Here is a 55,543-nt window from a genome sequence, read left to right as displayed (position 1 = left end):
ACGAGCAGCGTGATCGCGTTCTGGAGCAGACCCGCCTGTCTTATATCAAGACACCTGGCGTCGCTTACGGCCGCGAAGCCCTGAGCACCACCGAGCTCAACGGCAAAGCCACCACCACCTGCTATCAGTACAGGGTCAGCAACGGCGAACTGATCAGTACCACCACGATCACCGGCTTCGAGAACGACGAAGAAAATTGTGTCAGCGACAGCCGCGCGCAGTCTCTACTAAGCGGCCAGTCTACCTGGGTGCGTGACCGCGCCGGCGTCCGCACCTGCCACGATTACGACGCCCTGGGCCGCATCATCCGCACCGTCAACGCTGCCGGCAGCCCTTACCAGACGGAGCAAACCGCCCGCTACCACCTGGACGACACCCTGGCGCGCACGGTCCGCGCCAACCCTCAGGACAATCCGGTCATGGTCGAACAGACCGACGCCACCGGGTGCCGCCAGCGACAGTGGCTCGATGGTGACGGCCGCATCGTACGACAGGAACGTGAGGACCTCGATCATGCTCCTGGGACCTTCCGTGCAGTCATGCACACGGTCTACGACGCCCTTGGTCGCCCGGTCAGCCAGACCCGACAGGATTGGCTTGGAACAGGCAACAGAACGGTGCTCAGCCTGACCAGCACGACGACTTACGATAACTGGGGCCACCCCGTGCTCAGCACCAGCCCCGAGGGCATCAGCAACCATCAGCATAACGACCCAATCGCCCTGCGCAGCGAGCAATGGCAATCAGCCGGTACCTTGACCGGGCCAAAGCTCGTGGTAATACGCGATACCGCGGGTGCCCCCATCGAACAGCAACACTTGACGGCAGACGGCAAACTGATCCGCAGCCACAAGCAGGTGCGTGATGGCCTGGGCAGGGTCATCGAGGAGCGCATCGAGGCCACGGGTACCCCCTCCATCATCACCCTCACCGACTACGACCACTACGGGCGCGTCACTCAGAACACCCAGGCCGATGGCACCCGTCTGTCCTGGACATTCGCCGCCCACAGCGATGCCGAGCACATCGAGTCCATCACCGTCACCCCAGCAAAGGAGCACCAGCCATGACCGCCGAATTGATCGAAATGGGTCGCCAGACCTATGATGGCCTTGGGCGTCAGCGCTCCGTCAGCGTGGCCGGGCGCACCACCCGCTATCACTACCAACCGGGCCAATTGCCACCCACCGCCAATACCTTGGCCGACGGCAAACGCGTGACGTACAACTACGAACCCCAACTGGGCAATGCCCTGCTCGCCATCGAGGTCGAGGGCAAAGCCAGCGAACGCCTGAACTACCACAAACGATTCTGCCGACCAATCCAGGCCATTGGCACACGCGATAAACAACAATGGCACTTCGCCCCATCCGGCCAACTGCAACAGGACAGCTGGACGGTGGACGGCCAGACCCACAGCACCAGCTGGCATCATTCGCTGCTTGGGGAGCCATTGGATTTCACCGATGCCGCAGGCGTGAAGCATCAGCGCACGCATGATGAGTTCGGGCGAGTCTGGCGTATCCAGGCCGGCGAAGTGCGTACCACATTCGCCTACGATGCCTTGTCACGCCCCTCGAACATCACGACCCAGGATCTGGTCAGCGGCAAGACCCTGAGCAAACACTTGGAGTACGACGGCCTGGGTCGCGAGACCCGCTGCACCTTCAGCGTCAGCGAAGCGGGACAGATGCATACGTTTGTCCAGACCCAGGTTTACTCCAACCTGGATCAACTGGTTTCACGCACCTGGGAGGAAACCGGCAAGAAGGCACAGGAACACTTCGCCTACGATCTGCGCGGTCGCCTGGTGCATTACACCGCCAATACTGACGCCGCCGCGCAGGATCCCTTCGGCAACGCCGTCGTCGAGCAGCGGTTTGCCTTCAACACCGTCGATGGATTGTGCGAAGTGCTCAGCACTTTCGCCGACGGTAGCGCTGACTCCGCCACCTTCCGCTACGCCGAAAGCGACCCGACGCAAATCATCGCGATCAATCACACCCACCCCAGTTGGCCAGCCGAGATCACACTCACCTACGACGCCTGCGGCCGCGTGATCAGCGATAGCCTCGGTCGCCAATTGACCTGGAACAGCCAGGATCGCCTGGCCAGCGTCAGCTACCGGGGAAGCACCTGTCACTATCACTACAGCCCCAGCGGTCAGCTGTGCGACCGGGTAGTCGACGACACCCTGATCCGCAGTTTTTACAGCGGTTCGCAACTGACCCATGAACGACAACAGGGTGAACGTCTGGAACTTGTCGGTGATGGCACCACCCTGTTCGCCGTGAACCGGATAACAAACGGGGTGCGCCAAAGCACCCTGCTCGGTTGCGATGGCCAGGGAAGTGTCCGCCTCGAGGCCGGCAGCCACTTGCGCAGCCGTCGTTACGGCAGCTATGGCACCGAACCTGGACAGGCTGGACAGACGCGTTTTGGCTATTGCGGCGAGCGGCACGAGCCACTGACCGGGTGGATCATCCCGGCGGGGTATCGACCCTACGATCCATTGCTGATGTGCTTCCTTGCACCTGACAGCGAGAGCCCCTTTGGCCGCGGCGGTATCAACCCCTACGCATATTGCGCAGGTGACCCGATCAACCGCTGCGACCCAGATGGCCACAGCTGGCAGAGCTGGGTGCTGACCGGCGCCGGTCTTGCCATCGGCCTGATCGCCACCGTTGCCAGCCTGGGGACCGCCTTGCCCGCCCTGTTGGCTGCCGGCGGGCTCAGTGCCAGCGCAGCAATGGCAGTCGCCACGGCCGCATTGAACACGCTTTCACTCGCGACAGGTGTGGCGGCCATGGCCATGCAAGCCAGTGACAAGGATGAAAATGCCGCCAGCATTCTAGGCTGGATTTCCATCGGCACAGGTGCCGCGAGCATGGTAACCGGCGCGTTGCTTGGCGCGGGAGCATCACGACTGAGCGGCAACAGCCTGCGTTTACCAGGTCGGGCGCGCAGGATAGCCGACGCAGGCAGGCGCAATGCCACCCGTTCATCGCCGCAAAGTGCCCCTGTGCGCTCGGCGGGCAAAAGCGAAGTGCTGTATGAACAGTGGGTAAAGGGCCGCCCCACTCACGACGTGGTCTGGCACGAGCGCTTCCTGGGCCGCTACAGGGCACTGGAGACCCATGGTGCGAGCAATGGACAGCTGATGAACGCCCGAGGAAAGATGGTCGATCCGGTAAGGTTGGCAGTCAAGGAAATCGCTCCACGACTGCAGGGAGTGGACCCGGCGGAGCCGTTGTTCCTGGTCGCCTGCGAGGGGGGGTCAAGCGGGGCGGCACAAAGACTCGCCGATATCCTGCGGCGCCCGGTTTACGGCTATGACAAGGTAATTGCTGTGTACGACCTGAAACCTTCGCAAACCTTCGCCCATTCGAATGTCTGGACCACCGCCCCCACACAGAGAATCCCGTTCATGCGCCGTCTCATGGGCGAACGAAGCGCCTTTTCCGATCACCCGGAATATGAGCATGCGACGGGACGGTTCTATCATCCCGGCTGAAGCGCTGAAACCATTGTTCACACCGGTAGCGCCTTGAGCCAGAACGACATGATCTTGGCCGATTGCGCCTGTTCGTCGAGATCCCGCCAACGATAGGCCGTACGCAACGACGGCTCATGCAGAAAGCCGCGATTGCGCCAGAAACCCTGCAATGGCTTGTAGTCCACCGGACGCCGCGGGTGTCCGGAAGGACGCTCCACCGCACAGAACGCGCAGCAGTCGAACTCGGCCAGCTTGTGCGCATAGGATTCGCGCTCGATGAAAAAGCGCACGCCGAGCCCCTGTCCACGATAGGCCGGCAGCAGTATCGACTCGCCGAAGTAGTAGACCGAAGCCGGGTCACGCCCCTGGGCAAGGAACGGTTGCTGCAACTCGGGATCGACATCCACCAGCGGCAGGCCGGTGGCGGCGCCCACCACCTGGTTGCCGTCCAGCGCCAGTACCACCAGGCTGCGCCCGGACTCGGCGTAGCTGGCCAGGTAATCGGCCTGGTGATTCAGGGAGCTGTCCAGCAGGTAGGGAAACTCGCGAAACAGCGTCAGCCGCAGACGCGCGAGGTCATCGATGTACGGCGCGATGGCGGCGCCATGGAGCAAGCGGATTTCCATGCGGGGCGGTCATCCTGTCGATGGCTATGACTGAGGTCCACCCTAGCACCCACCCTGCCCTGCGGCCTTTCCCCTGCGCGACAGGTATTTCTCCATCACCGCAATCATTGCGCCCGGAACGGGGAGGTCAGCACCTCCCCTTCGCGATTACCGAGGAATCTTCCCCAGCACCTTCAGAAATGCAGCCAACCATGCGGGATGCGCAGGCCAGGCCGGCGCGGTGACCAGGTTGCCATCCACATGGGCCTGATCCACGGCGATATCGATGAAACGCCCGCCCGCCAGGCGCACCTCCGGAGCACAGGCGGGGTAAGCGCTGCACTCACGTCCTTCCAGCACCCCGGCCGCGGCCAGCAACTGAGCGCCATGGCAGACCGCCGCGATCGGCTTGTCCGCCTTGTCGAACGCCCGGACCAACGTCAGCACTCGCTCGTCCAGACGCAGGTACTCCGGTGCCCGTCCACCCGGGATCAGCAACGCGTCGTAACTTTCAGCCCGCACCTGGACAAAATCGAAGTTCAGGGCAAAGTTGTGGCCAGGCTTCTCGCTGTAAGTCTGCTCGCCCTCGAAATCGTGGATCGCGGTGCGCACGGTCTGCCCCGCAACTTTCTCCGGGCACACCGCATGCACGGTGTGGCCGACCATGCGCAGGGCCTGGAACGGCACCATCACCTCGTAGTCCTCGACGTAATCACCCACCAGCATGAGAATCTTCTTCGCTGTCATTGCATCCATTCCTTCCGTTGCACGGGAACAATCCCAGCACGATAGACCGCTTTACCGACAAGCGATATACGCCGCAAGTAGCTAGTCGCGCCGGTCCAGCCAGTTGGCCACCACCCGGTCGAGCCAGCCCCACAGGCGTTGCTGGATGCGGCGCCACAAAGGCCGGGCATGCCAGCGCGCCAGGTCGACCTCCTGGCTGAGCGCGAAGTCCCGTTCGAAGCTCGCTGTCACGGCGTGGGTCAGCGAGGGGTCGAGCGCTTCGACGTTGGCTTCGAGGTTGAAGCGCAGGTTCCAGTGATCGAAGTTGCACGAACCGATACTCACCCAGTCATCCACCACCGCCATCTTCAGGTGCAGAAAGCACGGTTGATACTCGAAGATCCGCACGCCGGCACGCAGCAGGCGCGGGTAGTAACGATGGCCGGCATAGCGCACGGCCGGGTGGTCGGTGCGCGGCCCCGTGAGCAGCAGGCGCACATCGATACCCTTCTGCGCGGCACGGCGCAGGGACCGGCGCACACTGAAGGTGGGGAGGAAATACGGGGTGGCCAGCCAGATGCGCCGCTGGCCGCTGTTCAGCGCGCGTACCAGGGCGTGCAGGATATCCTTGTGCTGGCGCGCATCGGCATAGGCCACCCGGCCCATGCCCTGGCCCTGCGCCGGCACCTGGGGCAGGCGCGGCAGGCCGAAGCCTTCCGGCGGGCGCCAGGCGGTGCGGCGCTGGTTGGCGTGCCACTGGCGGTCGAACAGCAGTTGCCAGTCGGTGACCACCGGCCCTTCCATGCGCACCATCACTTCGTGCCAGTCGCTGGTGGCCTCGCCCGGCGTCCAGAATTCGTCGGTGACACCGGTGCCACCCACCGCCGCCCAGCGCTCGTCCACCAACAGCAACTTGCGATGATCCCGGTACAGGTTGCGCAGCCCCCGGCGCCAGCGCAGGCGGTTGTACCAGCGCAGGTACACGCCCGCTGCCAGCAAGCGCTCGCGCAGTGCGTTGGGAAATGCCAGGGAACCGTAGTCGTCGAACAGGCAACGTACTCGCACGCCTCGCCGCGCCGCTTGCTCCAGGGCCTCGACCACCGCCTCGGCACAGGCCCCGCCCTCGACCAGGTACAACTCCAGGTCGACCTGGAATTCAGCGCGGGTGATCGCCAGGAGCATGCGCGGAAAGAACTCGGGGCCGTCGACCAGCAGCTCGAACTGATTGCCATCCCGCCAGGGGAAGACCGGCCCCGGCATGTCAGCGGGCGGTGAAGATCAGCACCGCGCTCACCGGCACCGACGGGTTGATCGACTTGAGCCCGGCCAGCTTGCGCAGGTTTTCCAGGCCCGGCAGCAGCCCGAAATCGGCGGCGCGCAGGACCAGCGGCTCCAGCGTCACCACCTGGAAACGGCGCTCATCCAGGCGGGTGGCCAGCAGCAGGGTGTTGTAGTCGTGGGTCTGGCCGTGCAGGGTGACGCTCACCGGCAGGCGCAATTCCAGCTGGGCGCCGTTGGCCAGGTCGTTGATCGGGCGCAGGTCGATCTGCGCCTGCACCTTGCCTTCGGCGAAGCGCTCGACCTCGAACAGGCCGTCGCGCATGCGCTCGTCCCGCAGCGGGATACCGCTGCTGATCGAGTCCATCTCGATGCTCACTTCTGCGCCGCCCTTGCGGTCGACCTTGCCGTGCAGCACCAGGAAGCGGTTCACCTCAGCGATATTGCCGTTCTTGCCGGTGACAAAAGAGAGCCGCGAGGACTCGCCATCCAAGTGCCAGTTGGCTTGGGCGGGCAGGCACAGGGCAAGCAGCAGTGCGGGCAGCAGACGGGACGCGTTGAACATGTGAAATCCTGTGAATCAAGGCCGTCAACCTTACCCGCCCGGTTTCACGGCAGCAAGCGGCAACCCTCGCGCGCGCCCTGCCAGGCCGCCTGGTTGCGCCGGCCCAGGCCCTCGGCGGCCACCTGGCGATGGGCGGCGTCCTCCTCGAGCAGGCTGAGCGCCAGGTACTGCTTCACATAGCCTCGGCAATACGATTGCTCGAAGCCCATGACGAAGCGGCAGGAACAGTACTCTTTCGCAGAGTAGGCCGAGAGGATGCCAGGAAAGTCCATCAGCGCCTGGCGCTCGTACCAGCCCCAGCCCAGCAGCGCGAGCAGCAGCACCAGCAAGGCCTTCTTCATGCCCCCTCCCCGGCCACCGCAGCCAGCACCCGCTTGAGCAGTTCGTTATGGCTGAAGCTGCCATCGCGGTCATCGGCGTAACGCACGATCACCAGCTTCTGTGTCGGCAGCACATACAGTGCCTGGCCCCAATGGCCGAGGGCGGCGAAGGTATCGACCGGTACCTCCGGCCAAGGCGCAGGGTTGCCAGGCAACGGCTGGTTCAACCACCAGTGGCCCCCAGGATTGGCCTCGCCGGGGTGCGGCTCAGCCTGTGTGAACAGGGTTCGGTTGAACGCCACCCAGCCCTCCGGCAATAAACGGTGCTCGCCCCAGCGCCCGTCGCGCTGCATCAACAAACCGATGCGCGCCAAGTCACGGGCGCTCAGGTAAAGGTAGGAAGAGCCGACGTAGGTGCCAGCCCCATCGCGCTCCCACACAGCGCTGGTGATGCCCAGCGGCGTGAACAGGGCTTGCCAGGGGTAGTCGGCATAACGACCCGCTTCGAGCGTGCCGCGCAGGGTGGCGGCCAGCAGGTTGGAGTCACCGCTGGAATAGCGGAAACGCTTGCCTGGCAGGCTGTCGGCGGGCATCGCTGCGGTATAGCCCGCCATGTCGCCACGGCCTCGGGTGTAGAGCATGGCCACGACCGACGACTTCAGCGGCGCGTATTCATAGTCTTCCTGCCAGGCCAGGCCGCTGGCCCAGTGCAGCAGGTCGGCGATGCGCAGCCCGGGGTGTGACTGCAAGGCCGGATAGTAGCGGGCCGCAGGGTCGTCGAGGTGGAAGCGTCCTTCGCCATAGGCCACGCCCATGAGCGTGGCCAGCACGCTCTTGCTCACCGACCAGGTCAGGTGCGGGGTGTCGGCGCTGGTCGGCGCCGCGTAACGCTCATGGAGGATACGGCCATCGCGGATGATCAGCAGCGCGTCAGTGCGAATGCCGCCACGTGCTGTATCGCGTGACGCGAAAGCGTAGGTGTCGACGGCCTGCCAGTCGAGGTTTGCATCGTCGACCGGCCACTGTGCCGCGGGCCAGTCTTCGGCCAATGCAGGACCGGCAGCTATCGCCAGGGCAAACAACAGTGCCTTCATGGGGGAGCGCCTGCAGGGGGCTGCTTTGCAGCCCATCGCGGCTGAAGCCGCTCCTACAGGTTTTGCGCGGCCCCTGTAGGAGCGGCTTCAGCCGCGATGGGCCGCACAGCGGCCCTGGTTCAAAGGATCCCCCAGCGTCTCAGCCTTTCATGACAATCCTGCGGCAGTCCAGGCCTTGGCCAGGCGCTTGTCACGGGCGGCGGCGGCCAACGCCAGCACACCCTGGTCGCGCTGCCACAGCTGCGCCCAGTGCCCGGGGCCTGCGGCCAGGGCCTTGTCGATTTCGCCGCGCAGGCTCTGAAACTGAGCGAACAATCCACCCAGCAACAGATGACAGGCAACGCTGTCGGGGCATTGCCGACTGCCCTCGGCACAGCCGGCTAGCAGGCCCACCAGGCGCAGGCGCAGATCCTGCGGCCACGCACATTCCTGCGCGACGCCATGCAACCAGCCCACCAGGGCAGCGAGCACATAGAGGTCCTCAAGCGACCGGAAGGGTTTGACATAGGCATCCCAGCCATCGCCGGCCAGCAGTTCACACGCCGCGTCCTCGAGCAACAACCGACCGTGACCGACCTCTGGCATCAGCGGTAGCGTCGGCAAGGCTTCAAGTGTGACGCCGTGCTCCCCCGGATAGACCACCGCCAGCTGCAGCCTCGGCGCCTCGCCCTGACCTTCATTGCGCGCCGCCACCAGCAACCATTCAGCTTCAAGGCCGGCAGTGACGAAATCCTTGCTGCCGGTCAGGCGCAGCCCGTCGAGCCGTGTATGCATGTCGGCCGGGCGCACGCTGCGCCGCTCGGTGGCGCACAGCGCGCCCAGGCTGGCCGGCGCGCTGGGCCAGAGCACCCGCAGCGCGGCCTGGTAGCCGAGCAGGAAGGCCAGCCCCGGGGTGGCCATCGCGCGCCCGCCGAGCACCGCCAGTTCGAACGGGGCGACCGCGCCAAGGCGTTCGAGCACGGCCGTGTAGGTTTCGCCCAACGTCGTTGCCAAGGGCAGGCGCAGGGGGTCATTGAGTCGTTGCAACCAGGCCATCGGGCGCTCCTTGTGGGCTGGCGGAGGGGGTGTCACGCAAGCATCACCAAAGATTCACAGGGGTGACACCACGCGTACCTAGGCTGACTTTGCACAACAAAGCCGACCGGCCGCAACCCTTTGGCTGGCTTATGGAGACTCGCAATGACTCGGATCGCTCGCCCTGGCGACAACAGCACTGAACGCCGTCTGCAAGCCGAACGCCTGGTCGGCGCCGCGGCCCTGCAAGAAGCACAGGCCCTGCGCTTCAAGGTGTTCAGCGGCGAATTCAAGGCCAAGCTCAAGGGCGCCGAACACGGCCTGGACATGGACGACTATGACATCCACTGCCGCCACATCGGCGTGCGCGACCTGGCCACCGGCCAGTTGGTCGCCACCACCCGCCTGCTCGACCACCAGGCCGCCAGCAGCCTGGGGCGCTTCTACAGCGAAGAGGAGTTCAGCCTGCACGGCCTGCTGCAATTGCAAGGCCCGATCCTCGAACTGGGCCGCACCTGCGTCGACCCGGCCTACCGCAACGGCGGCACCATCGCCGTGCTCTGGGGGGAACTGGCCGAAGTGCTCAACGAAGGCCGCTACAGTTACCTGATGGGCTGCGCCAGCATCCCCATGCAGGACGGCGGCGTGCAGGCCCACGCGATCATGCAGCGCCTGCGCGAGCGCTACCTGTGCACCGAGCACCTGCGCGCCGAGCCGAAGAACCCGCTGCCGACCCTGGCCCTGCCGAACAACGTCATCGCCGAGATGCCGCCGCTGCTCAAGGCCTACATGCGCCTGGGCGCGAAGATCTGCGGCGAGCCGTGCTGGGATGAGGACTTCCAGGTCGCCGACGTGTTCATCCTGCTCAAGCGCGACGACCTCTGCCCGCGCTACGCCCGCCACTTCAAGGCGGCGGTCTGATGCGGCGGCTGCGGGCCAGTGCCCGCCTGCTGCGGCTGTGCCTGGTGCTGGTGCTGGGCCTGGCCATGGCCAGCGTCATCGCCCTGGGTGAGCGCCTGGGGCTGAACGCCTCCATCGAACGTCGTCAACGCTGGACCCGCCTGTTCATGGGGCGCCTGGTCGCCGCCCTGCCCTTCGAGGTGCGCGTGGTCGGCGCCCTGCCGCAACGGCCGATGCTGTGGGTGTGCAACCACGTGTCGTGGACCGACATCCCCCTGCTCGGCATGCTCACCCCGTTGTCGTTCCTGTCCAAGGCCGAGGTGCGCCACTGGCCGGTGGCCGGCTGGCTGGCCGAGAAAGCCGGGACGCTGTTCATCCGTCGCGGCGGTGGCGACGCCCAGCGCCTGCGCGAGCAGATCGCCGGCCAGCTGGGGCAGGCTCGCCCGCTGCTGATCTTCCCCGAAGGCACCACCACCGATGGCCGCAGCCTGCGCACCTTCCATGGCCGGCTGCTGGCCGGGGCCATCGACCAGGGCGCGCCGGTGCAGCCGGTGGCGATCCAGTACCTTCGCACGGGCGAGCCTGACCCGATCGCGCCGTTCATTGGCGAGGACGACCTGGTGTCGCACCTGATGCGCCTGTTCGGGCATGACCGGGGCGAGGTGGTGATCCACCTGATGCCGCCGATCAGCAGCGCGGGCATGGAGCGCGCGGCGCTGGCGTTCCAGGCGCAGCAGGCGATCCAGCTGGCGTTGTTCGGCGTCGAGGAAATCGAGCCCCGCCGCCAGGCCAAGGCCGCCTGAGCATCGGTCAAACCACTCGCCCCGTAGGAGCCAGCCTTGCTGGCGAAGGCCACACCGCGGTCCCGCGTCGGACCCGGTTCGCCAGCAAGGCTGGCTCCTACAGAGGTCGGCGCGTCCCCTGTAGGAGCGGCTTCAGCCGCGATAGGGCCGGCACCGCCACCCCCACCCCGCGCATTCCCACACCCACCTCAGGGTTTCCCCCATGGCCGAACCGCCCTCGCCTTAGTATCATTTCGCCCTCACGGACCACCCGGGACCCCGCGTCCCCCGCCTAGGAAGGCCCTTTCACGATGTCTGCCGCACCCGCCGATGCCGCGCTCACCACGCGCGAAATCCAGATCGCCATTGCCCCCCTCGACACCCTCCTCAGCGAAGTCCGCTGGAAGCCGATCCACGCCGCAACAAGCTGATGGATAACCTGCTGCGCGAGTACGCCGGCACTCACTACAAATACGACGAACGCGGCAACCTGATCCACCGCCTGCACAACGGTTCGCACGCCCACTTCACCTGGGACCTGTTCGACCGTCTGGCCAGCTACAACGACGACAAGCTCAAGGTCGACTACAGCTACGACGCCTTGGGCCGGCGCCTGCACAAGCATTCGGTGGCGCATTTCTGGGACCACCCGGAAGCCGGCACCGGCTGGAACCAGTTGCAACGGGCCAAGCGTCAACGCGAACTTGGCTGTGGCTTCACCCTGTTCGGTTGGGACGGTGACACCCTGGCCTGGGAAAGCTCACCGCCACGCGATGAAGGCGACACCGGGCGTACCGTGCATTACCTGTACGAGCCGGGCAGCTTCGTGCCGGTGGCCCAGGCTCTGCGCAAGAGCCCGATCCACCTGCACAAGCAACCGGATTGGAGCCAGCGCGAGTACGACTTCGACCAGGATCCGCTGTGGCATACCGAGGTGAAACCACAGGCGTTCGACGCGATTGCCTGGTACCACTGCGATCACCTCGGCACGCCGATGGAGCTCACCGACGAACAGGGCAATGTCGCTTGGGCCGGGCAGTACAAGGCCTGGGGCGAAGTCCGTGAGGAGCGCTCGGCGTGGGCCAAACAGCATGGCCTGGGCAACCCGATTCGCTTCCAGGGTCAGTACCACGACCATGAGACGGGGCTACATTACAACCGGCACCGGTACTACAGTCGGTCGGGCCACAGTTCGAGGTAACGACAAGCACACACAGAGCTGCAAAAGGTCGAGGCCGAGAAGCCTTGCACCCACACGGAAACAAGAAAAACCCAGAATTCCCTGTTGATCGTGATGCTTTTGACATTGACCGAAGGCAGTACTGGAAAGATCGTGCGGCAGAAGCAAACAAATCGAGAACTGGAGGCTGCAGCATATGATTCCACTGGAAGTTACAAAGTACTTAAGCGGCTACAAGGGCGATATCGCCAGAGCGGATCAAAATAGAGCAGCATCGGCACTTCAACGTCTGGGAGTGGCGACAGACTCTGAATTCGGACGCTTCTACCTTAAGTATCAAGGTAGTTTTATAAGCCCCCGACCTGCCGCCGAACTCCTTGACATTGAAGGCCCAGACATCCCTGCAATCCCAGATCAAACTGACTATGTCTGGGACAGGTACGAGATACCGACAAACTACCTCGCACTATCTTCCGACGAAAGTGAGGGAATGTACTTGTACGGAATAAACGACGGCGCCGTTTACGATCTCGACATCTCGCACCTTAATGAGTTCATTAATGGCGAACTACCTGCTCACTGGAAAAGCTTTAACGAGTTTTTAACCTGGTACTTCGAACCATCAGCTTAAACTTCCGACATTAGTTTCCCCGCGCCAGACCGGAACTCACCGGTAGCCACAGCGACTGTGGCTACCGCTTATGCGCGTCAACCATTAATAAAAAACACACAAACCATCATGAACTACTGCGATCTCACCACAATCGCAGCCTGAATCAGCAGAAAAATAAATCTGTCCCAAATTGTGCTCTAACGGTATGAGAACGGCCTCCAAGAAAACCGAAGTAGCAACAGCAGCTACAAGACAAGATGTGCGATTGGCTTGAGAACTCGCAAGACGGCAAGGACTTTGCAGATGGAAAAGCTGATCGAAAAACCACAAAGCTGGTACAGCAGTCAATACAATGATGTTTGGGAACATTCATTCGGCATTGAAATTTCCAACATTGACAACCCAGGCTGGAAAATCAAAATCACAGGCGCAAATAACAAAAGCAACCTAACTATCAACGTCGAAAGAAGCGACGCGGACTGGATAGTAATCAACGCAGACGACACAGCATTTCAAGCATATGGCGGCTCACTGAATCTACAAGAGCTTCTGGAGGCGGCTGTTAAATGGCTTGAGTGACTTTGCTTATCAGGACGGGCGACATCTGTCGCCCTGCGTAATTTTGTCTCGTACTGTCGGAGCTCGCGAATTTCAGTTCCTACCTCAGTGCCTCATACCCAGCTCCGCATCATCCATCAGCGCCTTGGCCAGCGCGCTCAGGTAATACGACGCCCAGAGCAGCTGAGGCTTCTCTTCCATGATCCCGGCAATGGTCAGGTCGCGCACGCAGCCCATCAGTTCCGAAGCCTGTTCCCGGGCGTGCTGGCAGGGGATGCCGGGTTCGATGCAGAACAGCGGGGCGGTCTGGCCTTCGCCTTGGTAGAACTTGGTTTTGCCTGCGGTGGTGTTGGGGGTGGTGTCGTCTGTGGTCATTGTTCAAATCTCCCTGAAGTTGTTGGGGCCTGGGCGGGCCCTTTCGCCAGCAAGGCTGGCTCCTACAGGTGGAGCGCAGCCCCGGTAGGAGCCGGCGTTGCCGGCGAACAGGGCCGGCAAGGGCTTAGTGCAGCGTCTGCGGCTGCGCCGGCATCTGCACCTGGATCAACGCCGATTCGAGCAACACGCGCAGCGATTCGACTTCGTGGATCGACGCCATCATCAGGATGGTGGCCGGTGACCTGGGTTGGGCGTGCACGGCCTGATGGGCCACGGTCAGCGCCCACAGGGCGTATTCGGTGGCCTGGATGAGGGTGTCTTCAAGGGAATGAGAGTGCTGGGGTGGATCAGGGACAATCTTAAGCATCGGTATTTTTCCTGAAGAAAGGGCCGACACCATTTGCTGTCAAACAATAGGGTGGCAGCTGTGCATGGGTTGACAGACCGGCAGGAAAAAACCAAAAAACCCGGCGCACACGAGGTGCCCCACACACAGCCGCCATAAGGCAAAAGCCATGAGGTTTTTTCTGAGCGGCCTGTCAAAGCCGATCACTGATTTCGCAGCGACCGCCCGAGACTAGGGGCCAATCCAGAACACCGCAATGGCTGAAAGGGGGTTGGGAGTATGTTTGGGAAATGGACTACACGAAAGGGGTTAAATCTGATTTTGGGCCCGGGGAGCAACTGCGAACAACCGCGGGATGGCACCGGCTTTGCCGGTGATCGCGGCTGAAGCCGCTCCTACAAGCTGGCCGGAGATTCGGAGCGCTTCGCCGCGGCGAACGCCTGCAATTGCGGATAGAACTCACGAAAGTCCGCCAGCAACGGCGTATACAACCGCTCCACCTCGCCCATCATCCCTGTCATCCCCTCCGGCCGCGACAGGCGCCGGGCGATGCCCTGGAACACCTGCTCCAGCATGGCGAAGTCGCCATAGGCCCCCAGCCAGTCATCCGCCGCCATGAACGGCGCGATCCGCGCCAGCCGGCCCGGCAGCTCCGGTTCGGCCAGCAGTACCTTGTAGAAGTCGCCGGTGAACTGTGCCAGCGGCTGTTCGGCATACTCGCCCCAATGCCGCGCCAGGCAATGGTCGAAGAACACGTCCAGCACGATCCCGGCAAAACGCCGCCGCTCCCGGGGGAAACGCGCCAGCGCCGCCAGCACCAGCGGATGGCTGTCGGTGTAGCTGTCGATTTGCCGGTGCAGCCGGATCGCCGCCTCCAGCACAGGAGGAAAACGCCCCTCCAGCGTGCCCTTGACGAAATCGCCATACAGGCTGCCAAGCAATTGTTGCGGCGCGTCGCCGCCAAGGTGCAGGTGTGCGAGGTAGTTCATGGCGGCAGTCTAGCACTCGCCCGGCTCCCATCGTCATGGTCCGATATAGCGATTCCAGCTCGCCTAAGAACACTTTCATATTTGTATATCGCGAACTACCGATTTATATTTCGCCCCATCGCGATATACCGTTACGTAGCCTGAGACCCCGCCATGCCGATCGATCTCGACGAAATAATAAAAGCCCTGTCCCATCCGGTCCGACGCGAAATCCTCGCCTGGCTGAAGGACCCGGCGGTGCAGTTCCCCGACCAGCAGCACAGCACCGACAACGGTGTCTGCGCCGGGCAGATCGACCAACGCTGCGGCCTGTCGCAGTCGACCGTCTCCGCCCACCTGGCCACCCTGCAGCGCGCTGGTTTGATCAGCAGCCAGAAGGTCGGCCAATGGCACTTTTTCAAACGCAACGAGGCCACCATCCAGGCGTTCCTCAAGCAGATGAGCCAAGAGCTCTGATAGCGGCGGCGCCGCATCCCACTGATTCAAGCGAGGCTTTGCACATGACTACGCTCTTCGACCCGATCACCCTGGGCGACCTCGAACTGCCCAACCGCATCATCATGGCCCCGCTGACCCGCTGCCGCGCCGACGAGGGCCGGGTGCCCAACGCGCTGATGGCCGAGTACTACGTGCAACGCGCCAGCGCCGGGCTGATCCTCAGCGAGGCGACTTCGGTCTCCGCCATGGGCGTCGGCTACCCCGATACGCCCGGCATCTGGAACGACGAGCAGGTGCGCGGCTGGCACAACGTCACCAAGGCCGTCCACGCGGCCGGCGGGCACATCTTCCTGCAACTGTGGCACGTTGGGCGCATTTCCCACCCCTCCTACCTGAACGGCGAGCTGCCGGTAGCGCCCAGCGCGATCCAGCCCAAGGGCCATGTGAGCCTGGTGCGGCCGCTCAGCGACTACCCGACCCCGCGGGCCCTGGAGACCGAGGAGATCGCCGATATCGTCGAGGCCTACCGCAGCGGCGCCGAGAACGCCAAGGCCGCGGGCTTCGACGGTGTCGAGATCCATGGCGCCAACGGCTATCTGCTCGACCAGTTCCTGCAAAGCAGCACCAACCAGCGCAGCGACCGCTACGGCGATTCGCTGGAGAACCGTGCCCGGCTGTTGCTGGAGGTGACCGACGCTGTGATCGAGGTGTGGGGCCCAGGCCGTGTGGGCGTGCATCTGGCACCGCGCGCCGATGCCCATGACATGGGCGACGCGGACCGCGCCGAGACGTTCACCTATGTGGCCCGCGAGCTGGGCAAGCGCGGCATCGCCTTCATCTGCTCGCGGGAGAAAGAGGCCGACGACAGCATCGGTTCGCTGATCAAGCAGGCCTTCGGTGGCCCGTACATCGTCAACGAACGCTTCGACAAGGCCAGCGCCAACGCCGCCCTTGCCGCCGGCAAGGCCGATGCCGTGGCCTTCGGCATCCCGTTCATCGCCAACCCCGACCTGCCGGCGCGCCTGGCCGCCGATGCAGCGCTCAACGCGCCGCATCCGGAAACCTTCTATGGCAAGGGGCCGGTGGGGTATATCGATTATCCGCGGATGTGAGTGAGGCCCTGTTCGCCGGCAAGCCGGCTCCTGCGCAGGAGCCGACTTGCCGGCGAACAACCGGTCAGGGCCGGGCGTTGATCTGCTGCTGCAGGTTCTGGATCTGGCTCTGCAGGGTGTTGATGTTGCGCGTCATCTGCCCGCGGAAGGCATCGAACTCCTGCACCGAGGCACCACCGGATGCCTGCGCCGGGCGGTTGTCGACCTGGCTCTTGAGCACCAGCACATCCTGCTCCAGGCTGGCGATGGCCGCGCTTGGGTTGCCCTGCTTCCTCAGCGCCGCCACTTCGCTGTTCAAGTTCTTGAGCTGATCGTCCAGCTTGCCACCGTCGACCTGGCCCGACTTGAGTGCCGTCAGCTCTGCATTGACCGCCTTCAACTGCGCCTGCAACTGGCCTTGCAGCTCGGTTACCGCCTTCTGTTGTTCACGGGTATCGGCCAGCACCTGCTCCAGGCGCTTGCCCAGGTCACCGGCTTGCCCGGCGACGCCTTGCTGCTGCTTGCCCTGCTCGGCCAGGCTGGTCTGCAACTGGCGGATCTGCAGTTTCAACGCCTCGCTGCCGGTGGTGCTGTTCGATTCGCTGGCATCGACCTTGCCGCTGATCGCCTGCAAGCGCCCCGCCGCTTCCTCGCTGATGCGGGCGAAGCTTTCCTGGGTCGCCACCAGTTGCTGCTCCATCAGCGAGATCTGCTGGAAACTCCACCAGCCCAACCCCGCCAGGGCAATGAACGATGCCCCCAGCAACGCCCACAAGGGGCCATTGCTGCGCGGTTGCGCGGCCTTCTGGCGGCTGCGTGCCACGTGAGCGGGCAGCAGTTCATCGTCATCAGGGGTGCCGGCGCGCAGGGCGGGCACATCGTCGAAATCGTCGTGGGCGTCATTACGCATGGGTGCATTCAACCGCGGTAGTAGCAAAGAGGCATGAGTATAAACCGCCTGGGCGGCGCACTGATGACCATCAACCTGCCGCCAGGTTCACTGATTGCGCGGCTGCGCCTTCCACCAGGTGCAGAATTCATCCAGCGCGGCCCAGACGGTGGTCTTCGGCCGGTAGTCCAGGTACTGGCGGGCGCGACTGATGTCGAGGGTGAAATCCGTGCTCATCACCTGCATCGCGGTGCGCGTCAGGGTCGGCTGCGGACGCCCGGGCCAGAGCAGGCAAGCAGCCTCGTTGAGCGCAGCCAAACTGTAGGCCATGCCGTAGGAACGATAGCGGGTGACCTGGGGCAGCTGCATCTGGCGCATCACGTAGTTCACCACGTCCCACAGCGGCAGCGGCTGGCCGTTGCTGATGTTGTAGGCCTGGCCAAGGGCTTCGTCCCCGGCGAACAGCGCGCTGAGCAGCGCTTCGTTAAGGTTGTGCACGCTGGTGAAGTCAACCTTGTTCAGACCATTGCCGATGATCGCCACCCGCCCCTTGCGCTGCATGTGCATCAGCCGCGGGAAAATGCTCGCGTCCCCGGCCCCGGTGACGAACCGCGGGCGCAGCGCCAGCACTTCGAGGCCGAACTCCTGGGCACCGAACACCTTCTGTTCGGCGAGGTGCTTGGTCAATGCGTAATGGTCGTGGAAACGCCGCGGCACCTGCTCCTCACGGATATCCAGGCGTGAACGGCCATTGAAGTAGATCGACGGTGACGACAGGTGCACCAGCCGGCGCACATGCTCCTTGATACAGCCTTCGACCACGTTCTCGGTAAGCACCACGTTGCCCTGGTGGAAATCCTGGTAGCGCCCCCAGTTGCCCACGGCCCCGGCGCAATGCACCACGGCGTCGACACCCTGGCACAGGCGCCGGGCCAGCTCGGCGTCGCCCAGGTCGCCAGGGATGAACTGAGCCCCGCGCCTGACCAGATGCTCCACGCCTTCCGCCCGCCGACCATTGACCCGTACCTCCAGGCCCTGCTCCAGGGCGAAACGCGCAAAGCGCCCGCCAATGAAGCCGCTCGCGCCGGTGACCAGAATTCGCATGTAAGACTCCGCCTTGCCAGATTTCAGATGCAGTTGACGCCAGCCGCGCCTACAAGGGCACCAGCCAATTGCGCGCCGAATGGCGCAGGTGTTCGGTCAGTTGTGCGAGCAGTTGCCCGCCATTGCGCCAATGATGCCAGTACAGCGGCACATCGATGGGGGTATCGCTGCAAATTTCCACCAGTTCCCCCCGCGCCAGTTGCTCGGCCACCTGACGTTCGGGCACCAGGCCCCAGCCGAGTCCCGCCTCGGTCATGCGCAGGAAGCCTTCGGACGATGGGCACAGGTGGTGCAGGAAACCGTCCTGAATACCCAGCGAAGCCAGGTAGCGATGCTGCAGGAAGTCATCCGGGCCGAACACGATCGCCGGCGTGCGGGGCAGGCGCTCGGCATCGAACCCATTGGCGAAGTAGCGTGCCATGAACGCCGGGCTGGCCAGGGCGCGGTAGCGCATTGCCCCCAACGGCAGGCTGCGCGCACCGGCCACCGGGCGCTCGCTGCCGCACAGGCAGGCCGCCACCTCGCCCGCGCGCATGCGCTTGAGACCGACATCCTGGTCCTCGACCACCAGGTCGAGCAGCACCTGCTGCTCGGCGCAGAAAGCCCCCACCGCGCCCGCCCACCAGGTCGCCAGGCTGTCGGCATTAAGGGCGATGCGCAGGCGCTCGGGCATTCCTTCCTCGTCCAATGCCGGAACCTGGCGCTGGAGGTCGCGCTCAAGCAGGCGCACCTGCTGCACATGGTTGAGCAACTGGCGGCCGACTTCGGTGGGGCTCGGCGGCGTCGCACGCACCAGCACCGGCTGGCCGACCCGCGCCTCGAGCAGCTTGATGCGTTGCGAGATGGCCGATTGCGACAACCCCAGCACCTGGGCGGCACGCTCGAAACCGCCTTGTTCGATCACTGCGGCAAGCGCGGCGAGCAGCTTGTAGTCGAACATCTATTTTCCTAATGACAGATGAGCTTTATTGGTTTTTCTTATACATCCGCACCCGCCACAATGGCCACATCTTTCTAGACAATCAGCGCCGGCGAATCGTCGGCGACAGTGGAGTGTTCGCGCTATGTGGCAAAGCTATGTGAACGGCATGCTGGTGGCTTTCGGGCTGATCATGGCCATCGGCGCGCAGAACGCCTTCGTCCTGGCACAGAGCCTGCGCCGCGAGCATCACCTGCCGGTGGCGGCGCTGTGCATCGTCTGCGACGCCATCCTGGTGGCCCTCGGCGTGTTCGGCCTGGCCACGGTGCTGGCGCACAACCCGACCTTGCTGGCCATCGCCCGCTGGGGCGGCGCGGTGTTCCTGATCTGGTACGGCGCCAAGGCACTGCGCAGCGCATGCTCCAAGCAGAGCCTGCAACATCAGGAAGGGCAAGGCACTCGCTCGCGCCGGGCGGTGCTGCTCAGCGCCCTGGCGGTGACCTTGCTCAACCCCCATGTATACCTGGACACCGTGTTGCTGATCGGCTCGCTCGGCGCCCAGCAGACCGTGCCCGGGGCCTATGTGGCGGGGGCCGCCAGCGCGTCGCTGGTGTGGTTCTCGACCCTGGCGATCGGCGCGGCCTGGCTGGCGCCCTGGCTGGCACGCCCGGCCACCTGGCGGATGCTCGACCTGATGGTGGCGGTGATGATGTTCGCGGTCGCGGCGCAGTTGATCTTCAACTGAGGATCAGGAACATGCGCCTCTTCTGCAGGAGCGGCCTTGAGCCGCGAAAGGGCTGCGCAGCAGCCCCAGGATTTCAGCGTTGATATAACGATCGTCGGGGCCGCCTTGCGGCCCTTTCGCGGCTCAAGGCCGCTCCTACAGAGATTGCACATGCCCTGAAGAGCACATGGCGCCCCGCCTGTCCGACTCCAGCAACCGCTCTGGAACCTCTATTCCCTATAGATGTTGCGTGGTTATGCACCGGGGCCGGTGCTATGATCCAGCCCTTGCGTCGCAAAGAGTACAAACTCGCCGACGCACATCGGGCCGCCCGTGATCGGCCTTGCGCAAACCGCAAACAGACCTGAATCAGGAGATCCACCATGGCTTTTGAATTGCCGCCGCTGCCGTACGCCCACGATGCCCTGCAGCCGCACATCTCCAAGGAAACCCTGGAGTATCACCACGACAAGCACCACAACACCTATGTCGTGAACCTGAACAACCTGGTGCCAGGCACCGAGTTCGAAGGCAAGACCCTGGAAGAGATCGTCAAGAGCTCTTCGGGCGGCATCTTCAACAACGCCGCGCAAATCTGGAACCACTCCTTCTACTGGGAATGCCTGTCGCCAAACGGCGGTGGCCAACCGACCGGTGCCCTGGCTGACGCCATCACTGCTGCTTTCGGTTCCTTCGACAAGTTCAAGGAAGAGTTCACCAAGACGTCGGTCGGCACCTTCGGTTCCGGCTGGGGCTGGCTGGTGAAGAAAGCCGACGGCTCCCTGGCCCTGGCCAGCACCATCGGCGCCGGCTGCCCGCTGACCAGCGGCGACACCCCGCTGCTGACCTGCGACGTCTGGGAGCACGCCTACTACATCGACTACCGTAACCTGCGTCCGAAGTACGTCGAGGCGTTCTGGAACCTGGTCAACTGGAAGTTCGTTGCCGAGCAGTTCGAAGGCAAGGCCTTCACGGCCTGATTGAATCAGCCTTGAACAAAAAGACCCGGCCCCTGTGCCGGGTTTTTTATTGCACCCCTGCAGGCGCCAGCCTTGCTGGCGAACAGGCCCACGGGCAAGGCTGCGCCTTGCATCGCCAGCAAGGCTGGCTCCTACGGAGGGCGCGACAGAAATCGCTGTGCCGTGCCTTGACGCTCTTGCTCAAGACGCAGAGCGCGCTAACATCAAACGTCTGGAAAGTTGATGCAGCGCACTCAAGTCGCATGCCTTTTCAACCGATACAGAGCCAAGGGCAACTCCATCTGCCGGGGCGCGCCTGCAAGTTGGTAATCGGTCGATAGTCTGTCGCCATGACTAATGGCAAAATAATGGCATGCGCATGGATTAAGGAAACCCCATTGAAGCTGGAATTTCGGAACAGCTTATCGGTCAAGTTGCTCAGGGTGGTGCTGCTCTCGGCGTTGGCGGTCGGGGTCGTTCTCAGCTGCGCGCAAATCGTCTATGACGCCTACAAGACCCGCCAGGCCGTGAACAACGATGCACAGCGCATCCTCGACATGTTCCGCGATCCGTCGACGCAAGCGGTGTACAGCCTCGACCGGGAAATGGGCATGCAGGTGATGGAAGGCCTGTTCCAGGACGAGTCGGTACGCATGGCCGCCATCGGCCACCCCAACGAAACCATGCTGGCGGAAAAATCCAGGCCGCTGCAGGACATGTCCATGCGCTGGCTGACCGACCTCATCCTGGGCCAGGAACGCACCTACACCACTCAGTTGGTTGGCCGCGGCCCCTACAGCGAGTACTACGGCGACCTGAGCATCACCCTCGACACCTCCTCCTACGGCGAAGATTTCCTGATCAACGCGGTGATCATTTTCGTCTCCGGCGTGCTCAGGGCGCTGGCCATGGGCCTGGTGCTGTACCTGGTGTACCACTGGCTGCTGACCAAGCCGCTGTCGAAGATCATCGACCACCTGACACAGATAAACCCCGACCGCCCCAGCCAGCACCAGATCCCGCAGCTCAAGGGCCACGAACGCAACGAGCTGGGCCTGTGGGTCAACACCGCCAACCAGCTGCTGGCCTCGATCGAACGCAATACCCACCTGCGCCATGAGGCCGAGAACAGCCTGCAGCGCATGGCGCAGTACGATTTCCTCACCGGCCTGCCCAATCGCCAGCAACTGCAGCAGCAGCTGGACAAGATCCTCGTCGACGGTGGCCGCCTGCAACGCCGGGTGGCGGTGCTCTGCGTGGGGCTGGACGATTTCAAGGGCATCAACGAGCAGTTCAGCTACCAGGTGGGTGACCAATTGCTGCTGGCCCTGGCCGACCGCCTGCGCGCCCACAGCGGCCGCCTCGGCGCCCTGGCCCGCCTGGGCGGTGACCAGTTCGCCCTGGTGCAGGCCAATATCGAGCAGCCCTACGAAGCCGCCGAGCTGGCCCAGAGCATCCTCGACGACCTCGAGGCGCCCTTCGACCTCGACCACCAGCAGATCCGCCTGCGCGCCACCATCGGCATCACCCTGTTCCCCGAGGATGGCGACAGCACCGAGAAGCTGCTGCAGAAGGCCGAACAGACCATGACCCTGGCCAAGGCCCGCTCGCGCAACCGCTACCAGTTCTACATCGCCAGCGTCGACAGCGAGATGCGCCGCCGCCGCGAGCTGGAAAAAGACCTGCGCGAAGCCCTGCCGCGCAACCAGCTGTACCTCGTCTATCAACCGCAGATCAGCTACCGCGACCACCGTGTGGTCGGGGTAGAGGCGCTACTGCGCTGGCAGCATCCGGAACTGGGCATGGTACCGCCTGACCAGTTCATCCCGCTGGCCGAGCAGAACGGCAACATCATCAGCATCGGCGAGTGGGTGCTCGACCAGGCTTGCCGCCAACTGCGCGAGTGGCACGACCTGGGCTTCGGCGAGCTGCGCATGGCGGTCAACCTGTCCACCGTGCAGCTGCACCACAACGAGTTGCCGCGGGTGGTCAACAACCTGTTGCAGGCCTACCGCCTGCCGCCGCGCAGCCTGGAGCTGGAGGTCACCGAGACCGGCCTGATGGAAGACATCAGCACCGCCGCCCAGCACCTGCTCAGCCTGCGCCGCTCGGGCGCCTTGATCGCCATCGACGACTTTGGTACCGGTTACTCTTCGCTGAGTTACCTGAAGTCGCTGCCGCTGGACAAGATCAAGATCGACAAGAGCTTCGTCCAGGACCTGCTCGACGACGATGACGACGCCACCATCGTTCGCGCCATCATCCAGCTGGGCAAGAGCCTGGGCATGCAAGTCATCGCCGAGGGCGTGGAAACGGCGGAGCAAGAGAGCTATATCATCGCCCAGGGCTGCCACGAAGGTCAGGGCTACCACTACAGCAAACCGCTGTCGGCGCGCGAGCTGACCGCCTTCCTCAAGCAGGCCCAGCGTAACCAGGTCTCGGTGCTGTAACCCCCGTCGATATTGGCCCTGCCCCGCAAACGGGCGTTTGCATGAAATGCACGCCCGCCCCTTTACAGCAAATGCAAATCTTTCGCATGATGTGACGGTTTCGCGTGCCTCGGCGCACGGTCCAACCACACGACGCAGGATACCAACAATGATTCGAATGCCTCTGGCCTCCGCCAGTCTGCTGGCCATCGCCATCGCCCTCGCCGGTTGCGGCGAAGGCAAGGATGACAAGGCCGCCGCTCCGCAAGCCCAGGCACCTGCCGCCGCCAGCACCACCGCCGCGGCCCCTGGGGCGGTCGATGAAGCCGCCGGCAAGGCCGTGGTCAAGCATTACGCCGAAATGGTCCACGCCGTGTACAGCGACGCGCTGAGCACCGCCAAGCAGTTGCAGACCGCCGTCGACGCCTTCCTGGCCAACCCCAACGACCAGACCCTGAAGGCCGCCAAGGAGGCCTGGGCCGCTTCCCGCGTCCCTTACCTGCAAAGCGAGGCGTTCCGCTTCGGCAACACCATCATCGACGACTGGGAAGGCCAGGTGAACGCCTGGCCCCTGGACGAAGGCCTGATCGACTACGTCGACAAGAGCTACGAGCACGCCCTGGGCAACCCGGCGGCCAGCGCCAATATCATCGCCAACACCCAGATCCAGGTCGGCGAGGACAAGGTCGACGTCAAGGACATCACCCCCGAGAAGCTGGCCAGCCTGAACGAGCTGGGCGGTTCCGAGGCCAACGTCGCCACCGGCTACCACGCCATCGAATTCCTGCTCTGGGGCCAGGACCTCAACGGCACCGGCCCAGGCGCGGGCAACCGCCCGGCCTCCGACTACCTGGAGGGCAAGGGCGCCACCGGCGGGCACAACGACCGTCGCCGCGCCTACCTGAAATCGGTCACCCAACTGCTGGTCAAGGACCTCGAGGAGATGGTCGGCAACTGGGCGCCGAACGTCGCCGACAACTACCGCGCCACCCTCGAGAACGGCCCGGTCAACGATGGCCTGCGCAAGATGCTGTTCGGCATGGGCAGCCTGTCGCTGGGCGAGCTGGCGGGCGAGCGCATGAAGGTCTCGCTGGAAGCCAACTCGCCGGAAGACGAGCAGGACTGCTTCAGCGACAACACCCACTACTCGCACTTCTACGACGCCAAGGGCATCCGCAACGTCTACCTGGGCGAGTACACCCGTGCCGACGGCAGCAAGCTGACCGGCCCGAGCCTGTCGTCGCTGGTGGCCAAGGTCGACCCGGCCACCGACGCCACCCTCAAGGCCGACCTGGAAGCCACCGAGGCGAAGATCCAGGTGATGGTCGACCACGCGCTCAAGGGCGAGCACTACGACCAGTTGATCGCCGCCGACAACACCGCTGGCAACCAGATCGTGCGCGACGCCATCGCCTCGCTGGTCAAGCAGACCGGCGCGATCGAGCAGGCCGCTGGCAAGCTGGGGATCGACAACCTGAACCCGGACACCGCTGATCACGAGTTCTGATCGGCGCTAGCGGTTCACAAGAGGCGGCCTTCGGGCCGCCTTTTTTAGTTGCCCATTGACCTGACATGCCCTCTGTAGGAGCGGCTTCAGCCGCGATCACCCGCGAAGCGGGTGCCTGGCACCGCGCTGCCCGCATCGCGGCTGAAGCCGCTCCTACAAAGGTTGCGCATTTCACATTCTTTTCATCCGAGTAATTGCAAATTGCTCTTATTCAATAACAGCCGGCCTGATAAGCTTGCACGCCGGTTTTTCGCCCATGCCCAGGATTGTCGATGTCCTTGCTCCGCCTAAGCCCCCTGCTACTGGCCCTCACCCTTGCCGCCTGTGACGACGCCCCGCGTTTCACCCAGGCCGAGCCCGGTGAAGCCCTCTCCGGCGGCACGGCGACGGTAAAACGCAACGACCGCAACGCCTTCTCGCTGCCCTCGGCCAACCTGTCGCCCGAGCGGCGCCTGGACTTCGCCGTGGGCAACAGTTTCTTCCGCAGCCCGTGGGTGATCGCCCCCTCCACCACCACCGCCCGCGACGGCCTCGGCCCGTTGTTCAACACCAACGCCTGCCAGAACTGCCATGTGCGCGACGGCCGTGGCCATCCGCCCGAGCCCGGTGACAGCAATGCGGTGTCAATGCTGGTGCGCCTGTCGATCCCCGACCAGCCGTACCTGGCCCGCGAGATCGAGCGCCTGGGCGTGGCCCCCGAGCCGGCCTATGGCACACAGCTGCAGGACATGGCCATCCCCGGCGTGGCGCCGGAGGGCAAGGTCCGGGTGAGCTACGAGAACCACAGCGTGGCCTTCAAGGACGGCCATCAGGTCGAACTGCGCCGCCCCACCCTGCAGATCACCCAGCTCGGCTACGGCCCGATGCACCCCGATACCCGGTTCTCGGCCCGGGTGGCGCCGCCGATGATCGGCCTGGGCCTGCTCGAAGCCATCCCCGAAGCCGATATCCTGGCCAGCGAAGACCCGGACGACCGCAATCGCGACGGCATCCGTGGCCGCGCCAACCGCGTCTGGGACGACGCCCTGGGCAAGACGGTGGTCGGTCGTTTCGGTTGGAAGGCCGGGCAGCCCAACGTCAACCAGCAGAACGTGCACGCGTTCGCCGGCGACATGGGTCTGACCAGCACGCTCAAACCGAGCGACGATTGCACCCCGGCACAGACCGACTGCCTGGCCGCGCCCAACGGCGATGGCGCCGATGGCGAGAAGGAAGTCAGCGACAACATCCTGCGCCTGGTCACCTTCTACACCCGCAACCTGGGTGTGCCGGCCCGGCGCGGTGTCGACGCGCCCCAGGTGCTGGCCGGCAAGAACCTGTTCTTCCAGGCGGGTTGCCAGGGCTGCCACACCCCGCAATTCACCACCGCCGCAGATGCCCATGAGGCGGAACTGGCCAACCAGGTGATCCGCCCCTACAGCGACCTGTTGCTGCACGACATGGGCCCTGGCCTGGCCGACGAGCGCACCGAATTCGCCGCCAACGGCCAGGACTGGCGCACCCCGCCGCTGTGGGGCATCGGCCTGACCGAGACGGTCAGCGGCCACACCCAGTTCCTGCATGACGGCCGTGCCCGCAACCTGCTCGAAGCCGTGCTCTGGCATGGCGGCGAAGCCCAGGCGGCACGCGACCGGGTACTGACCTTCAACGCCGAGCAGCGCGCCGCGCTGCTGGCCTTCCTGAACTCACTTTAAACGCGCAAGGAGCCGGGCATGTTCCGACCCAAACTGTTGTTCACCAGCCTCGCCGCACTCGCCCTGGGTGCCTGCTCGCCCCAGGACCCGCAGGCCGTGACCTCGGCCGCCATCGCCAAGCAGGTGATCCTGCCGACCTACAGCCGCTGGGTCGAGGTCGACCGCGCCCTGGCCGCCAGTGCCCTGGCTTATTGCGAGGGCAAAAGCTCGCTGGAGACCGCCCGCGCCGACTTCCTCAACGCGCAGAAGGCCTGGGCCGAGCTGCAACCCCTGCTGGTCGGCCCGCTGGCCGAAGGCAACCGCGCCTGGCAGGTGCAGTTCTGGCCGGACAAGAAGAACCTGGTCGGTCGCCAGGTCGAGCAACTGGTCAACGGCGACAAACCGGTCGACGCCGAATCGCTGGGCAAGGCCAGCGTCGTGGTGCGCGGCCTGTCGGCCTACGAGTACATCCTCTTCGACAGCAAGCCGGATGTCGCCAGTGCTGAACAGAAGGCCCGCTACTGCCCGCTGCTGGTCGCCATCGGCGAGCACCAGAAGGTCCTGGCCGAGGAGATCCTCAAGGGCTGGAACAGCACCGACGGCATGCTGTCGCAGATGACCAAGTTCCCCAACCAGCGCTACGCCGACTCTCACGAAGCAATCGCCGACCTGCTGCGCGCCCAAGTCACCGCCCTGGACACCCTGAAGAAGAAACTCGGCGCGCCGATGGGCCGCCAGAGCAAGGGCATCCCGCAGCCGCTGCAGGCCGAAGCCTGGCGCAGCCACTCCTCGCTCAAGAGCCTGGAAGCCTCGCTCAAGGCCGCCCAGACGGTCTGGGTCGGGGTCGACAACCAGGGCCTGCGCGGCCTGCTGGGCAAGGACCAGGCGCCGCTGGCGCAGAAGATCGACGACGCCTACGCAACGGCGCTCAAGTCGCTGGCCGACAACCCGAAGACCTTGGGCGAGCTGCTGGCCGACGACGCCGGCCAGCAGACCCTCAACCAGATCTACGACAACCTCAACGCCGTCCACCGCCTGCACGAAGGCGACCTGGCCAAGGCGCTGAACATCCAGCTGGGCTTCAATGCCAACGACGGTGACTGATCATGCTGCGACGCCAGGCCCTGAAACTCGGTAGCGTAGTGCTCAGCGCCCTCACCCTGGGCGGCTGGAGCCTGTTTCGCAACAAAGGCGGCGAACCCCTGCTGCTCTCGGCGCGCGACGATGGCGACGGCAGGCACTATGCCGTCGGCTTTCGCCTGGACGGCACCGAGGTGTTCAGCACCCAGGTGGCCCAGCGTTGCCACGCGATCATCAACCACCCTGAACAGCCCATCGCCCTGTTCGTCGCCCGTCGCCCCGGTACCGAAAGCTACCTGGTCGACCTGCGCGACGGGCGCCTGCTGCAGACCATCACCTCGCAACCGAACCGTCACTTCTACGGCCATGCGGTGATCCACAAGGGTGGCGAGTGGCTGTACACCACCGAGAACGACACCACCGACCCTGGTCGTGGCGTACTCGGTGTCTATCGCTTCGAAGGCGAACGCCTGGCGCACAGCGGCGAACTCCCGACCCATGGCATCGGCCCCCACGAACTGGCCTGGCTGCCCGACGGCGAAACCCTGGTGGTGGCCAACGGCGGCATCCGCACCGAGGCCGAAAGCCGGGTGGAGATGAACCTCGACGCCATGGAACCGAGCCTGGTGCTGATGCAGCGCGACGGCGCCCTGCTGAGCAAGGAGACGCTTGCCCAGCAGATGAACAGCGTGCGCCACCTGGCGGTGGGCAGCGACGGCACCATCGCCGCCTGCCAGCAGTTCATGGGCGCCTCCGACGAGACCGCCGAGCTGCTGGCGATCAAGCGCCCGGGCGAGCCGTTCAAGGCCTTCCCGGTGCCCGAACGGCAGTTGCAGTCGATGGCCCAGTACACCGCCAGCGTCGCCATCCACAGCGACCTGCGCCTGGTGGCGCTGACCGCGCCGCGGGCCAACCGGCTGTTCATCTGGGACCTCGACAGCGGCGCGGTGAAGCTCGATGCACCGATGCCCGATTGCGCGGGGGTCGGGGCGGTGAAGGATGGCTTCGTCGTCACCTCCGGGCAGGGGCGTTGCCGCTTCTACGATTGCCGCAAGCAGGCATTGATCGGGCAGCCGATGAACCTGCCGTCCGGGTTCTGGGACAACCACCTGCACCTGGCCTGACCCTGTTCGCCGGCAAGCCGGCCCCTACACTGCCCTGTAGGAGCCGGCTTGCCGGCGAACCTCCCGTTTTCGCAAAAACCGACAATACTTTCCCCCATCGCACGTGGGCCGGATCGCCTGTGCCCGTGCGCAACGAAAAACCACCTCGCATCCAGGGAACCGGACCTATGCTGCGCCGCCGCATGCTGATCATGTTGGCCGTCGTCCTGCTGATCGTGCTGATCCTGGGAGGCTTCAAGGCCTTCTCCATCTACAAGCAGGTACAGATGTTCTCGGCACCCAAGCCACCGGTCAGTGTCGCCGCGGCCCAGGCCGAGCTGCGCCAATGGCAGGAGCGCCTGCCGGCGGTCGGTAGCCTGAAGGCCTACCAGGGCGTCGAACTAAGCCTGGAAGTGGCCGGCACAGTGAAGTCCCTGCACTTCGAATCCGGGCAGAAAGTGAAGGCCGGGCAACTGCTGCTGCAATTGGACAGCGAACAGGAGACCGCCCTGCTGGGTACAGCCCAGGCCGACCTTAATCTGGCAAAGGTGGACTTCGGTCGCGGCAGCCAACTGGTCGGCGACTCGGCCATCTCACGGGGCGAGTTCGATCGGCTGACCACCCAGTACCGACGCAACCAGGCAGTGGTCGACCAGCTCAAGGCGTCGCTGGCGAAGAAGAGCATCAGCGCGCCTTTCAGCGGTACTATCGGCATTCGCCAGGTGGACGTCGGCGCTTACCTTGCCAGCGGCACGGTGATCGCCACCCTGCAGGACCTGTCGAGCCTGTACGTCGACTTCAACGTGCCCGAACAGGCCCTGCCCCACTTGAGCCTCGGCCAGCAAGTGCTGGTGCAGGTCGCCGCCTACCCGGGCCAGACCTTCCCCGCCAGCCTGAGCGCGATCAACCCGAAAGTGGAGGAAAGCACCCGTAACCTGCTGGTCCGCGCCACCCTGGCCAACCCCGACGGCAAGCTGCTGCCCGGCATGTTTGCCAGCCTCCAACTGCTGCTGCCCGATCCGCAATCGCAAGTGGTGGTGCCGGAAAACGCCATCACCTACACCCTGTACGGCAATTCGGTGTACCTGGTCAGCCGCAGGAAAGGCGAGGATGGCAAGCCGCTGGACGACAATGAGGGCCAGCCCCAGTTGATCGCCGAACAGCGCACCGTGCAGACCGGGGAGCGCCGCGACGGCTGGGTGGTGATCAGCAAAGGGCTGCAGGCCGGCGACCAGGTGGTCACCGCCGGCCAGCTCAAGCTGGCGCCCGGCGCGGCGATTCGCATCAGCAGCGAGCAAGCGCTCAAGCCGGGCACCCACTGAAGGAGGCAGGCATGGCGTTCACCGACCCGTTCATCCGCCGCCCGGTGCTGGCCTGCGTGGTCAGCCTGCTGATCCTGCTGCTGGGCGCACAGGCCTGGAACAAGCTGCAGATCCGCCAGTACCCGCAGATGGAAAACGCCCTGATCACGGTGACCACCGCCTACCCCGGTGCCAACGCCGAGACCATCCAGGGCTACATCACCCAGCCGCTGCAGCAGAGCCTGGCCAGCGCCGACGGTATCGACTACATGACCTCGGTGAGCCGGCAGAACTTCTCGGTGATCTCGGTCTACGCACGCATCGGCGCCGACACCGACCGGTTGTTCACCCAACTGTTGGCCAAGGCCAACGAGGTGCGCAACAAGCTGCCGCAGGATTCCGAGGACCCGGTGCTGAGCAAGGAGGCGGCCGACGCCTCGGCGCTGATGTACATCAGCTTCTACAGCAACGAGATGAGCAACCCGCAGATCACCGACTACCTGTCGCGGGTGATCCAGCCCAAGCTGGCGACGCTGCCAGGCATGGCCGAGGCGCAGATCCTCGGCAACCAGCTGTTCGCCATGCGCATCTGGATCGACCCGGTGAAACTGGCCGGCTTCGGCCTGTCGGCGGTGGACGTGACCAACGCGGTGCGCCACTACAACTTCCTCGCCGCGGCCGGCGAAGTGAAAGGCGAATACGTGGTCACCAGCGTCAACGCCACCACCGAGCTCAAGTCCGCCGAGGCCTTCGCCGCCTTGCCGGTCAAGATCGCAGGCGACAGCCGGGTGCTATTGGGGGACGTGGCACGCATCGAGATGGGCGCGGAGAACTACGACACGGTCAGCTCGTTCGACGGTACGCCGTCTGTGTACATCGGCATCAAGGCCACTCCCGCCGCCAACCCGCTGCAGGTGATCAAGGAGGTGCGGCGGATCATGCCGCAACTCGAGGAACAGTTGCCGTCGGGCCTCAAGGTGTCCATTGCCTACGACGCCACCCTGTTCATCCAGGCCTCCATCAACGAAGTGATCAAGACCCTCGGCGAGGCGGTGCTGATCGTCATCGTGGTGGTGTTCCTGTTCCTCGGTGCGTTGCGCTCGGTGCTGATCCCGGTGGTGACCATCCCGCTGTCGATGATCGGCGTGCTGTTCTTCATGCAGATGATGGGTTATTCGCTGAACTTGCTGACCCTGTTGGCCATGGTGCTGGCCATCGGCCTGGTGGTGGACGACGCCATCGTCGTGGTGGAGAACATCCACCGTCATATCGAGGAGGGCAAGACACCCCGCGAGGCGGCACTGGAAGGTGCCCGCGAGATCGCCCTGCCGGTGGTATCGATGACCATCACCCTGGCTGCGGTCTACGCCCCCATCGGCTTTCTCACCGGGCTGACCGGTGCGTTGTTCAAGGAGTTCGCGCTGACGTTGGCCGGAGCTGTGATCATCTCGGGCGTCGTGGCCCTGACGCTGTCGCCGATGATGTGCGCCCTGCTGCTGCGCCACGAGCAGAACCCCAGCGGCCTGGCCCACCGTCTGGATTTGCTTTTCGAACAGCTGAAGGTGCGCTACCAGCGCCTGTTGCACGGCACCTTGAACAGCCGGCCGGTGGTGCTGGTGTTCGCAGTGATCATCCTGTGCCTGATCCCGGTGCTGCTCAAGTTCACCCAGAGCGAACTGGCACCCAATGAGGACCAGGGCGTGATCTTCATGATGAGCAACTCGCCGCAAACCGCGAACCTGGACTACCTGAACGCCTACACCGACGAGTTCACTCCGCTGTTCAAGACCTTCCCCGAGTACTACTCGTCGTTCCAGATCAACGGTTTCAATGGCGTGCAGAGCGGCATCGGTGGCTTCCTGCTCAAGCCGTGGAGCGAGCGGCATCGGACCCAGATGGAGTTGCTGCCGCTGGTTCAGGCCAAGCTCGAGGAGGTCGGCGGCCTGCAGATTTTCGGTTTCAACCTGCCGTCCTTGCCCGGTACCGGGGAAGGCTTGCCCTTCCAGTTCGTGATCAACACTGCCGGCGACTATACCGCGCTGCTGGAAGTGGCCCAGCGGGTCAAGGAGCGTGCGCAGGCCTCCGGCAAGTTCGCCTTCCTCGACATCGACCTGGCGTTCGACAAGCCTGAGGTGATGATCGATATCGACCGCGCCAAGGCCGCGCAGATGGGCGTGTCGATGGACACCCTCGGCGGAACCCTGGCCACCTTGCTGGGCGAGGCGGAGATCAACCGCTTCACCCTGGAAGGCCGCAGCTACAAGGTGATCGCCCAGGTCGAACGCGCCTATCGCGCCACGCCGGGTTGGCTGAACAACTACTACGTGAAGAACGAACAGGGTCAGCTATTGCCCCTGTCGACGCTTATCACCCTCAGCGACCGTGCCCGGCCTCGCCAGCTCAATCAGTTCCAGCAATTGAACTCGGCGATCATCCAGGGGGTGCCGCTGGTGAGCATGGGCGAAGCGCTGGACACCGTGCGCACGATCGCCCACGAGGAGGCGCCGGAGGGCTTTGCAGTGGACTATGCGGGTACGGCACGGCAATTCGTCCAGGAGGGTAGCGCGTTGTGGGTGACCTTCGGCTTGGCGCTGGCGATGATCTTCCTGGTGCTGGCGGCGCAGTTCGAAAGTTTCCGTGACCCGCTGGTGATCCTGGTGACCGTGCCGCTGTCCATCTGCGGGGCGCTGGTACCGTTGTTCCTTGGGGTTTCCAGCATGAACATCTATACGCAGGTGGGGTTGGTGACCTTGATAGGGTTGATTACCAAGCACGGGATCCTGATCGTCGAATTTGCCAACCAACTGCGTGAAGAAAAGGGGCTTGGGGTTCGCGAGGCGATCGAAGAGGCGGCGGCGATTCGATTGCGGCCGGTGCTGATGACCACGGCAGCCATGGTGTTCGGCATGGTGCCGTTGATTCTGGCCACCGGGGCTGGGGCGGTGAGCCGGTTCGACATCGGGACCGTGATTGCCACGGGGATGTCGGTTGGGACGTTGTTCACGTTGTTTGTGTTGCCTTGTATTTATACGTTGTTGGCGCATCGGGCTGGGCGGGAGGTGGGGTGATGGATTTGGCTTCGGCTTCGGCTTTTAGAGTGTGGGTTTGAAGGCTTGTGGGCATATCCATTGGCGATAGAGACGCTGATTCACCTTTCCGCCCTTACGGCGGCCTACTTTTTTCTTGGAAAAAGTAGGCAAAACCGCTCGCTCCATCATCCGGCCCCTGCGCTGCGCTCCGGGGTCCCCTCGCTACGTCCTTGCTCCCGTGGGTACCGCGCTGAACGCCCCATCCTGGGGCGCAGCGCTCGACGGCCATCCATGGCCGTCGCCCCACTACGCAAGAACTCCGCTCGGCCTCCTGAAGTCGCAATGGGCGGCGCCTGGACTATCGCGCATCAAGATCAAAAGCCGGGCGAGGCGCTACGCGCTCGCAGAAGCAAAGAGCAAAGAGCAAAGAGCAAAGATCAAAGATCAAAGATCGGAAAGTTCTATAGCTATGTAGTGCAGTGATGATTGTGGTGTTTGTGCCATTGGTTCGCCGGCAAAGCCGGCTCCTACAATGGAGCGGCGTACACCGTCCGGTAGGAGGCGAATGCGTACTCAAGGCCACGAACAAGCAGCTAGCGACAGCTGCGCCTGCGCAGGCGCAGCCCGTAACTTCGCGACTTCAGGAGGCTGAGCGCAGGCGTCTGGAGGGCCAGGTGCGCAGCACCCTTCGGCGTAGCCGAAGGCGCGAGATGTAGACTTGCGCAGCAAGTCGTAGGCCGCGCGGGCCCGGAAGGCGCCGGAGCGAAGGGACCCGGAGCGTAGCGGAGGGCCGTATGATGGAGCGAGCGGCTTTTGGTTACTTTTGGCCAAGACCAAAAGTGACCCGCCGTAAGGGCGGAAAGGTGAGTCAGCATCCCTATAGCAAATGGATATGCTCACAACTTGAAAAACCGGCAACAACAACAAGGGCGAATTGAAACGTAACCAACTACGCCCCAACCCGCCCTTCAGTCAAACACTCAAACCACCACCAACTTAAAGCGCATCAAGCAAAGCCTGGTTCATCTCCGGCGTCCCAATCGTAATCCGCAGGAACTGCGCAATCCGCTCCTGCTTGAAGTGCCGCACGATCACCCCCTGCTCCCGCAGCCGCGCCGCGATCCCCGCCGCATCCTGCGAAGGATGACGAGCAAAGATGAAGTTCGCCGCCGAAGGCAGCACCTCAAACCCACGTGCCACCAACTCAGCGACCAGCACTTCACGGCTATCGATCACCTTGCGGCAAGTCTCGTTGAAATACGCTCGGTCCTCGAACGCCACCGCCGCGCCAACGATCGCCATGCGATCCAGCGGGTAGGAGTTGAAGCTGTTCTTGATCCGCTCCAGCGCCTCGATCAGGTCCGGATGCCCCACCGCCAACCCCACCCGCAAGCCCGCGAGCGAGCGCGACTTGGACAGGGTCTGGGTCACCAGCAGGTTGTCATAACGATCCACCAGGCTGATCGCCGTCTCGCCACCGAAATCGATGTAGGCCTCATCGACCACCACCACCGAATCACGGTTCGCCTGCAACAGCTGCTCCACCGCCTCAAGCGGCAGCAGGCACCCCGTCGGCGCGTTGGGGTTGGGGAAAATGATCCCGGCATTGGGCTTGCTGTAGTCCGAGACCTGGATCTGGAACTGCTCATCCAGCGCCACCTGCTCGAAAGCAATGCCGTACAGGCCGCAATACACCGGATAGAAGCTGTAGCTGACGTCCGGGAACAACAGCGGCCCACGGTCGTGCAGGAACAGGCCGTGGAAGATGTGCGCCAGCACCTCGTCCGAGCCATTGCCGACGAATACCTGCGCCGGCGTCACGCCGTAGTACTCGGCGACCGCCTGCTTGAGCCGGTCACCATTCGGGTCCGGATACAGGCGCAGGTTGTCGTTCAACTCACCCCGCATGGCCTCCAGCGCCTTGGGCGACGGGCCATAGGGGTTCTCGTTGGTGTTGAGCTTGACCAGGCGCGCCAGTTTGGGCTGCTCACCAGGCACGTATGGGACGAGATCCTTGACGAAGGGACTCCAGAAACGACTCATGCTCAGTTCCCCTTCTCGTTGAGGATGCGGTATTCGGCGCTGCGCGCATGGGCAGTCAGCGATTCGCCACGGGCCAGCACCGACGCGGTGTGGCCCAGCTCGGAAGCCCCTTGCTCGGAGCAGAAGATGATCGACGAACGTTTCTGGAAGTCGTACACACCCAGCGGCGAAGAGAACCGCGCGGTACCGGAGGTCGGCAGCACATGGTTGGGGCCTGCGCAGTAGTCGCCCAGCGCCTCGCTGGTGTGGCGGCCCATGAAGATCGCACCGGCGTGGCGGATCTGCGGCAGCCAGGCCTGCGGGTCGGCCACCGACAGCTCCAGGTGCTCTGGGGCGATGCGGTTGGCCACTTCGATCGCCTGCTGCATGTCGCGCACCTGGATCAGCGCGCCACGGCCATTGATCGACTTCTCGATGATTTCGGCACGCTCCATGGTGGGGAGCAGTTTCTCGATGCTGGCGGCAACCCGGTCGAGGAAGGCCGCATCAGGGCTGATCAGGATCGCCTGGGCGTCCTCGTCGTGCTCGGCCTGGGAGAACAGGTCCATGGCGATCCAGTCCGGATCGGTCTGGCCATCGCACACCACCAGAATCTCCGACGGGCCGGCGATCATGTCGATCCCGACCTGGCCGAACACATGGCGCTTGGCGGTGGCGACATAGATATTGCCCGGGCCGACGATCTTGTCCACCTGCGGCACGCTCTCGGTGCCATAGGCCAGGGCCGCGACGGCCTGCGCGCCACCGACGGTGAAGACCCGATCAACCCCGGCGATGCAGGCAGCGGCCAGCACCAGCTCGTTGACCTCGCCACGCGGCGTCGGGACCACCATCACCACTTCGGCCACGCCGGCAACCTTCGCCGGAATGGCGTTCATCAACACCGACGACGGGTACGACGCCTTGCCGCCCGGCACGTACAGGCCGGCACGGTCCAGCGGCGTGACCTTCTGGCCCAGCACGGTGCCATCGGCTTCGGTGTACTGCCAGGAATCCTGCTTCTGGCGCTCGTGGTAAATGCGCACACGGTTGGCGGCCTTCTCCAGGGCTTCGCGCTGAACCGGTGTGATACGGGTCAGGGCCAGCTCCAGGCGAGCGCGGTCAAGGATCAGGTCATCGATGGATTTGGCATCGACACCGTCGAAACGCTGGGTGAACTCCACCAGCGCTGCGTCACCGCGCTCGCGCACGGCCTTGATGATATCGAGCACGCGCTGGTTGACCGCGTCATCGGACACGCTTTCCCAGCTCAGCAGATGATCCAGATGTCGGGCGAAATCCTGGTCAGCAGCGTTGAGACGGGCAATTGCAGTGGACACGGTCATGGCGAGGGCCTCGAATGATTAGCGAATGCTCAGGCGCCCTAAGCTACCAGTCCATCCGCGCGGGCACCTGAGAAAATTGGCTATGACGCGGATAGACGGGCGCGACAGCGGAGGTCGCGCGCAGAGGTCAGCCGCGGTGTCGTGATTCGACGGCGTTGCGCAGGGTGTCGATCAGGCTCTGGATACGGGCGTGCTGCATCTTCATGGAGGCCTTGTTGACCACCAGGCGCGAGCTGATCGTGGCGATCAGATCTTGCGGCTCGAGGCCGTTGGCACGCAGGGTGTTGCCGGTGTCGACCACATCGATGATCTTGTCGGCGAGGTTGATCAATGGTGCCAGTTCCATCGAGCCGTACAGCTTGATGATGTCGACCTGGCGGCCCTGCTCGGCGTAGTAGCGCTTGGCTACGTTGACGAACTTGGTGGCCACGCGCAGGCGGCCCTTGGGCTCGGCCGCGCCGGTCACGCCAGCGGTCATCAGCTTGCACTGGGCGATCTGCAGGTCCAGCGGCTCGTAGAGGCCCTGGCCGCCATATTCCATCAGCACGTCCTTGCCGGCCACACCAAGGTCGGCGGCGCCATGCTCGACGTAGGTCGGTACGTCGGTGGCACGCACGATGAGCAGGCGTACGTCATCCTGCGTGGTGGGGATGATCAGCTTACGGCTTTTGTCCGGGTTCTCGGTGGGGACGATGCCGGCTTCTGCCAGCAACGGCAGGGTGTCGTCGAGAATGCGGCCTTTTGATAGCGCGATGGTCAACATGGGAAACGTCGGTCCTTAAGCAGCTATAGCCGGCCGGGCCATGGGCCCGACCGCATACGATTCGGCTGGCGCGTCCCTGCGCCGGTCACAGACTAGCCCGGTACGCGGCGGATCTTGGCGCCGAGCATCTGCAGTTTTTCCTCGATGCACTCGTAACCACGGTCGATGTGGTAGATGCGATCGATGAGCGTGTCACCTTCGGCAACCAGGGCCGACAGCACCAGGCTGGCGGAAGCGCGCAGGTCGGTGGCCATCACTGGAGCGCCCTTGAGCGCCTTGACGCCAGTGACGATGGCGGTGTTGCCCTCGACCTGGATCTGCGCGCCCATGCGGTGCATCTCGTACACGTGCATGAAACGGTTTTCGAAGATGGTCTCGATCACCGCGCCAGTGCCTTCGGCGATGGCGTTGAGCGAGATGAACTGCGCCTGCATGTCGGTGGGGAACGCCGGGTACGGCGCGGTACGCAGGTTGACAGCCTTGGGCCGCTTGCCATGCATGTCCAGCTCGATCCAGTCTTCGCCAGTAGTGATGTCGGCACCCGCTTCCTTGAGCTTCTCCAATACGGCTTCGAGAATGGTCGGGTCGGTATCCTTGACCTTGACGCGGCCACCGGTCACGGCAGCAGCGACCAGGTAGGTGCCGGTCTCGATGCGGTCGGGCATGACGCGATAGGTTGCCGAGGCCAGGCGCTCGACGCCATCGATGGTGATGGTGTCGGTACCGGCGCCCTGAACCTTGCCGCCCATGGCATTGATGAAGTTGGCCAGGTCGACCACTTCCGGCTCGCGCGCGGCGTTCTGCAGCACGCTGCGCCCCTTGGCCAGCGCGGCGGCCATCATGATGTTCTCGGTACCGGTCACACTCACGGTATCGAAGAAGAAGTGCGCGCCACGCAGGCCGCCTTCCGGGGCCTTGGCCTTGATGTAGCCACCTTCGACCTCGATCTTCGCGCCCATGGCCTCCAGGCCACGGATGTGCAGGTCGACCGGGCGCGAACCGATGGCGCAACCGCCTGGCAGGGCCACTTCGGCCTCACCGAAACGGGCGACCATCGGGCCCAGCACCAGGATCGAGGCGCGCATGGTCTTGACCAGCTCGTACGGGGCCACCAGGGTCTTGATCGTGCGCGGGTCGATCTCGACCGCCAGCTTCTCGTCGATCACAGGCTCGATGCCCATGCGACCGAACAGCTCGATCATGGTGGTGATGTCGTGCAGGTGTGGCAGGTTGCCCACGGTGACCGGGCCGTCGGCCAGCAGGGTCGCCGCCAGGATTGGCAATGCGGCGTTCTTCGCGCCGGAAATGCGGATTTCGCCGTCGAGGCGCGGGCCGCCAGTGATAATCAGTTTGTCCATACGTCTCTCGCCGCCAAGTTGGCTCAGGTGCGCTCAGCCCAGGCTGCGCTGCTGAAGAATTTCATGGTTACCGCGTGAATGCTGCCGTTCGAGATCCACGGATTGAGGTGAGCATAGATCGCCTGCTGACGCTTGACCGGGCTCAGGCCGGCCAGCTCGTCGCTGATCACGTTCAACTGGAAGTTGCAGCCTTCGCCTTCAACTTCGACCCGGGTTCCCGGCAATTTCTCTTCCAGAAAGCTTTTGACTTCTACGGCCTGCATGCTCAACCTCGATCGGCGCCCAACGCGCGCGGGTCGGCCATCATACAAAAAAGCCCCTCGCCTGCGAAGCCCAAGACGGGGCTCACTGACCGAGGGGCTTTCACCTTGCGGCAGGCCATCAGCCCGCCAGTACCTCATCGAGGTCGTAGACCTCGGCGATTTCGCGCATGTCGTCAGGCATGCCGCGCAGTTCGCAGGCCTTGCCGGCCACCTGGGCGTCACGCATGAAGGCCAGCAGCAGCGACAGGCCGACGCTGCTCGACTTCACCACTGCAGTGCAGTCCAGCACCAGGCGGGCCTCGCCGCTGGCGGCTATCAGTGCCTTGCCCTGCTTGCGCAGGGCCGGGCCGCTGCGGTAGTCCAGCACGCCGGCCAGGCGCAGGACGCCAGGCTCGATCATGCTCACTGCGGCATCGCTCATTTGACTTCCTTGTCCGGCGAGTTGTCAGCGGTCTGCTTGGCCTTGGCCACTTCGCCAGCCCAACCATCGATGGTCTTGTCCAGGCTGTTGCCGTTGCGCTGCATCGCATCCTGGAACTGGTCGCGGAACAGTTTGCCGATGTTGATGCCGTTGACGATGACGTTACGCACCTTCCACTCGCCGCCGATCTTCTCCATGGTGTACTGCACTGGATAGACCGCGCCGTTGGTGCCCGTGATCTTCATGCCGACACTGGTGCGGTCGCCATCCTCAGCCTTGGCTGGGTCGACGACGATGCCCTGGTTGTTGTACTCCAGCAGCGCGTTGCCGTAGAACTGCATCAGGCTGCGCTTGAAGTTCTCCTGGAAGCGCTGCATCTGCTCAGGCGTGGCCTTGCGCGAATACTTGACCGTCATGATGCTCTTGGAGATGCCGTCGGCATCGACCACCGGGCCGAGGTTGTCGTTGAGCGCCTTGTAGAACGCCTCTGGGTTGGCCTTGTACTGCTCCTTGTTGGCTTTGAGGTCGCTCAACAATTGAGTGGTGGTGCCCTGGATGACATCACGGGCGGATTGCCCGGGCGCGGCCAGGGCCAGCAGGGGGAAGGCCGCCAACAGCACCAGCAGGCCACGTCGCAGGATCGAAATCATGGGAACTCCTTAATTAGCCGGTTGAGCTTCTTTCGGTTCCTTGCCCACGGAATTGAGCAGGAACTTGCCGATCAGATCTTCCAGCACCAGCGCCGACTGGGTGTCGTGAATGGTGCTGCCATCCTTGAGAACCGCTTCTTCGCCACCTACGCTGATGCCAATGTATTTCTCACCCAGCAGGCCGGCGGTCAGGATCGAGGCAGTGGAATCGGTCGGCAGGTTGTCGACCTGCTTGTCCAACTGCAACGTGACCCGACCGGTATACGAATCACGGTCCAGATCGATGGCTGTGACCTTGCCAATGGTCACACCGGCCATGGTCACTTTGGCTCTGACCGTCAAACCGGCGATATTGTCGAAGTACGCATAAACTTTGTACGTATCGCTGCTCGGGCTGGCCGACAGCCCGCTGACACGCAGGGCCAGCAGCAGCAGCGCCAGGATCCCGGCCAGGAGGAACAGGCCGACACCGATTTCCAGGGTGCGGTTTTGCATCAGAAATCTCCAAACATCAAGGCGGTCAGAATAAAGTCCAGACCCAGTACTGCCAATGAGGCGTAGACCACGGTCTTGGTAGTGGCACGGCTGATCCCTTCTGAAGTGGGCTCGCAGTCATACCCCTGGAATACGGCGATCCAGGTAACGACGAAGGCGAACACCAAGCTCTTGATCAGCCCGTTGATCACATCGTCGCTGAAAGAAACGCTGTTCTGCATGTTGCCCCAGAACGAACCCTCGTAGACGCCCAGCCAGTCGACGGCGACCCACGAACCGCCCCAGATGCCGACCACACTGAAGATCAGCGCCAGCAGCGGCAGCGAAATGAAACCGGCCCACAGGCGCGGGGCAACGATGTACTTGAGCGGGTCGACACCGATCATTTCCAGGCTCGACAGCTGCTCGGTGGACTTCATGTTGCCGATCTCGGCGGTCAATGCGGAACCTGCGCGCCCGGCGAACAGCAAGGCGGTCACCACCGGCCCCAGCTCACGCAGCAGCGTCAGGGCGACCATCTGCCCCACGGCCTGCTCCGAGCCGTACTTGGTGAGGATGCTGTAGCCCTGCAGCGCCAGCACCATGCCGATGAACACGCCGGATACGACAATGATCGCCAACGACAGCACGCCAACCGAGTAGAGCTGCTTGACCAGCAACTGGAAGCCACCGCCGATGCCGCCGCGACCGCTCAGCGCGTGCCCCAGGAACAGGCACGAACGCCCTAGCACCGCAAGCACGTCGATGGCCGACCGGCCAAACAGACGGATACGTTCGAGTAAGGATTTTCTGCGCATCAACGCGCCCCCAGCAGATCGGCGCGATAGTCAGGCGCGGGAAAATGGAATGGCACCGGACCGTCCGGGTCACCCTTCATGAACTGGCGGATACGCGGGTTGTCCGACCCCATCAGTTCGTCCGGCGTACCCTGCCCCAGTACCTGGCCATCACCCACCACATAGATGTAGTCGGCGATGCTGGCGGTTTCCGCCAGGTCGTGGGAGACCACGATGCTGGTGATCCCCAGGGCGTCGTTGAGCAGACGGATGAGACGGACCAGCACCCCCATGGCAATCGGATCCTGGCCGACGAACGGTTCGTCGTACATGAGGATCTGCGGATCGAGGGCGATCGCGCGGGCCAGCGCCACCCGGCGCTTCATGCCACCGGACAGTTCGTCGGGCATCAGGTCGATGGCGCCACGCAACCCCACCGCCTGCAATTTCATCAGGACGATGTCGCGGATCATCTCGTCGGACAGCTGCGTATGCACGCGCAGCGGAAAGGCGACGTTCTCGAACACATCGAGGTCGGTGAACAGCGCGCCGCTCTGGAACAGCACGCCCATATGCTTGCGGGCGTCGAACAGGTCGCTGCGCGACAACGCGGGCAGGTTCTGCCCGTTGACCCAGACCTCACCACCTGTTGGGCGCAACTGCGCGCCCATCAGGCGCAACAAGGTGGTCTTGCCGCACCCCGAAGGCCCCATGATGCCGGTGACCTTGCCACGGGGAATACGTATGTCCACGTTGCTGAAAATGCTGCGCGAACCGCGCTTGAAGGTGACACCCTTCAACTCGACCGCGTAGGCGCTATCCACACTCATCTAGACTCCTTGCTAGTGCAGCCTCGCACTCATGGACGTTCACCTTCATCGTGAAGGCACACGCGCCCCTGGCAGGCCGAATAGCGGCGAACTATAGCACCGCTGGCAGGCCCTTCCCAAGGGCGTCAAACGTTCCATTCAGGGCGCTGACAGCTATATGTGACATTCGAAGGATGAGCGTTTCACACATTGCGGCTATAATCGCCGCCTTTTCATCAGGCATTGCGTTTTCGACATGAGCCAATCCAGCGAGCTGATCCACTCTGCCCAGCGCACCCTGCGCCTGGAACTCGAGGCCGTAGAGGGCCTGCTGGCCCGTATCGACGGCAACTTCGTCAAGGCTTGTGAGCTGATCCTGGCCAGCAAGGGCCGCGTCGTGGTGGTCGGCATGGGCAAGTCGGGGCACATCGGCAACAAGATCGCCGCCACCCTTGCCAGCACCGGCACCCCTTCGTTCTTCGTGCACCCGGCCGAGGCCAGCCACGGTGACATGGGCATGATCACCCGTGACGATGTCATTCTTGCCCTGTCCAACTCCGGCAGCACCGCCGAGATCGTCACCCTGCTGCCGCTGATCAAGCGCCTGGGGATCCAGATGATCAGCCTTACCGGCAACCCGGACTCGCCCCTGGCGCAAGCGGCCGAGGTCAACCTCGACGCCCGTGTTGCCCAGGAAGCCTGCCCGCTCAACCTGGCCCCCACCTCTTCCACCACCGCCGCGCTGGTGCTGGGCGACGCCCTGGCCATCGCCCTGCTGGAAGCCCGCGGCTTCACCGCCGAGGACTTCGCCTTCTCGCACCCGGGCGGCGCACTGGGCCGACGCCTGCTGCTGAAAGTCGAGAATGTGATGCATTCGGGCGAGGAGCTGCCAAAGGTGCAACGCGGCACGCTGCTCAAGGATGCACTGCTCGAGATGTCCCGCAAGGGCCTGGGCATGACCGTGGTCCTGGAAAGCGACGGCACGCTCGCCGGCGTATTCACCGACGGCGACCTGCGCCGCAGCCTCGACCGCAGCATCGACATCCACAAGACCCTCATCGACGAGGTCATGACCGTCCACGGCAAGACCGCCCGCGCCGAGATGCTCGCCGCCGAAGCGCTCAAGATCATGGAAGACCACAAGATCAGCGCGCTCGTGGTGGTCGACCGGGACGACCGTCCGACCGGCGCCCTGAACATGCACGACCTGCTGCGTGCCGGAGTGATGTAAATGAACCAGGACCTCATGCAACGCGGCAAGGCCATCAAGCTGGCGGTATTCGACGTCGATGGCGTGCTCACCGACGGCCGCCTGTACTTCCTCGAGGATGGCAGCGAGTTCAAGACCTTCAATACGCTCGACGGCCAGGGCATCAAGATGCTCATGGCCTCGGGCGTGACCACCGCGATCATCAGCGGGCGCAAGACCCCCGTGGTCGAGCGTCGGGCGAAGAACCTGGGCATCCCGCACCTGTTCCAGGGCCGCGAGGACAAACAGGTGGTACTCGACGGCCTGCTCGCCGAACTCAACCTAAGCTATGAACAGGTCGCCTATCTTGGCGACGACCTGCCCGACCTGCCGGTAATCCGCCGCGTGGGCCTGGGCATGGCGGTAGCCAATGCCGCGCCGTTCGTTCGCCAGCACGCCCACGGTGTGACCCAGGCACGCGGCGGTGAAGGTGCCGCCCGCGAGTTCTGCGAACTGATCATGCAGGCCCAGGGTACCCTGGACGCTGCCAACGCCAACTACCTGTAAGGCCGCTCATGTTCAGCAAGAAACTTCGTAATTTTGTGCTGTTCGGCGTGATTGCCGCGGTGCTGGCCGCCGTCGGCTACTGGAACGTCAGTCCGGAAAGCTTCCTCGACCAGCCCACCGCCCAGGTCGACGAAAGCGCCATCGACTATTACGCGATCAACGCCCACAGCGTGCAGTTCCTGCCCGACGGCAAGCTGCAATACGAGATGACCGCCGACAAGGTCGAACACCTCAAGGCCAGCGAAGTCACCCTGGTGACCACGCCCGACCTGCACATGTACCGCGGCACCGAGTACCCGTGGCACGTGCAGAGCAAACGCGCCGAGGTCAACCCGGACGGCACCGAGGTCGAGCTGATCGATGACGTGCGCGTGGCACGTACCGACGAAAAGCAACGCGAAACCATTATTACCAGCACCCGCATGACCGTGTTCCCGCAGAAGCAATATGCGCAGACCGAGCAAGCCGTTAGAATCGACGGCGCCGGTGGCACGACTACGGGCAAAGGAATGAAAGCGTATTTGAAAGAAGGCAGGATGGACCTGCTCTCTAACGTAAGAGGACAGTATGAGGCTCGTTAAAACCATCCCCCTTCTGCTCAGCCTGGGCGTAGCACTGGGAAGCGCGAGCGCCTTCGCCCTGCCGAACGACCGTGACCAGCCGATCCGCATCCAGGCGGACAACGCCCACCTGGACGACAAGCAGGGCGTGGCCACCTATACCGGCGATGTGATCATCACCCAGGGCTCGATGATGATCAAAGGCAATACCGTGACCATGACCCGCGCCGCCTCCGGCGACATCGACGTGGTCACTTCGGTGGGCAACCTGGCCTATTTCGAGCAGCAGCAGAGCGCCGCCAAGCCCGACAAGATGAAAGGCTGGGCCGTGACCATCCAGTACCAGGCGCAGAAAGACATGGTGATTCTCACCGACCGCGCCAAGGTCGAGAACGAAGGCAACACCACCGAAGGCGAGAAGATCGTCTACAACACCAAGACCCAGGTGGCGACCGCCGGTCGCGGTGGCAACGTGACTGCACCACGTCAGCGCATCGACATGGTCATTCAACCGAAGAAAAAGGCCGAGTAAATGGCAACCCTCAAAGCCCAGCACCTGGCCAAGAGCTACAAGGGCAGGCAGGTCGTTCGCGACGTAAGCCTGTCCATCGACAGCGGCCAGATCGTCGGCTTGCTCGGCCCCAACGGCGCCGGCAAGACCACCTGCTTCTACATGATCGTGGGGCTGGTCCAGGCGGATCAGGGCCGCGTCCTGATCGACAGCCTCGACGTCAGCCACCAGCCCATGCATGGCCGCGCGCAAGCGGGCATCGGCTACCTGCCGCAGGAAGCCTCGATCTTCCGCAAGCTGTCGGTGGCCGACAACATCATGGCCATCCTCGAGACCCGCAAGGACCTCGACCGCGACGGCCGGCGCAAGGAGCTGGAAAGCCTGCTGCAGGAGTTCCACATCAGCCACATCCGCGACAACCTGGGCATGAGCCTCTCCGGTGGTGAACGCCGCCGTGTCGAAATCGCCCGCGCCCTGGCCACCGCACCCAAGTTCATCCTGCTGGACGAACCCTTTGCCGGCGTCGACCCGATCTCCGTGGGCGACATCAAGCAGATCATCCACCACCTCAAGAACAAGGGCATCGGCGTACTGATCACCGACCACAACGTTCGCGAAACGCTGGACATCTGCGAGACCGCCTACATCGTCAACGACGGCCAACTGATCGCCGAAGGCGATGCCGAGACCATCCTGGCCAACCAGCTGGTCAAGGAAGTCTACCTGGGCCACGAGTTCCGCCTCTGATCCAGGGCCTGCCTGGAGCACTGGCGAACACGCCCGGGACGGGCTTAAGTGTAACAGTGCTCTAGGCAAACGCTGCAATTTCAGGCATACAACTTGCTTAAAGTCGGCGCCCAAGCGCCCTACGTAGTGGATGGCGCATGTGCGCCGGCGAACAAGGTATTAAGCCCCTGCCATGAAACCATCGCTCGTCCTAAAAATGGGCCAGCAACTGACGATGACCCCGCAGTTGCAACAGGCCATCCGTCTGCTTCAGCTCTCCACCCTGGACCTTCAGCAGGAAATCCAGGAAGCGCTGGAGTCCAACCCGATGCTCGAACGTCAGGAAGACGGCGACGACTTCGACAACAGCGACCCGATGGCGGACAACGCCGAGAACAAACCGGCCGCCGAAGTCCAGGACAACAGTTTCCAGGAATCCACCAGCAGCAGCGCGGAAACCCTGGAAGATGGCGAATGGGCCGAACGAATCCCCAACGAGCTGCCGGTCGACACGGCCTGGGAAGACATCTACCAGACCAGCGCCAGCAGCCTCCCCAGCAATGACGACGACGAGTGGGACTTCACCACCCGCACCTCGGTCGGCGAGAGCCTGCAGAGCCACCTGCTGTGGCAGCTGAACCTGGCGCCCATGTCCGACACCGACCGCTTGATCGCCGTCACCCTGATCGACAGCATCAACGAACAAGGCTATCTCGAAGACTCGCTCGACGAGATCTGCGCCGGCTTCGACCCCGAGCTCGATATCGAGCTGGACGAGGTCGAGGCGGTACTGCACCGCATCCAGCAGTTCGAACCCGCCGGCATCGGCGCCCGTTCGCTGGGTGAGTGCCTGTTGCTGCAATTGCGCCAGCTGCCGGCCTCGACACCCTGGATGAGCGAAGCACAGCGCCTGGTCACCGACTTCATCGACCTGCTCGGCAGCCGTGACTACAGCCAGCTGATGCGCCGCATGAAGCTCAAGGAAGATGAACTGCGCCAGGTCATCGAACTGGTGCAGACACTCAACCCGCGCCCCGGCTCGCAGATCGAGTCCAGCGAGCCGGAGTACGTGGTCCCGGACGTCATCGTGCGCAAGGACAGCGAGCGCTGGCTGGTCGAGCTGAACCAGGAGGCCATCCCGCGCCTGCGCGTCAACCCGCAGTACGCCGGGTTCGTCCGCCGCGCCGACACCAGCGCCGACAACACCTTCATGCGTAACCAGCTGCAAGAGGCTCGCTGGTTCATCAAGAGCCTGCAGAGTCGCAACGAGACGCTCATGAAGGTGGCGACGCAGATCGTCGAGCACCAGCGTGGCTTCCTCGACCATGGCGACGAAGCCATGAAACCCCTGGTGTTGCATGACATCGCCGAAGCCGTGGGCATGCACGAGTCGACCATTTCCCGGGTCACCACCCAGAAGTACATGCACACGCCGCGTGGCATCTACGAACTGAAATACTTTTTCTCGAGCCACGTAAGCACCGCCGAAGGCGGCGAATGCTCGTCCACGGCGATCCGCGCGATCATCAAGAAACTGGTAGCGGCGGAAAATCAGAAAAAGCCATTGAGTGACAGCAAGATCGCTGGTTTACTGGAGGCACAAGGCATCCAGGTAGCCCGTCGCACCGTCGCCAAGTACCGCGAGTCGTTGGGTATCGCCCCTTCGAGCGAGCGCAAGCGACTGATGTAGCCCCGGGATGTGCCACAGCGTTTCAGTGGCAGGTGCAATACCTGCCTCTTTATGCACGGGCAACAAAGGAGAAGCTGTATGCAAGTCAACATCAGTGGACAGCATGTAGAAGTCACCCAACCACTGCGCGATTACGTGCTTGAAAAGCTCGCCCGAGTGGAGGGTCATTTCGACAAGATCACCAACGCAACGGTGATCATGAAAGTCGAGAAGCTACAGCAGAAGGTTGAAGCCACACTCCAGATACCCGGTGGCGAAGTGGTCGCCAACGCCGAACACCAAGACATGTATGCAGCGATCGACGCCCTTGCAGACAAGCTCGACCGCCAACTGAAAAAACACAAGGAAAAACAGCAAAGCCTGCTGCAAGGTGCAGCCGCCCGCTGATCCCCCTCATCCATGATCCGACTTGAAACCATCCTGACCCCCGGCCGTTCCCTCGTGAACGTGCCGGGCGGCAGCAAGAAGCGCGCCCTGGAAAAGGTCGCCAACCTGATCGCCGAGCAAGTACCCGAGCTGGAGATGCAAGACGTCTTCGAAAAGCTCGTCGCTCGTGAAAAACTGGGCTCCACCGGCTTCGGCAACGGTATTGCCATCCCGCATTGCCGGCTCGAAGGCTGCATCGCGCCCGTCAGCGCCCTGCTGCATCTGGATGCCCCCATCGATTACGACGCCATCGACGGCGCCCCGGTCGACCTGCTGTTCGTCTTGCTGGTCCCGGAAGCCGCCACCGATGCCCACCTTGAACTGCTGCGCCAGATCGCCAGCATGCTCGATCGCAAGGAAGTTCGCGATCGCCTGCGCGGCGCCGCCAGCAACGAGGCTCTGTACCAGGTAGTCCTGGACGTGCAGAACGAGGCCTGACCATGCGCCTGATCATCGTCAGCGGCCGCTCCGGCTCCGGCAAGAGCACCGCCCTCGACGTACTGGAAGACAACGGTTACTACTGCATCGACAACCTGCCCGCCGGGTTGTTGCCGCAGCTGGCGGAAAACGCATTGATCAACACCGAGTTGCAGCAACCCAAGGTGGCTGTCTCGATCGATGCACGCAACCTGCCCAGCCATCTGACCCGTTTTCCAGAGTTACTGGAGGAAGCACGTAATCGGCATATCCAGTGCGATGTGCTTTATCTGGACGCTGACGAAGACACGCTGCTCAAGCGTTTTTCCGAAACCCGCCGACGCCACCCGCTGACCAACGCCAATCGCTCACTGGCCGAGGCGATTCGGGTCGAAAGTGAGCTGCTCGGGCCAATCGCGGATCTCGCCGACCTGAAGATCGACACCACCAGCCTGAACCTCTACCAGCTGCGCGACTCGATCAAGCTGCGCCTGCTCAATCAGCCGGAACCCGGTACCGCATTCCTCGTCGAGTCGTTCGGTTTCAAGCGTGGCATGCCGGTTGACGCCGACCTGGTGTTCGATGTGCGCTGCCTGCCCAACCCTTACTGGAAACCGGAACTTCGCGAGCATTCCGGGCTCGAACAGCCGGTGATCGACTATCTGGCCGCGCAGCCGGATGTCGAGGAAATGTTCCAGGACATCTCCAGCTACCTGCTCAAATGGTTGCCGCGCTTCGCCGCCAGCAACCGCGCCTATGTCACCATCGCCATCGGCTGCACTGGCGGCCACCATCGCTCGGTGTACATCACCGAACGGCTGGGCCAGTTGCTCCAGCAATCCCTGAAAAACGTCCAGGTCCGCCACCGCGACCTCTAGCCCACAGGATCCGCACCACGATGCCCGCCCGCGAAATCACCATCATCAACAAGCTGGGCCTGCACGCCCGGGCGGCCGCCAAGTTCGTCGGCGTGGCCGGGCGCTTTCCCTGCCAGGTGCGCGTCGGGCGCGCACCGGACAAACTGGTGGATGGCAAGAGCATCATGGCCGTGATGATGCTGGCGGCCGGCAAGGGCACCCAGGTGCATCTGGCCACCGAAGGCGAGCAGGACAACGACGCCATGGACGCGCTGGTGGCGCTGATCAACAACTTCTTCGACGAAGGCGAGTGAGAAGCCCTGCCCTCTGTAGGAGCGGCTTTAGCCGCGATGCAGGCAACGCGGTATCTGGCACCCGCTTCGCGGGTGATCGCGGCTAAAGCCGCTCCTACAGAGGTCGCGCCGCAGGCGCTTCACGACATCGCCGTATCCATCACCATCATCAGGCAGAACCCCACGCACAACCCCAGGCTCGCCAACCGGTGATGCCCGTTGCTGCGCGACTCCGGGATGATTTCCTGGGTCACCACCAGCAACATCGCCCCTGCCGCACAGGCCAGCCCCAGCGGCAACAGCAACTCGGCGACATTCACCAGCCAGGCGCAGATCACCGCGGCCAGCGGCTCGACCAACCCGGACGCGGCTCCGATCAGAAAGGCCTTGAAGCGCGGCATGCCCGCCCCCGCCAACACCAGGGCGATCACCAACCCTTCCGGTACATCCTGCAGGGCAATGCCCATGGCCAGGCTGTCGGCATCGGGCATGCCGCCCCCAGCGGAAACACCGATGGCCATGCCCTCGGGAATGTTGTGGGCAATGATGGCGATGACAAACAGCCAGATCCGTGCGGCAATCACCGGCTGCTGCTCGGTGCCAACCAATGCCTCCGGCGAGGCACCGGAAACCTTCAGGTCGACCAGGAACAGGCACAGTGCCCCAAACAGCAAGCCACTGCTGATCAGACCACCCGCCCCCCACGGGCTGAAACCGACCGCTTGAGCGGCGTCCAGCCCGGGAATGATCAGGGAAAACGCCGTGGCCGCCAGCATCACCCCCGCGCCAAAGCCCAGCAGCGTGTCGGCCAATGCCACCGGCATGTTGCGAATGACCAACACCGGTACCGCGCCCAAAGCTGTCCCCAATGCACACAGCGCTCCACCCTCCAGGGCGCGCAACATGCGTGGCTCCAGCTCCAACCAGGCAATGCCACGGGCCGCGAGCAACGCCGCGCCGACCAGCAACAGCAAGGTCCCCAGCGCCAGGCGGAACAGGCGCACACTGCTGACAGACAACACCTGCGAGCGCATACCGGCCCGACTCACTTCAAGGCTTCAAGGTAGCGACGTTCCACTTCGGACCAGTCGACCACGTTATAGAAGGCACCGATGTATTCCGGGCGACGGTTCTGGTACTTCAGGTAATAGGCGTGCTCCCACACATCCAGGCCGAGAATCGGCGTATTGCCGTGCATCAGCGGGCTGTCCTGGTTACCGCTGCTCTCCACCACCAGCGTGTTTTGCGGCGTGACACTGAGCCAGGCCCAACCGCTGCCGAAACGGGTCAGCGCAGCCTTGGTGAACGCCTCTTTGAACGCGTCAAAGCCACCGAGCTGATCATCGATGGCCTTTGCTACCTGCCCTTGGGGCTGTCCGCCGCCCTTGGGCGACATGACCGTCCAGAACAGGCTGTGGTTGGCATGGCCACCACCTTGGTTGATCACCGCGCCCTGCAGCTTCTCGGGCAATTGCTTGACCGCTGCGACCAATTGCTCCACCGGCCATTCGGCCCACTCGCTGCCCTCGAGGGCGGCATTGAGGTTGTTGATGTAGGTCTGGTGGTGCTTGCTGTGGTGGATCTCCATGGTCTGGGTGTCGATGTGCGGTTCCAGTGCATCGTAGGCGTAAGGCAATGCAGGCAAGGTGTGGGGCATATCAGTGAATTCCATAGGCTGTAGTGCTGTGAGTGGTTTCCGCTTGCGCGACCAGTTCGCTGGTCACCGGTACCTGGCGATGGAGCAGGCGTTCGGTGCGCGGGTACTGCCCGTACTCGGCGATGAAACTCAGCAGTTCGGTGTAGGTCCGCCCACTGTGGCGCAGCGCGGCATCGCGCAGCGCCTGGGGCAGGCGTTGCTCCTGGCTGGCCTGGAGCAGCCGCTGGTGGGCGGCGCACAGGTAGTCGGCGCTTTCGTGCGGTTGATCCAAGCGCAGGTGCAGGTCGGCCAGGTTGTGGTGGGCGATGACCAGCGCGGCCACCGCCTCGTCGACGTCATGCCAGCGCTCGAACAGCACCTGGGCCAACGCCAGCGCCTGCAGGTAGTGTTCCCGAGCATCGACCAGCTCACCCCGTTCGAACAGGTGGTTGGCGATCTGCGTGGTGCGTCTCCAGTGCTGCATGACGTGCCTCCTGGGCTCAGATGCCGCCGGCGGTGAGTTTTTCCGGATCCAGCAGCGCCTCGAGCTGATCGCGCGACAGGTCGGTGTGCTCCAGCGCCACGTCGATGATCGGGCGGCCCTGCTTGTAGGCGGTCTTGGCGATTTCGGCAGCCTTGAGGTAACCGATGATCGGGTTCAGCGCGGTGACCAGTATCGGGTTGCGCGACAACGCTTCCTTGAGCTTGCCTTCGTTGACCTTGAAGGTAGCGATGGCCTTGTCGGCCAACAGGCGACTGGCGTTGGCCATCAGCTCGATGCTTTCCAGCAAGTTGCGGGCAATCACCGGCAGCATCACGTTCAGCTCGAAGTTGCCCGACTGCCCCGCCACGGCGATGGTGGCGTCGTTGCCGATCACCTGGGCTGCAACCATCGCGGTCGCCTCCGGGATCACCGGGTTGACCTTGCCCGGCATGATCGAGGAGCCCGGCTGCAGGCCCTGCAGCTCGATTTCACCCAGGCCGGCCAGTGGGCCGGAGTTCATCCAGCGCAGGTCGTTGGCGATCTTCATCAGTGCCACGGCAGTGGTCTTCAGTTGGCCCGACAGTGCCACGGCGGTGTCCTGGGAACCGATCAGGGCGAACAGGTTCTGGCCCGGCGTAAACTCGACCTTGGTCAACCCGCTCAGTTGACGGGCAAAGCCTGCCGCGAATTGTGGGTGCGCGTTGATCCCGGTCCCCACCGCGGTGCCGCCTTGGGCCAGGGCCTGCAAGCTCGGCAGGGTGGACTCGATATGCGCCAGAGCGCCCCTGATCTGTGCGGCCCAGCCACCGAGCACCTGGCTCATGCGCACCGGCATGGCGTCCATCAAGTGGGTGCGGCCGGTCTTCACGTACTGATGAACCTCGACGGCTTTGCCATCGATCACCTGGACCAGGTGACGCAGGGCAGGCAGCAACTGTTCGTGCAAAGCCAGCGCGGCGCTGACATGGATGGTGGTGGGGATGATGTCGTTGCTGCTCTGGCCGCAGTTGACGTGATCGTTGGCATTGACCGGTTCGCCGAGCACACGGCTGGCCAGGGTGGCGATCACTTCGTTGGCGTTCATGTTCGAGCTGGTGCCGGAGCCGGTCTGGAACACATCCACCGGGAAATGCCGAATGAAGTCCTCGGCCAACAGTTGCTCCACCGCCTTGACGATCGCACCGCCCTGCCCTGCGCTCAGTTGCGCCAATTCGATGTTGGCCTTGGCCGCCGCAGCCTTGGCCAGCAGCAGTGCGCGAATGAACTGCGCTGGCATCGGCTGACCGCTGATCGGGAAGTTGTCGACCGCGCGCTGGGTCTGGGCGCCATACAGGGCCTGGGCCGGCACCTGCAGTTCACCCATGCTGTCGCGTTCGATACGGGTATCACTCATCTTCAAGTCCTTGCATCAGTTCTTCGGGAGAGATCGACGGCAGCAGCACGCAGTTGGCGAGCTGCATTGCGTAGGGTTGCCAGCGCTGGTTGTGTTCGCGGCGGTCGAGGTTGCGCAGGTCGAGCAGTGGCCTCCAGGCCTGGTCCAGGCACAGGCAGCGCCAATGCCAGGGCAGCATGCGGTCGCAGGCGGTATCCAGCAGCAGGCGGAAAGAGGTCAGCGCCACGGTCCAGGGCGAGGTTTCGGTGCAGCACACCAGGTAGCGGCCTTCGGCCAGGTAGTGCTCGATCAGGCGCGGTTCATCAGGCTCGAGGGCGCAGCGAATGCGCCGGCTTAGCCAGCGCCAGTTTTCCAGGTAGGGCAGTTCGTGGAGAACGGATTTCATGAACTTCATCGCCAGGTGACCGGGTAATGATATTCATTATTAGATGATAATCAGAATCACTTCAAGCTTGCCGCGATAAACAAAAAACCGGCACGGTGGCCGGTTCTGGAAACTGCGGTTCGGACCTGTTCGCCGGCAAGCCGGCTCCTACACCAACCGGTAGGAGCCGGCTCGCCGGCGAACAGGTCTTGCGTATCAACTCCCCGCGACAGTCATCCGCTCGATCAGCACCGAACCGCTGTGGATATTGCTGCGGGTTTCGATATCGCTGCCGATCGCCACAATCTGCTGGAACATATTCTTCATATTGCCGGCGATGGTCACTTCCTGAACCGGGAACTGGATCTCGCCATGCTCGACCCAGAAACCCGCCGCGCCACGGGAGTAATCCCCTGTGACCATGTTCAGGCCATGCCCCATCAACTCGGTCACCAACAGGCCACGCCCCATACGGCGGATCAGCGCGGCCTGGTCCTCTACGCCATGGGTGACGAACAAGTTGTGAACCCCGCCCGAGTTCGCGGTGCTCGGCAACTTGAGCTTGCGCCCGGAGTAAGTGCCCAGGATGTACGAAACCAGCTCACCCTTGTCGACGAACGGCTTGGCGTAGGTGGCCAGGCCATCCCCATCGAATGCTGCACTACCCAGCGCACGTGGAAGGTGTGGGCGTTCGTCGAGGGTCAGCCAGGTGGGGAACAGGCGCTGGCCAATGGTGCCCTCAAGGAACGACGACTTACGGTACAGGTTGCCGCCGGAAATCGCCGAGAGGAAGCTGCCGAACAGGCCGCCAGCCAGTTCCGCCGAGAACAGCACCGGCACCTCGCAGGTCGGTACAGGACGTGCGCCCAGCCGGCTGGCCGCACGCTGAGCCGCGCGCTGGCCGATGCTGCGCGGGTCGGCCAGCAGCTGGCCCTGGCGATTGACGTCATACCAGTAGTCACGCTGCATCTGGCCGTCGCTCTCGGCGATCATCACGCAGCTCAGGCTGTGGCGCGTGGAGGCGTAACCGCCGATGAAACCGTGGCTGTTACCGTACACCCGCACGCCCTGGTGGGTGTTGAGGGTGGTACCGTCGGCGTTTTTGATGCGCTTGTCAGCGTCGAAGGCGGCCGCCTCGCACGCCAGCGCCATCTCGATAGCCTTCTCAGGCTCGATGTCCCAGTCGTGATAGAGGTCGAGGTCCGGAATGTCACGCGCCATCAGCGCCGCATCAGCGAGGCCCGAGCACTCATCCTCGGAGGTGTGCTTGGCGATCGCCAGCGCCGCCGCGACCGTTTCGCGAATGGCGTCGGCGCCGCTGGCCGAGGTGCTGGCCGAGCCTTTGCGCTGGCCGACATAGAGGGTGATGCCAAAGCCCTGGTCGCGGTTGAACTCGACGGTCTCGACCTCGCGCTGGCGCACCGTGGTGGACAGGCCCTGCTCCAGCGATACCGCCACTTCGCAGGCACTGGCCCCCTGGCGGCGCGCCTCGGCGACGATCGCCTCGACCTGTTCCTGCAAGGCCGGCAGGTCCTTGGGGCCTACGCTCTGGACTGCACTCATGGTTCTCTCCAATGAAAATTCTGCGTACGGCTAGGGTCATTCTACGACCGGGCCGGACAAGCGGCCCCCGACTGGTTATCATGGCGGCGATTTCCTGCGGACTGCCCCCATGGTTGATTCTTACGACGACGCCTTCGATGGCGAAAAAAGCAAAACCCAGATCAAGCGCGAGTTGCATGCGCTGGTCGAACTCGGTGAGCGCCTCACCACCCTCAAGGCCGACACCCTGGCGCGCCTGCCGCTGACCGACGAGCTGCGCAAGGCCCTGGACGAGGCCTCCCGGCACACCGCCCACGGCGCCCGCAAACGCCACATGTCGTTCGTCGGCAAGCTGATGCGCGTCCAGGACCTCGACGCCATCCACGCCGTGCTCGAGCAGATCGACAGCTCCAGCCGCCAGTACAACGAGCGCTTCCACGGTCTTGAGCGCTGGCGTGACCGGCTGATCGACGGTAACGACGAAGACCTCGAACGCTTCGTCAACGAGTTCCCCGACACCGACCGCCAGCACCTGCGCTCGCTGATCCGTCATGCCCAGCACGAGAAGGCGCGGAACAAACCGCCTGCCGCCGCGCGCAAAGTGTTCAAGTACATCCGCGACCTCGACGAGACCCAGCGCGGCCTGCGTTGAGCCCTGGTTTCGGGGGCTACTACGCAACCCACCGCGGCACAAGGCCGCTCCTACAGGGAACGCGCAAGACTGTAGGAGCGGCCTTGTGCCGCGAAAGGACCGCAAAGCGGTCCCCATGACCCTCAAGCCCCGGTACCACCCACGGTAATCGCATCCAGCTTCAGGGTCGGCTGGCCAACCCCCACCGGCACCGACTGCCCATCCTTCCCGCAGGTGCCCACGCCGCTGTCCAGGGCCAGGTCATTG

General features: G+C 63.7%; 58 protein-coding genes and 1 pseudogene (2 of these 59 only partly in view). 29 read left to right on the top strand and 30 right to left on the bottom strand.

Annotation, left to right across the window (positions count from 1 at the left end; all coding sequences use genetic code 11):
• Positions 1–1,070, top strand: partial view of a hypothetical protein gene (locus P5705_RS07785; RefSeq protein WP_277460265.1) — the end only. It extends 1,519 nt beyond the left edge of the window; 1,070 of the gene's 2,589 nt are visible here — the last part of the coding sequence; its start codon lies off the left edge, out of view; the stop codon is at positions 1,068–1,070.
• The gene (locus tag P5705_RS07780; protein WP_277460263.1) at positions 1,067–3,514 is read left to right on the top strand and encodes an RHS repeat-associated core domain-containing protein; all 2,448 of its coding nucleotides are present in this window, start codon (positions 1,067–1,069) and stop codon (positions 3,512–3,514) included. Before P5705_RS07785 ends, P5705_RS07780 begins: the two co-directional genes overlap by 4 nt.
• Before the next feature lie 17 nt (positions 3,515–3,531).
• Here the strand turns inward: P5705_RS07780 and P5705_RS07775 are convergent, their stop codons facing one another.
• The 7 genes from P5705_RS07775 to P5705_RS07745 form a co-directional block, all read right to left on the bottom strand.
• Positions 3,532–4,122: a GNAT family acetyltransferase gene (locus P5705_RS07775; protein WP_277460261.1), complete on the bottom strand. Its 591-nt coding sequence runs from the start codon at positions 4,120–4,122 to the stop codon at positions 3,532–3,534.
• A 147-nt stretch (positions 4,123–4,269) separates the two neighbouring features.
• On the bottom strand, positions 4,270–4,848 hold the full coding sequence (locus P5705_RS07770) for a DJ-1/PfpI family protein (protein WP_277460260.1): 579 nt from the start codon (positions 4,846–4,848) through the stop codon (positions 4,270–4,272).
• A gap of 81 nt (positions 4,849–4,929) precedes the next feature.
• Positions 4,930–6,087: a phospholipase D-like domain-containing protein gene (locus tag P5705_RS07765; protein WP_277460259.1), complete on the bottom strand. Its 1,158-nt coding sequence runs from the start codon at positions 6,085–6,087 to the stop codon at positions 4,930–4,932.
• Between the two features lies 1 nt (position 6,088).
• Positions 6,089–6,670 (bottom strand): YceI family protein, encoded by a 582-nt coding sequence (locus P5705_RS07760; protein WP_277460258.1) that lies wholly within the window; start codon positions 6,668–6,670, stop codon positions 6,089–6,091.
• Positions 6,671–6,714: 44 nt separating this feature from the next.
• Complete coding sequence (locus P5705_RS07755; protein WP_277460257.1) at positions 6,715–7,011, bottom strand: amidase; 297 nt, start codon at positions 7,009–7,011, stop codon at positions 6,715–6,717.
• Positions 7,008–8,084, bottom strand: coding sequence for a serine hydrolase domain-containing protein (locus P5705_RS07750; RefSeq protein WP_277460256.1), 1,077 nt, complete (start codon positions 8,082–8,084; stop codon positions 7,008–7,010). The genes P5705_RS07755 and P5705_RS07750 overlap by 4 nt, the downstream gene beginning before the upstream one ends.
• 147 nt (positions 8,085–8,231) lie before the next feature.
• Entirely contained in the window at positions 8,232–9,119 is an 888-nt protein-coding gene (locus tag P5705_RS07745; protein WP_277460255.1) for an acyl-CoA dehydrogenase, read from the bottom strand.
• A gap of 144 nt (positions 9,120–9,263) precedes the next feature.
• Here P5705_RS07745 and olsB point away from each other — a divergent pair, with 144 nt between their 5' ends.
• From olsB to P5705_RS07720, 5 genes and pseudogenes are all read left to right on the top strand, one after another.
• Positions 9,264–10,019, top strand: coding sequence for an L-ornithine N(alpha)-acyltransferase (olsB, locus tag P5705_RS07740; RefSeq protein ID WP_277460253.1), 756 nt, complete (start codon positions 9,264–9,266; stop codon positions 10,017–10,019).
• Positions 10,019–10,801 (top strand): lysophospholipid acyltransferase family protein, encoded by a 783-nt coding sequence (locus P5705_RS07735; RefSeq protein ID WP_277460252.1) that lies wholly within the window; start codon positions 10,019–10,021, stop codon positions 10,799–10,801. The genes olsB and P5705_RS07735 overlap by 1 nt, the downstream gene beginning before the upstream one ends.
• A 376-nt stretch (positions 10,802–11,177) precedes the next feature.
• Positions 11,178–11,954: pseudogene (locus P5705_RS07730) on the top strand (RHS domain-containing protein); the annotation flags it as partial.
• A gap of 202 nt (positions 11,955–12,156) precedes the next feature.
• Positions 12,157–12,591 (top strand): SMI1/KNR4 family protein, encoded by a 435-nt coding sequence (locus tag P5705_RS07725; protein WP_277460250.1) that lies wholly within the window; start codon positions 12,157–12,159, stop codon positions 12,589–12,591.
• Positions 12,592–12,876: 285 nt separating this feature from the next.
• Positions 12,877–13,152: an Imm53 family immunity protein gene (locus P5705_RS07720; RefSeq protein WP_277460249.1), complete on the top strand. Its 276-nt coding sequence runs from the start codon at positions 12,877–12,879 to the stop codon at positions 13,150–13,152.
• Between the two features lie 84 nt (positions 13,153–13,236).
• On the opposite strand, the gene P5705_RS07715 is transcribed toward P5705_RS07720, so the two are convergent.
• From P5705_RS07715 to P5705_RS07705, 3 genes are all read right to left on the bottom strand, one after another.
• Complete coding sequence (locus tag P5705_RS07715) at positions 13,237–13,506, bottom strand: DUF3077 domain-containing protein (RefSeq protein ID WP_248918865.1); 270 nt, start codon at positions 13,504–13,506, stop codon at positions 13,237–13,239.
• 124 nt (positions 13,507–13,630) lie between these two features.
• Positions 13,631–13,873 carry a hypothetical protein gene (locus P5705_RS07710; protein WP_277460248.1) on the bottom strand — a complete coding sequence of 81 codons (243 nt, stop codon included), beginning with the start codon at positions 13,871–13,873 and terminating at the stop codon, positions 13,631–13,633.
• A gap of 374 nt (positions 13,874–14,247) precedes the next feature.
• Positions 14,248–14,841 (bottom strand): ACP phosphodiesterase, encoded by a 594-nt coding sequence (locus tag P5705_RS07705; RefSeq protein ID WP_277460247.1) that lies wholly within the window; start codon positions 14,839–14,841, stop codon positions 14,248–14,250.
• A 153-nt stretch (positions 14,842–14,994) separates the two neighbouring features.
• Here P5705_RS07705 and P5705_RS07700 point away from each other — a divergent pair, with 153 nt between their 5' ends.
• Positions 14,995–15,297 carry an ArsR/SmtB family transcription factor gene (locus tag P5705_RS07700; protein WP_011532447.1) on the top strand — a complete coding sequence of 101 codons (303 nt, stop codon included), beginning with the start codon at positions 14,995–14,997 and terminating at the stop codon, positions 15,295–15,297.
• A gap of 44 nt (positions 15,298–15,341) precedes the next feature.
• Complete coding sequence (locus P5705_RS07695; protein ID WP_277460246.1) at positions 15,342–16,391, top strand: alkene reductase; 1,050 nt, start codon at positions 15,342–15,344, stop codon at positions 16,389–16,391.
• 64 nt (positions 16,392–16,455) lie between these two features.
• Here the strand turns inward: P5705_RS07695 and P5705_RS07690 are convergent, their stop codons facing one another.
• The 3 genes from P5705_RS07690 to P5705_RS07680 all read right to left on the bottom strand — a co-directional run bounded on the left by P5705_RS07690 (position 16,456) and on the right by P5705_RS07680 (position 19,303).
• Positions 16,456–17,280 (bottom strand): ATPase, encoded by an 825-nt coding sequence (locus tag P5705_RS07690; RefSeq protein ID WP_277460245.1) that lies wholly within the window; start codon positions 17,278–17,280, stop codon positions 16,456–16,458.
• 87 nt (positions 17,281–17,367) lie between these two features.
• Complete coding sequence (locus P5705_RS07685) at positions 17,368–18,363, bottom strand: NAD-dependent epimerase/dehydratase family protein (RefSeq protein ID WP_277460244.1); 996 nt, start codon at positions 18,361–18,363, stop codon at positions 17,368–17,370.
• A 49-nt stretch (positions 18,364–18,412) separates the two neighbouring features.
• Positions 18,413–19,303 (bottom strand): LysR family transcriptional regulator ArgP, encoded by an 891-nt coding sequence (locus P5705_RS07680; protein WP_277460243.1) that lies wholly within the window; start codon positions 19,301–19,303, stop codon positions 18,413–18,415.
• Between the two features lie 124 nt (positions 19,304–19,427).
• Between P5705_RS07680 and P5705_RS07675 the strand changes: the two genes are divergently transcribed.
• From P5705_RS07675 to P5705_RS07635, 9 genes are all read left to right on the top strand, one after another.
• The gene (locus P5705_RS07675; RefSeq protein ID WP_277460242.1) at positions 19,428–20,027 is read left to right on the top strand and encodes a LysE/ArgO family amino acid transporter; all 600 of its coding nucleotides are present in this window, start codon (positions 19,428–19,430) and stop codon (positions 20,025–20,027) included.
• A gap of 362 nt (positions 20,028–20,389) precedes the next feature.
• A complete protein-coding gene (locus tag P5705_RS07670; protein WP_277460241.1) occupies positions 20,390–20,986 on the top strand; it encodes a superoxide dismutase in 597 nt (198 codons plus the stop codon).
• A 377-nt stretch (positions 20,987–21,363) separates the two neighbouring features.
• Positions 21,364–23,415 (top strand): putative bifunctional diguanylate cyclase/phosphodiesterase, encoded by a 2,052-nt coding sequence (locus P5705_RS07665; RefSeq protein ID WP_213659759.1) that lies wholly within the window; start codon positions 21,364–21,366, stop codon positions 23,413–23,415.
• A gap of 148 nt (positions 23,416–23,563) precedes the next feature.
• On the top strand, positions 23,564–24,901 hold the full coding sequence (locus P5705_RS07660; protein ID WP_277460240.1) for an imelysin family protein: 1,338 nt from the start codon (positions 23,564–23,566) through the stop codon (positions 24,899–24,901).
• 266 nt (positions 24,902–25,167) lie between these two features.
• Entirely contained in the window at positions 25,168–26,595 is a 1,428-nt protein-coding gene (locus P5705_RS07655; RefSeq protein ID WP_277460239.1) for a di-heme oxidoredictase family protein, read from the top strand.
• Positions 26,596–26,613: 18 nt separating this feature from the next.
• Positions 26,614–27,678: an imelysin family protein gene (locus P5705_RS07650; RefSeq protein ID WP_277460238.1), complete on the top strand. Its 1,065-nt coding sequence runs from the start codon at positions 26,614–26,616 to the stop codon at positions 27,676–27,678.
• Positions 27,679–27,680: 2 nt separating this feature from the next.
• Positions 27,681–28,778 carry a DUF1513 domain-containing protein gene (locus P5705_RS07645; RefSeq protein WP_277460237.1) on the top strand — a complete coding sequence of 366 codons (1,098 nt, stop codon included), beginning with the start codon at positions 27,681–27,683 and terminating at the stop codon, positions 28,776–28,778.
• A 167-nt stretch (positions 28,779–28,945) separates the two neighbouring features.
• A complete protein-coding gene (locus P5705_RS07640; RefSeq protein WP_277460236.1) occupies positions 28,946–30,079 on the top strand; it encodes an efflux RND transporter periplasmic adaptor subunit in 1,134 nt (377 codons plus the stop codon).
• A gap of 11 nt (positions 30,080–30,090) precedes the next feature.
• The gene (locus P5705_RS07635; protein ID WP_277460235.1) at positions 30,091–33,126 is read left to right on the top strand and encodes a multidrug efflux RND transporter permease subunit; all 3,036 of its coding nucleotides are present in this window, start codon (positions 30,091–30,093) and stop codon (positions 33,124–33,126) included.
• A gap of 957 nt (positions 33,127–34,083) precedes the next feature.
• Here P5705_RS07635 and hisC read toward each other — a convergent pair.
• The 10 genes from hisC to P5705_RS07585 all read right to left on the bottom strand — a co-directional run bounded on the left by hisC (position 34,084) and on the right by P5705_RS07585 (position 42,011).
• Entirely contained in the window at positions 34,084–35,130 is a 1,047-nt protein-coding gene (hisC, locus tag P5705_RS07630; RefSeq protein WP_277460234.1) for a histidinol-phosphate transaminase, read from the bottom strand.
• Between the two features lie 2 nt (positions 35,131–35,132).
• Entirely contained in the window at positions 35,133–36,455 is a 1,323-nt protein-coding gene (gene hisD, locus P5705_RS07625; protein WP_277460233.1) for a histidinol dehydrogenase, read from the bottom strand.
• 127 nt (positions 36,456–36,582) lie between these two features.
• A complete protein-coding gene (gene hisG, locus P5705_RS07620; protein WP_277460231.1) occupies positions 36,583–37,218 on the bottom strand; it encodes an ATP phosphoribosyltransferase in 636 nt (211 codons plus the stop codon).
• 92 nt (positions 37,219–37,310) lie between these two features.
• A complete protein-coding gene (gene murA, locus P5705_RS07615) occupies positions 37,311–38,576 on the bottom strand; it encodes a UDP-N-acetylglucosamine 1-carboxyvinyltransferase (RefSeq protein WP_011532428.1) in 1,266 nt (421 codons plus the stop codon).
• Positions 38,577–38,599: 23 nt separating this feature from the next.
• On the bottom strand, positions 38,600–38,839 hold the full coding sequence (locus P5705_RS07610; protein WP_011532427.1) for a BolA family protein: 240 nt from the start codon (positions 38,837–38,839) through the stop codon (positions 38,600–38,602).
• 118 nt (positions 38,840–38,957) lie between these two features.
• Positions 38,958–39,260: an STAS domain-containing protein gene (locus tag P5705_RS07605; RefSeq protein ID WP_277460230.1), complete on the bottom strand. Its 303-nt coding sequence runs from the start codon at positions 39,258–39,260 to the stop codon at positions 38,958–38,960.
• A complete protein-coding gene (locus P5705_RS07600; protein ID WP_277460229.1) occupies positions 39,257–39,910 on the bottom strand; it encodes an MlaC/ttg2D family ABC transporter substrate-binding protein in 654 nt (217 codons plus the stop codon). The genes P5705_RS07605 and P5705_RS07600 overlap by 4 nt, the downstream gene beginning before the upstream one ends.
• 9 nt (positions 39,911–39,919) lie before the next feature.
• Positions 39,920–40,405, bottom strand: a complete 486-nt coding sequence (mlaD, locus tag P5705_RS07595; protein WP_011532424.1) for an outer membrane lipid asymmetry maintenance protein MlaD — start codon at positions 40,403–40,405, stop codon at positions 39,920–39,922.
• A complete protein-coding gene (gene mlaE / locus P5705_RS07590) occupies positions 40,405–41,202 on the bottom strand; it encodes a lipid asymmetry maintenance ABC transporter permease subunit MlaE (protein WP_011532423.1) in 798 nt (265 codons plus the stop codon). The genes mlaD and mlaE overlap by 1 nt, the downstream gene beginning before the upstream one ends.
• Positions 41,202–42,011 (bottom strand): ATP-binding cassette domain-containing protein, encoded by an 810-nt coding sequence (locus P5705_RS07585; protein ID WP_011532422.1) that lies wholly within the window; start codon positions 42,009–42,011, stop codon positions 41,202–41,204. Before P5705_RS07585 ends, mlaE begins: the two co-directional genes overlap by 1 nt.
• Positions 42,012–42,246: 235 nt before the next feature.
• Here P5705_RS07585 and P5705_RS07580 point away from each other — a divergent pair, with 235 nt between their 5' ends.
• The 10 genes from P5705_RS07580 (at position 42,247) to P5705_RS07535 (ending at position 49,247) form a co-directional block, all read left to right on the top strand.
• Positions 42,247–43,221 (top strand): KpsF/GutQ family sugar-phosphate isomerase, encoded by a 975-nt coding sequence (locus tag P5705_RS07580; protein WP_277460227.1) that lies wholly within the window; start codon positions 42,247–42,249, stop codon positions 43,219–43,221.
• The gene (locus P5705_RS07575; RefSeq protein ID WP_240065620.1) at positions 43,222–43,746 is read left to right on the top strand and encodes a KdsC family phosphatase; all 525 of its coding nucleotides are present in this window, start codon (positions 43,222–43,224) and stop codon (positions 43,744–43,746) included.
• An 8-nt stretch (positions 43,747–43,754) separates the two neighbouring features.
• Positions 43,755–44,327, top strand: coding sequence for an LPS export ABC transporter periplasmic protein LptC (lptC, locus tag P5705_RS07570; protein WP_277460226.1), 573 nt, complete (start codon positions 43,755–43,757; stop codon positions 44,325–44,327).
• The gene (gene lptA / locus P5705_RS07565; RefSeq protein WP_011532418.1) at positions 44,314–44,838 is read left to right on the top strand and encodes a lipopolysaccharide transport periplasmic protein LptA; all 525 of its coding nucleotides are present in this window, start codon (positions 44,314–44,316) and stop codon (positions 44,836–44,838) included. Before lptC ends, lptA begins: the two co-directional genes overlap by 14 nt.
• Complete coding sequence (gene lptB / locus P5705_RS07560) at positions 44,839–45,564, top strand: LPS export ABC transporter ATP-binding protein (protein WP_011532417.1); 726 nt, start codon at positions 44,839–44,841, stop codon at positions 45,562–45,564.
• Positions 45,565–45,736: 172 nt separating this feature from the next.
• Entirely contained in the window at positions 45,737–47,233 is a 1,497-nt protein-coding gene (locus P5705_RS07555; protein ID WP_277460225.1) for an RNA polymerase factor sigma-54, read from the top strand.
• 78 nt (positions 47,234–47,311) lie between these two features.
• Positions 47,312–47,620: a ribosome hibernation-promoting factor, HPF/YfiA family gene (gene hpf, locus P5705_RS07550; protein WP_011532415.1), complete on the top strand. Its 309-nt coding sequence runs from the start codon at positions 47,312–47,314 to the stop codon at positions 47,618–47,620.
• A 12-nt stretch (positions 47,621–47,632) separates the two neighbouring features.
• Positions 47,633–48,097, top strand: coding sequence for a PTS IIA-like nitrogen regulatory protein PtsN (gene ptsN, locus P5705_RS07545; protein ID WP_277460224.1), 465 nt, complete (start codon positions 47,633–47,635; stop codon positions 48,095–48,097).
• Positions 48,098–48,099: 2 nt separating this feature from the next.
• The gene (gene rapZ, locus P5705_RS07540) at positions 48,100–48,954 is read left to right on the top strand and encodes an RNase adapter RapZ (RefSeq protein WP_277460223.1); all 855 of its coding nucleotides are present in this window, start codon (positions 48,100–48,102) and stop codon (positions 48,952–48,954) included.
• 20 nt (positions 48,955–48,974) lie between these two features.
• Positions 48,975–49,247: an HPr family phosphocarrier protein gene (locus tag P5705_RS07535; RefSeq protein ID WP_011532412.1), complete on the top strand. Its 273-nt coding sequence runs from the start codon at positions 48,975–48,977 to the stop codon at positions 49,245–49,247.
• Positions 49,248–49,366: 119 nt separating this feature from the next.
• On the opposite strand, the gene P5705_RS07530 is transcribed toward P5705_RS07535, so the two are convergent.
• The 6 genes from P5705_RS07530 to pmbA form a co-directional block, all read right to left on the bottom strand.
• The gene (locus tag P5705_RS07530) at positions 49,367–50,260 is read right to left on the bottom strand and encodes a ZIP family metal transporter (RefSeq protein ID WP_044487751.1); all 894 of its coding nucleotides are present in this window, start codon (positions 50,258–50,260) and stop codon (positions 49,367–49,369) included.
• An 11-nt stretch (positions 50,261–50,271) separates the two neighbouring features.
• Positions 50,272–50,883, bottom strand: a complete 612-nt coding sequence (locus tag P5705_RS07525; protein ID WP_277460222.1) for a superoxide dismutase — start codon at positions 50,881–50,883, stop codon at positions 50,272–50,274.
• 1 nt (position 50,884) lies between these two features.
• On the bottom strand, positions 50,885–51,346 hold the full coding sequence (locus tag P5705_RS07520) for a hypothetical protein (protein ID WP_277460221.1): 462 nt from the start codon (positions 51,344–51,346) through the stop codon (positions 50,885–50,887).
• A 16-nt stretch (positions 51,347–51,362) separates the two neighbouring features.
• On the bottom strand, positions 51,363–52,739 hold the full coding sequence (locus tag P5705_RS07515) for a class II fumarate hydratase (RefSeq protein WP_277460220.1): 1,377 nt from the start codon (positions 52,737–52,739) through the stop codon (positions 51,363–51,365).
• The gene (locus tag P5705_RS07510; protein WP_277460219.1) at positions 52,732–53,133 is read right to left on the bottom strand and encodes a FagA protein; all 402 of its coding nucleotides are present in this window, start codon (positions 53,131–53,133) and stop codon (positions 52,732–52,734) included. The genes P5705_RS07515 and P5705_RS07510 overlap by 8 nt, the downstream gene beginning before the upstream one ends.
• A gap of 186 nt (positions 53,134–53,319) precedes the next feature.
• On the bottom strand, positions 53,320–54,666 hold the full coding sequence (gene pmbA / locus P5705_RS07505; protein WP_277460218.1) for a metalloprotease PmbA: 1,347 nt from the start codon (positions 54,664–54,666) through the stop codon (positions 53,320–53,322).
• Between the two features lie 109 nt (positions 54,667–54,775).
• On the opposite strand from pmbA, the gene yjgA reads away from it, so the two are divergent.
• Positions 54,776–55,297 (top strand): ribosome biogenesis factor YjgA, encoded by a 522-nt coding sequence (gene yjgA, locus P5705_RS07500; RefSeq protein WP_011532405.1) that lies wholly within the window; start codon positions 54,776–54,778, stop codon positions 55,295–55,297.
• A 122-nt stretch (positions 55,298–55,419) separates the two neighbouring features.
• Here the strand turns inward: yjgA and tldD are convergent, their stop codons facing one another.
• Positions 55,420–55,543: the 3' end of a metalloprotease TldD gene (gene tldD, locus P5705_RS07495; RefSeq protein WP_213659736.1), read on the bottom strand. It continues 1,316 nt past the right edge of the window; the window shows 124 of its 1,440 coding nt (coding positions 1,317–1,440); the start codon falls outside the window, past its right edge — the gene reads right to left on this strand; its stop codon occupies positions 55,420–55,422.

It is taken from the genome of Pseudomonas entomophila (genome assembly GCF_029478665.1).
GTDB lineage: Bacteria > Pseudomonadota > Gammaproteobacteria > Pseudomonadales > Pseudomonadaceae > Aquipseudomonas > Aquipseudomonas entomophila_F.
Note: the sequence above shows the minus strand (reverse complement) of the source record. Positions and strands in the feature narration are given on the sequence as shown.

Coding starts and splice junctions, on each gene's coding strand:
- P5705_RS07580 (WP_277460227.1), top strand. CDS start 42,247: ATGAGCCAATCCAGCGAGCTGATCCACTCTGCCCAGCGCACCCTGCGC.
- P5705_RS07660 (WP_277460240.1), top strand. CDS start 23,564: ATGATTCGAATGCCTCTGGCCTCCGCCAGTCTGCTGGCCATCGCCATC.
- hpf (WP_011532415.1), top strand. CDS start 47,312: ATGCAAGTCAACATCAGTGGACAGCATGTAGAAGTCACCCAACCACTG.
- olsB (WP_277460253.1), top strand. CDS start 9,264: ATGACTCGGATCGCTCGCCCTGGCGACAACAGCACTGAACGCCGTCTG.
- P5705_RS07530 (WP_044487751.1), bottom strand. CDS start 50,260: ATGCGCTCGCAGGTGTTGTCTGTCAGCAGTGTGCGCCTGTTCCGCCTG.
- P5705_RS07780 (WP_277460263.1), top strand. CDS start 1,067: ATGACCGCCGAATTGATCGAAATGGGTCGCCAGACCTATGATGGCCTT.
- P5705_RS07700 (WP_011532447.1), top strand. CDS start 14,995: ATGCCGATCGATCTCGACGAAATAATAAAAGCCCTGTCCCATCCGGTC.
- P5705_RS07775 (WP_277460261.1), bottom strand. CDS start 4,122: ATGGAAATCCGCTTGCTCCATGGCGCCGCCATCGCGCCGTACATCGAT.
- P5705_RS07650 (WP_277460238.1), top strand. CDS start 26,614: ATGTTCCGACCCAAACTGTTGTTCACCAGCCTCGCCGCACTCGCCCTG.
- P5705_RS07735 (WP_277460252.1), top strand. CDS start 10,019: ATGCGGCGGCTGCGGGCCAGTGCCCGCCTGCTGCGGCTGTGCCTGGTG.
- P5705_RS07645 (WP_277460237.1), top strand. CDS start 27,681: ATGCTGCGACGCCAGGCCCTGAAACTCGGTAGCGTAGTGCTCAGCGCC.
- yjgA (WP_011532405.1), top strand. CDS start 54,776: ATGGTTGATTCTTACGACGACGCCTTCGATGGCGAAAAAAGCAAAACC.
- P5705_RS07750 (WP_277460256.1), bottom strand. CDS start 8,084: ATGAAGGCACTGTTGTTTGCCCTGGCGATAGCTGCCGGTCCTGCATTG.
- mlaE (WP_011532423.1), bottom strand. CDS start 41,202: ATGCGCAGAAAATCCTTACTCGAACGTATCCGTCTGTTTGGCCGGTCG.
- P5705_RS07635 (WP_277460235.1), top strand. CDS start 30,091: ATGGCGTTCACCGACCCGTTCATCCGCCGCCCGGTGCTGGCCTGCGTG.
- P5705_RS07555 (WP_277460225.1), top strand. CDS start 45,737: ATGAAACCATCGCTCGTCCTAAAAATGGGCCAGCAACTGACGATGACC.
- P5705_RS07600 (WP_277460229.1), bottom strand. CDS start 39,910: ATGATTTCGATCCTGCGACGTGGCCTGCTGGTGCTGTTGGCGGCCTTC.
- P5705_RS07525 (WP_277460222.1), bottom strand. CDS start 50,883: ATGCCCCACACCTTGCCTGCATTGCCTTACGCCTACGATGCACTGGAA.
- P5705_RS07695 (WP_277460246.1), top strand. CDS start 15,342: ATGACTACGCTCTTCGACCCGATCACCCTGGGCGACCTCGAACTGCCC.
- P5705_RS07690 (WP_277460245.1), bottom strand. CDS start 17,280: ATGCGTAATGACGCCCACGACGATTTCGACGATGTGCCCGCCCTGCGC.
- P5705_RS07535 (WP_011532412.1), top strand. CDS start 48,975: ATGCCCGCCCGCGAAATCACCATCATCAACAAGCTGGGCCTGCACGCC.
- P5705_RS07680 (WP_277460243.1), bottom strand. CDS start 19,303: ATGTTCGACTACAAGCTGCTCGCCGCGCTTGCCGCAGTGATCGAACAA.
- P5705_RS07715 (WP_248918865.1), bottom strand. CDS start 13,506: ATGACCACAGACGACACCACCCCCAACACCACCGCAGGCAAAACCAAG.
- hisD (WP_277460233.1), bottom strand. CDS start 36,455: ATGACCGTGTCCACTGCAATTGCCCGTCTCAACGCTGCTGACCAGGAT.
- hisG (WP_277460231.1), bottom strand. CDS start 37,218: ATGTTGACCATCGCGCTATCAAAAGGCCGCATTCTCGACGACACCCTG.
- P5705_RS07605 (WP_277460230.1), bottom strand. CDS start 39,260: ATGAGCGATGCCGCAGTGAGCATGATCGAGCCTGGCGTCCTGCGCCTG.
- P5705_RS07745 (WP_277460255.1), bottom strand. CDS start 9,119: ATGGCCTGGTTGCAACGACTCAATGACCCCCTGCGCCTGCCCTTGGCA.
- lptA (WP_011532418.1), top strand. CDS start 44,314: ATGAGGCTCGTTAAAACCATCCCCCTTCTGCTCAGCCTGGGCGTAGCA.
- P5705_RS07710 (WP_277460248.1), bottom strand. CDS start 13,873: ATGCTTAAGATTGTCCCTGATCCACCCCAGCACTCTCATTCCCTTGAA.
- P5705_RS07585 (WP_011532422.1), bottom strand. CDS start 42,011: ATGAGTGTGGATAGCGCCTACGCGGTCGAGTTGAAGGGTGTCACCTTC.
- P5705_RS07670 (WP_277460241.1), top strand. CDS start 20,390: ATGGCTTTTGAATTGCCGCCGCTGCCGTACGCCCACGATGCCCTGCAG.
- P5705_RS07640 (WP_277460236.1), top strand. CDS start 28,946: ATGCTGCGCCGCCGCATGCTGATCATGTTGGCCGTCGTCCTGCTGATC.
- P5705_RS07720 (WP_277460249.1), top strand. CDS start 12,877: ATGGAAAAGCTGATCGAAAAACCACAAAGCTGGTACAGCAGTCAATAC.
- murA (WP_011532428.1), bottom strand. CDS start 38,576: ATGGACAAACTGATTATCACTGGCGGCCCGCGCCTCGACGGCGAAATC.
- lptB (WP_011532417.1), top strand. CDS start 44,839: ATGGCAACCCTCAAAGCCCAGCACCTGGCCAAGAGCTACAAGGGCAGG.
- rapZ (WP_277460223.1), top strand. CDS start 48,100: ATGCGCCTGATCATCGTCAGCGGCCGCTCCGGCTCCGGCAAGAGCACC.
- P5705_RS07765 (WP_277460259.1), bottom strand. CDS start 6,087: ATGCCGGGGCCGGTCTTCCCCTGGCGGGATGGCAATCAGTTCGAGCTG.
- P5705_RS07685 (WP_277460244.1), bottom strand. CDS start 18,363: ATGCGAATTCTGGTCACCGGCGCGAGCGGCTTCATTGGCGGGCGCTTT.
- pmbA (WP_277460218.1), bottom strand. CDS start 54,666: ATGAGTGCAGTCCAGAGCGTAGGCCCCAAGGACCTGCCGGCCTTGCAG.
- P5705_RS07725 (WP_277460250.1), top strand. CDS start 12,157: ATGATTCCACTGGAAGTTACAAAGTACTTAAGCGGCTACAAGGGCGAT.
- P5705_RS07610 (WP_011532427.1), bottom strand. CDS start 38,839: ATGCAGGCCGTAGAAGTCAAAAGCTTTCTGGAAGAGAAATTGCCGGGA.
- P5705_RS07515 (WP_277460220.1), bottom strand. CDS start 52,739: ATGAGTGATACCCGTATCGAACGCGACAGCATGGGTGAACTGCAGGTG.
- ptsN (WP_277460224.1), top strand. CDS start 47,633: ATGATCCGACTTGAAACCATCCTGACCCCCGGCCGTTCCCTCGTGAAC.
- hisC (WP_277460234.1), bottom strand. CDS start 35,130: ATGAGTCGTTTCTGGAGTCCCTTCGTCAAGGATCTCGTCCCATACGTG.
- P5705_RS07675 (WP_277460242.1), top strand. CDS start 19,428: ATGTGGCAAAGCTATGTGAACGGCATGCTGGTGGCTTTCGGGCTGATC.
- P5705_RS07755 (WP_277460257.1), bottom strand. CDS start 7,011: ATGAAGAAGGCCTTGCTGGTGCTGCTGCTCGCGCTGCTGGGCTGGGGC.
- P5705_RS07575 (WP_240065620.1), top strand. CDS start 43,222: ATGAACCAGGACCTCATGCAACGCGGCAAGGCCATCAAGCTGGCGGTA.
- P5705_RS07760 (WP_277460258.1), bottom strand. CDS start 6,670: ATGTTCAACGCGTCCCGTCTGCTGCCCGCACTGCTGCTTGCCCTGTGC.
- P5705_RS07770 (WP_277460260.1), bottom strand. CDS start 4,848: ATGACAGCGAAGAAGATTCTCATGCTGGTGGGTGATTACGTCGAGGAC.
- P5705_RS07510 (WP_277460219.1), bottom strand. CDS start 53,133: ATGAAGTTCATGAAATCCGTTCTCCACGAACTGCCCTACCTGGAAAAC.
- P5705_RS07705 (WP_277460247.1), bottom strand. CDS start 14,841: ATGAACTACCTCGCACACCTGCACCTTGGCGGCGACGCGCCGCAACAA.
- P5705_RS07520 (WP_277460221.1), bottom strand. CDS start 51,346: ATGCAGCACTGGAGACGCACCACGCAGATCGCCAACCACCTGTTCGAA.
- lptC (WP_277460226.1), top strand. CDS start 43,755: ATGTTCAGCAAGAAACTTCGTAATTTTGTGCTGTTCGGCGTGATTGCC.
- mlaD (WP_011532424.1), bottom strand. CDS start 40,405: ATGCAAAACCGCACCCTGGAAATCGGTGTCGGCCTGTTCCTCCTGGCC.